Raw genomic sequence first — 56,945 nt, forward strand, 5'->3', positions numbered from 1 at the left:
CGGCTCGCCTGGGGGGGGGCCCGCCCCCCACCCCTGCCCGGCGGGCTCCCCCACCCACCACCCTTGCCCCCGCCTACCCCCACCGCGGCCCGCGCCGCGACGGGTGATGCAGTGGGCTCAGGCGCCAATCGACGCCTTCATCATCGGGAGCATCTCCCAGAGTTCGTTTTGCCAGTAGCTCCACGTGTGAGTGCCGGTGGAGGGGAAGGAGAAGTGCGCGGAGTCGATACCGAGCGTGGCCAGGCGGACCTGGAATGCGCGGTTCTGCGCGAGCGCCAGCGCCTCGAGGCCCATGGCGTTGGCGGTGTTGAACACGCCGATCGCAGAATTCGGGCGGTCGTGTTCACCGGGAAGGCCACTCGAGGCGGCAATCCACATCGGCAGACCGCGCAGGTTCGGTGCCGCGACGAACGGGTCGTGGCGCAGCCACGCGGAGTTCCACGGCGGGCCCCACATGGCGTCGGAGTTGAATCCGCCGGCGTCGAGCATGGCGATACGGATCGCTTCGCGCATACCGGGCGCGGACAGGTTCAGGTACCCGGACAGCGAGCCTGCGAAGCCGAACTGGTCGCGGTGGTAGGCAGCGAGGATCAGTGCGGCGTTACCGCCCATCGACAGTCCGACGACCGCGTTGTTGCTGCGGGAGATGCCGTACGCGTTGGCGAGGTGATCGGGCAGGTTCTGTGTAAGGAACGATTCCCACTTGTACGTGTACTGCTGGCCGTTGAAGTTGCTCGGCGAGTACCAATCGGCGTAGAAGCTCGACTGTCCACCCACCGGCATCACGACGTTGATGCCGTTGTCGGCGAGCCATGCGGCGTTGGTCTCGTGCTCCCAGCCGCTGACGTCGTTGGTGGCGCGCAGCCCGTCGAGCAGATACACGGCCTTGTTGCTGCCGTTGTTCGCGTGCCAGATGCGCACCTTGATCTGACCGACGCCACCGGGTGCCGCAACCCAGTCTTCGGAGAATCGGGTGTAGGGATCGGCCGACGCAGTGCCGGCGCCGACGCCTGCGAAGACGAGCGCGAGCGGAACCACAATGGCTGCCACGAGCAGACGCACCAGGGCGCGCGCTCCCCGTCTCGTTCCGATATCGGACGGATTCGTCACACCAAACTCTCCTTTAAACAGTTTCCCCAGAAATCACTCTCGTCACACGATATAAGCGGACGCGGGACCTTAGCAGGCTTGCACACAATCGTTATCCTGCAAAGCCGAAACCGAAATCCACATCTCGGCCGCTACCGTATCTTCACGTGCCTGATGCTCCCCTGCCTGTGCGAGACGGATTGAACCCTACCCGCCTGCGACTCCCGGAAAACTGCATGTCGGAGACGGTGGCAGAGTATCTGTGCGCCCGCTTCCCCGATGACATCGCACGGATCGAAGAGAAGATCGACTCCGGTGAGGTTCTTGCCGGTGACGGAACTGTGATCTCACATACCAGTCCCTACGTCCCGCGCACGTTCGTGTTCCTCTATCGCGATCCGCCGACCGAGGCACGCGTGCCATTCGAAATCGACATTCTCCACCGTGACGACAATCTGCTCGTCGTCGACAAACCTCACTTTCTACCCACCACACCCCGGGGTTCGTGGGTCGCGGAAACCGCGCTCGTCCGGCTGCGCCGCGAACTCGACCTTCCCGAACTGACACCTGCCCACCGACTCGACCGACTCACCGCCGGAGTGCTGGTCTTCACGGTCCGACGTGAGGCACGCCGCGCGTATCAGATGCTCTTCGACCGACGCATGGTCGAGAAGGAGTACGAAGCCGTGGCTCCGGCCGCGCCGCACCTCCGGTTCCCCCTCGACGTGCGCAGCCGCATCGTGAAGGAACGCGGAGTGCTCCAGGCGCGTGAAGTCTCGGGGGATGTCAACGCTGTCACCCGCATCGACGTGCACGAAGTCCGCGACGAACGTGCGTGGTACCGACTGTTACCGAGGACCGGAAAGACGCATCAATTGCGCGTACACATGAACTCCACGGGCATTCCCATCATGGGCGACCCTCTCTATCCACACGTGTACGACGTTGCACGCGACGACTATTCATCACCGCTCCAACTACTCGCGCGCTCGATCGAATTCGACGATCCGATCACGGGTCGGTCGACCCGCTTCACAAGCCGCAGAAACCTGGGAGCATGGGATCACAGCACCCCTTGACCCCGTTCACCGCACGGGCTTCTCGTCTTGGAGGATCCATGAATCTCGGCAGCATTTCCCGTACCTATGACGGCCGAGTGGCCCTGCGCTTCGAACGCGAGTTCCCCCATGCTCCGGAGAAGGTGTGGAGCGTCATCACCGACCCTCGGCACCTCGAGGCCTGGTTTCCCGCGTCGGTCGACTGGGACCTCACTCCGGGTGCACAACTGCAGTTCCGCACCACCGACGAACAGGTGCGCCGCTTCGGTCTCCCGTCCGGACACACGGCGAGCGGTTCGGTCCTCGTCGTGCAACGCGGACGGATTCTCGAGCTCATGTGGGACTCCGATGTCCTGCACTGGGAGCTGACACCCGACGGCTCCGGCGGATGCTGGCTCACCCTCACACACACCACCGACACCGAGGACGACGCGTACGCGCACGGAGCAGGCTGGCATGCCGGGTTCGAGGTCGTCGAGGCCCAGCTCGACGGCAGGGCGGTCGATTGGTCGATGTGGGATCGCGCGGAGGAACTCGCCGAGCACTACCGCAACCCCAGCAGCTGAAGCAGTCCCGCGGCCGGACCAATAGGTCTGCCCAATAGGTCTGGCTAATGGGTCTGCTCGGTCGGCACTCTCGCCCCGGTGCGATCCGACACGCGGTCGACGATCTCCGATGCCCACGAACCGACCGCATCCCAATCGCGGAAGTCTCCGAGCTGAGCACCGGTCATCCGCACGACCACACGCTCACCGGCACCGAGCACGGCGGGATCGATCTTACCGGCGAACATCCGGTGCTCACGGGCACCGGTACGCGCCATCACGGGCGCAACGTCGTAGTGATTGTTCACAGGGCGATCCTGCTCCGCGATAGGGCCGGACGAGAAGAGGAAGACCTCCCGACCTTGCAGCGCCTCGGCGTGCTCGTCGATGAAATCCCGGGCCGCGCGCAACCACCGATTGCGATAGACAGCGCTACCCACGATCACCACATCGTAGGCGGCGACGCTCGCTACTGCGCCAGGCGAGCGGACATCGACGTCGGCGCCGTGATGACGCAGGCCCGCGGCCAATGCCGTCGCGAGTTCCGCGGTGGAGCCGTGTCTACTCGCCACCGCCACCAAAATCCTCATTCTCACCCTCCGGAGACCCGCGTTTCCCCATGATCACCCGGATACGGGCAGAAGACCAGAGTCCAAGTGCCCTTTGCGCAACTTTCGTCGTGGCTCACATCTCGCACTCGCGACATTTCGGGAACTCGATGGCAGAGTTGTGCAGGGGAACACTCGGGAAACAGGAGAACCTTAACGTCTCTCCTGCCCTGTTGACAGGAGATTCCCAGCTCAGACCGCACCCGAACCACCCCCCCGAAGGAGGCGGACCCCAGTGACCTACGTCGTCGACACCGGTGTGGCCACGCTCCGCCACAGCCAGAATCACTCTGGCAGCGTTCCGATCCCGACACGCGGTATGCCCGCATGCCCAGCACCGGAAGACTCGTTCAGCGAGTCCGAGGGGTTGCTTGGCTCTCGCGAAACACCTCGAACACGTCATCGTCGTATACGCGGGCCGCACCAACACCACCTTCCGGCCGGCCCGCCTACCGCGCTCGACAAGTTCCCGTTTCATGGTCGCGACCGCCGCATCCGCAGCCTTACGCGCCATCGTCGACTTCGCCAGAAACTTCGGCTTGAAATCTTCCACCGCCAACAACTGATGCTCGTCCACGACACGCTTGGCCCAGGCCCGGCCATCGTGCCGGTTCTGCCGGGCCGCTTTCGCGTGCACCTTCGCGGCCTGCCTGCGGGCCCGCTGGTAGCCCTTCGACGGCGCCTGCCCCTTCCCACGACGACGTCGGGCCATCCGTTTCTGGGACTTCGCCAACTCCGCCGCACACCGTTTCCGATATTCGGCATGCGGCAGATCGAACTGCTCATCGGTGGCCGTCGCGGTCCGGGCCACACCCCAGTCGATCCCCACACCACTGTCGTCATCGAGCACCGGAATCGGCTGCCTCTCGCGGGTCACCACGAACGACGCCCACCAATGACCGAGCGAATCACACGTGATGCGCACACTCGACGGCTCCGACGGCAAGTCCCGCGACCACACCACCGGCATCGACACACCTTTGGGCAGCACCAGCTGCTCGTCGCGGATCCGGAAACCTCGGCGGGTGTACTCGAGCGACGGCAACGTTTTCTTCCGCGCCTTGTAGCGGGGGCGACCGCGGCCTTTGACGGTGAACGAGGCATCGAGGGCCTGCGCGTACGTGCGGAGCATCTGCTGCTGCGCGACTTGGGAGCCGCCTTGCAGCCACGACGACCGTTTCCGAGCCTCGGTCAACAGTCTTCCGAGTTTCACGAAATTCGGTTTGCCGCCGGTCTTCTGTTGGTGGACGGCTTCGTTCCACAGGAATCGGCAGCGGTGCCATTCCTGCATCAAGGCACGTTCGGCGAGCGCGCCCGGCCGCAGCCGGTAGTTGTAGCGCACCACCTCGGTCCCCATGCCCAGCACGATATCCGCGCCCACCGACACGGTGTGCTCGGTCCGACACGGTTGCTCCACGCAGCCCACCTTGCGGAAGGAGGACGGCGCTTCCTTTCCCTCGTGAACGAGGGAGTATCGGCGCCGAACACCAGATGACACCGGCGAAATCGACGACATCAACTTCTGAAGAGACCGAACGCAAGTACTCGGCGGCACCCGACCAGAAGTTGCCCGATCTGTCCGGAATCGCAGGAGTGGCATCGGTGGACGTCGACGCAGTCGACCTGTCCGCCCAATACTTCGACACCTCCGACCTGAAATTGCTGCGGTCGAAGATCACCCTTCGCCGGCGCGAAGGTGGCGACGACGCCGGCTGGCATTCGAAACTTCCCGCCGGGAGCGATACCCGCACCGAGTTGCATCACCCGTTCGCCACCGACGGCCCCTCCGACGTCGTTCCCGATGCACTGCTGGGGCTGCTCCGCGGCGTTTGCCGGAACCGCCCCGTCGCTCTCGCGGCGTTGCTGAACACCCGGCGGCATCGACATCGGCTCCGCGGAAACGACGGTGCGCTTCTCGCCGAAGTGGTCGTCGACGAAGTGACCGCGATCCGCAGTGTCGATGACGCCGAACCACAATGGCGGGAGATCGAAGTCGAACTCGGCCCGGGCGCCGACGCCTCGATCCTGGATGCCGTCGAAGAACTCCTCGCCACCGAGGGCATCACCCGCTCCCCGAGTCCGTCGAAAGTGCATCGGGTACTCGGCGATCTCATCCCCGATCCCGAACACATTCGCGGTACTGCCGGCTATCTGCGCGACTACCTCGCCCGAGAACGACAGACGCTGCTCATGTCCGACATCGCAGTGCGCCGCGACGCACCCGATGCCGTGCACAGCATGCGCAAGGCCGCCCGCCGCATCCGCAGCGCCCTGCAGACCTACGCCGACGATTTCGCGATCGACACCGCACTCGTCGAAGAACTGCGCTGGCTCGGAAGGTGCCTGAGCCCGTCCCGCGATCTCGAGGTTCAGCACGAACGACTCGCCGATCGGGTCGCGGAAATCGATGTCGAGCAATTCCGCGAGGCCACGCGTGCGCGCATCGACGAGTACTTCACAGCCAAATCCGTTGCAGCGCGGGCCGAAGCGATCACAACTCTCGATTCCGACCGGTATCTGGCGATGGTCGACAGCCTCGACACACTGATCGGCGAGTTGTCCTCCACCCCGCAGAAGCGCGACAAGCGACACCGGCCCAAGCCCGCGAAACTCGCCGGGTCGATCGAGAGTCTCGCGAAGAAGGTGTCGAAGCGGGTGAACCGGGTGGCCGAAGCGCCCGACGCCGCCGAGCGTGACGAGCGGATGCACCGCGCCCGCAAGGGTTCGAAGCGACTCCGCTACGCGATCGAGGTGATTGTGCCGCTGCACCCGAAGCGCGCCGAGCACGCACTCGACAGGTTCGACGAGTTCCAGGATCTGCTCGGTGAGTTCCAGGACTCCGTGGTGGCCCGCGACCATCTGCTCGACCTGGCATCCGAACAAGGACACTCCGCCGAATCGAGTTTCGGACTCGGTGTTCTGCACCAACTCGAAACCGAGATCGGTGCCCAGCAGGCCGTGCACCTCGAGTCGGCGTGGAAGAAGGCGTACAAGTCGGCGCGCACACTCTGGCGATGATTCGGGACCTACGACCCTGGCCCGAGATGCCGACATTCCCAGATATGCGCCGGATTCGTATGGCGTAACGTGACATCCGTAGCCGATCGGTCGCCCGTCCCCACAGGTCGCCGTACAAGTGAAGGAGACATCGATGAGCACATCGAGCACCCGCAAGGCCGTCGTCGCAGGTGTCGACGGTTCCGAGACCGCTGCGGCAGCCGCCCGGTGGGCAGGCGCCCTCGCCGCACGCCTCGAGGCGCCTCTCCACCTCGTTCATTCGCTGCCCAGCGAGGGAATCTTCTACAGCGAAGCTGCCGTCCTGATCCAATCCCAGATGGTCGAACAGCTCGAGAAGGACGGCAAGCAGGTTCTCTCCAACGTCGCCGATCTCGTTCGCGCCGACAACCCCGGCCTCGAGGTGCAGAGCTTCATCGGCCCCGGACCGGCTGCCACCTCCCTTCTCGAGGCAGCCGACGATGCGAGCGTCCTCGTCCTCGGGGCGACGGGTGCGGGCAAGGTCGAAAACTTCCTGCTCGGCTCGACCGTCGTCCGAGTCTCCAACCACGCACCGTGCCCGGTTGTGGTGTGGCGCGGTGACACAGCGAACCCGCTCCCCGATGACAAGCCCATCGTCGTGGGCGTTGACGGAAGCGAACTCTCTGCTGCAGCAGTGGATTACGCGTTCCAGTACGCACAGACCCTCGGTGCGCCGCTCGTGGCTCTACACTCGTGGATCGGCGACGCCGCGCTCGGGGTCGGCGCCACCGCCGCGCTGGTCGACTGGAATGCCGTCGCGGAGTCGGAGTCTGCCGTGCTCGCCGAATCCCTCGCGGGCCTGCAGGACAACTACCCGGAAGTCGAAGTCCGACGCGTCATCGACCGCGGGCCTGCCTCCAAGGTCCTGCTCTCCCACCTGAAAGACGCGCAGCTCGCCGTCGTCGGCAGCCACGGCCGTGGCCAGTTCGCTGCTGCCCTGCTCGGCTCCACCAGCCAGAATCTGCTGCACAACGCGCCCTGCCCGGTTCTGGTCGCGCGCCGGCCCTGACCGAAGTACCGGCATGCTGCGAGGCCCATGTCCCACCGCGGGGCGTGGGCCTCGCGCTCGTCCTCTGATCGCGTTCCCTGTTCACGGCTCTCAGATCGCGACGCCGAATGCAGCACCGAGCCCGTAGGTCGCCGCCATGGCGAGTGCACCGCCGAGCACCACGCGTCCTACCGCGCGTCCCCGTCGCGCGCCGCCCAGCCGGGCACCGACCGATCCGGTCGCGGCAAGCGCGAGCAACACCGCAACGAACGTCACCGGTATCCGGACGGGTTCGGCCACGAGCACAATCATCAGAAGCGGTGCCAACGCCCCGAGCGTGAATGCGACAGCGGACGACAGGGCCGCGACCCACGGGTTCGCGAGCTCCGTCGGATCGATCCCCAGCTCGATCTCCGCGTGGGCCCGGAGGGCGTTGCGGGCGGTCAGTTCCTCCGCCGCCGAACGCGCAGTGGCGTTCGACAGTCCCTTGCCTTCGAGTAGACCGGTCAGTTCCGCGAGTTCGGCTTCGGGCATCGCTGCCAGCTCTCGACGTTCGGTCCGCAAGGCAGCTCGTTCGGTGTCGCGCTGGGCGCTCACCGACACGTACTCCCCCAACGCCATCGAGACCGCACCCGCGGCCAGTCCTGCCACACCGGCCACGAGGATCGTCGACTTGTCGGTGGTGGCGGCGGCAATGCCGACGACCAGGCCGGCGGTCGAGACGATGCCGTCATTCGCGCCGAGAATCCCGGCCCGCAACCAGTTCAGTTTGGTGGCCAGGCCATTACCGTGCGGTTCTGCGGCATGATGCGACACGGACTCCTGTAATGGCATGGTCACCAGAGTAGGACTCGCAGACCGCTTCCGATAGCTCGGCCAGCCTCACCTCACCACGGTCCGAGTCCGAGTTCCCGTTCGAGCCAACCGGTGTCGGGTGATGCTCCCTCGGTAGCGTCGAGGATCACGGCGCCCGGCCAGTCGTCGCGTCGACGCAGCTGTTCGTCGAGTACCGCGGGTGTCGCGTCGGATGCGTCGTCGCCGCGTGTGATGCGAGATTCGATGCGCTGCACCAATACCGCGTGATCTGCTGTGCATTCGATTTCGATCAGGTCTGCGTTCGTCGAGGTGGCGACCTCACGCGCTGCACCACGGTGCTGCTCCGACAACCATGTCGCGTCGAGCACCACCGACTCACCGCGTGCTAGCAACTCGGCTGCCCGGCGGCACAACTCCCGGTACGTGGCGTCGGTGCTGTCCGCAGAGTACAAACCGACATCGACGCCGTCCCCGGTGCGATCGGTCGGTGCCATACCGGCGAGTTCCTTGCGGATCACATCACTTCGCAGAACGGTCGCACGGAGATGGTTGCCGATCACCCGCGACAGCGTCGATTTCCCTGTCGCCGCAACACCGCCCACGAGCACGAGCCGAACCCTCCCCCGGTCCAGGTTGCGTTCGGCCTGTGCGAGGAAGGAGAGAGCGGCTTCACCCGAGGGAGCGTCGCCCTGTTCGTGGCGTAACGCAGTCACCTTGGCACGCACCAAGGCTCGATAGGCGATGTAGTGGTGCACGAGCGATGCGGGTGGATGATCGCTCGACTGCGCGGTGTACGTATCGAGCAACGTGCGCGCTGCGTCGAGCGCACCGAGACGTTCGAAATCCATTGCCAGAAAGGCAAGATCGAGCGTCGCATCTCCATAGCGGAGTTCGTCGTCGAACTCGAGGCAGTCGATGATGCGAGGGCCGTCGTCCAAGCAGAAGATGTCGTCGCAGAGCATGTCTCCGTGCCCGTCGACCGCCCGGCCGGCCGCGATCCGCTCGTCGAACAACGCCGTACGCCCGTGCACATAACGCTCGGCTGCAGTGCGAATCCGAGCCAGAACGGGTCCGGCCTCCCGACCGATCCGCAGACGGTCGAGGTGATCGAGACTGAGCTGCCACAGTCCGGTGACGAATTCCGCAGTCGCGCACCGATCGATGGCCGGGTCGTGCAGCGACGCCGCGTGCAGCGCCGCTATCTGACGCGCCACCTCTTCGACGGCAGCACCGACGTCCACACCCCGGTCGATCAATGCCGCCATACGCCGATCGTCGGGTAGCCGCTTCATGACGACGAAGTGCTCACAGACCTCACCGTCCGGATCGCGCATATCGGCCACACCGAGATACACGTCCGGGGCGAGGCGCCGATTGAGTTCCACCTCGCGATGGCAGATCCACTCCCGAGCAGCACGGGTGCGGTTGTCGAGAAAGCCCAGGTCGAGCGGCTTCTTCATCTTGTGCACGCGATCACCGACGAAGAACACCACCGAACTGTGAGTTTCGCGCATCAGCGCGTATGCAGCCTCTGCTTCCCCGTTCACCGTGCACCCCTCGTGTTGTTCTGCGACCGTTCTCTTCCCTACTGTGCCCGCATCTCGCGCGGTTCGCGCGTCCAAGTGCGGCAATGACTTGCGCCGTTGCGCCGGAGCCCACAGCCCGAAAGCGGTAGTTTTGCTGTCCAGCGAACATCGGACAGGGGGACCATGAAAAGCGACGGAGAGCGCCTTCCCGACACCGGGGAGAGCGAAGTCGTGATCCTCGCCGCGGCGAGGACACAGATCGAACGAGACCTGCTGGACCGCTGGTGCCGTTCGAAGGATGTACCCGCCGGATACCGCACTTCCGGTCGGCCCGATGTTCTGGACCTCGACTCACGAATCCTCACCACCCGCCTTGCCGACCGGGACGGCAATCCTCTCCTCCTTCCCGTCCGCGTGGCGTGGCTCCCGGCAGAACGAGACGGCGCCCGCCGCGCACGCTTTTCCGATGTGCTCGCACTGACCAACCCCCGAAACCCCAACACGCTGATCCAGAAGTGGCTCGTCGGCAGATCGTCCGACCGGTATCGCATCGTGGTGGCGGCATCCGCGCACCTGGACGATCTTCGTGAGCAGTTCGCCGAGTCCGAACCCGGCCGGGTTCCGGAGGCGGCGTCGTTCGCGCGATATGTGACGCGTCGCGCGGTGGTTGCGCTCGAGCGCGCCGAGCGCGCCGTCATAGGCGATCGGTACAAGGTGCCCAGGCTCGTCGCCGAACAGATCATGGATTCGTCGTCGTTCCGTCAGCGTCTCGACACCATCGCCACCGAGGAACACCTCCCCCGCGACGAGGTCGACGCACGAGCCCGCAGCGCGCTCGGCGAGCTCGTCGCGGTGCAGTCGCGCCTGGTCACCGACCTCTTCACACAGGCCATGCGGCCACTGCACACATCGGCGTGGACCGTGCACGCGGACGACTCCGGGTTGGAATCGCTGCGCGAACTCAACCGCACGCATCCGCTGGTGTTTCTGCCGTCCCACCGGTCGTATGCCGATGCGCTCGTCCTCGGCGACATTCTGGCCGGTCACGACTTTCCCGGAAATCACCTGATGGGAGGTGCGAATCTCACGTTCTGGCCGCTCGGCCCGATCGCGCGTCGCACAGGCACCGTCTTCATCCGCCGGAGCTTCGGCGACGACACCGTGTACAAAGCGGCGTTGCAGGAGTACTTCGCGTTTCTGCTGAGCAAGCGGTTCAATCTCGAGTGGTACTTCGAAGGAGGCCGGACCCGCACCGGCAAGCTCCGCAGACCGCGTTACGGCCTTCTCAACTACGTCGCCAACGCCATCCGCGGTGGGCGGGTCGACGACGCGATGCTCGTACCGGTGTCGATCACCTACGAGGGTCTCGCCGAGGTCGCGGCCGTGGCAGCCGAACAGACCGGCGCCCCGAAGAGACCCGAAGGATTGAGGTGGCTTGCGAATTACGCCCGCAGCCAGCAGCGCACCGCAGGCAATGTCTATGTACGGTTCGGCACACCGTTGTCGATGCGAGCACAACTCGCGGCGGGCGGCGATCCTGATCTGTCGGGCTCCCCGGACGCCGATGATCCTGCAGCCGGGGAAAGCCTGCGACGCAGGGCCATGCAGAAGGTGGCGTTCGAAGTGGCGGTCGGCATCAACCGCAACACACCGGTCACCGTGAACAGCCTCGTCACCCTCGCCCTGCTCGGCGTCCGCGACCGGGCATTGACGCTCGACGAGGTACGAGCCGTCATCGCGCCGGTCCGGGCCTACCTCGATGCCCGCGACGCACCACAGGGCGAAGTAGGACTTCTCGATCGCGAGGGCGGTCTCGCCCGGGTCCTCGCAGCACTGACCGACGCCGGCGTCGTGACGACGTACACCGGAGGCGACGAGGCGGTGTATTCGATCCAGCCGGGCCAGCATCTCGTCGCCGCGTTCTATCGCAACAGCGGTATCCACTGGTTCGTCAACCGCTCGATCATCGAACTGGCCATCCTGTTCGTGCACGAACACCCGAGCGACAACCCGGTGCGCGCGGCGTGGTACGAAGCGAAGAACCTGCGTGACCTGCTCAAGTTCGAGTTCTTCTTCCCCGACCGCGACACCTTCGAATCGGAACTGCAGAAGGAAGTCGAGCTCCTCGTGCCCGAATGGGAGTGGGGAACCCCGCTGCCCACCGAGGGCCGGGCGCTCAACGCGCTGATCGAAACCGGGCTCTTCATGTCGCATCGCACGCTGCGCTCGTTCTTCGACGCGCAGCTCGTCGTCGCCGAGCGGCTGGCGCGGCGAGATCCTACGCTCGAGGTCGACAGCGCAGCATTCCTCGACGAGTGTGTCGCGGTCGGCAGGCAAATGCTGCTGCAAGGGCGGCTGCACGGTTCGGAATCCGTATCCTCGGAACTGTTCGCGACAGCTTTGGAGCTGGCACGCAACCGCGGGTTGCTCGACCGAGGCGACCACACGGTCGCCGAGAGGCGGCACGCGTTCGCGTCGCAGCTGCTGGCCGTCGGTGATCGAGTCGCGTTGGCCGAGTCGCTCGACGTGTCGAACAGGAAGGCGGATCGTTGAACATCGAGCAGGTGCTGAACATCGACCAGGCGCTACACCGGGTACGCACGGGGCGACAGGGCCCCGAAGTGGGGGCGTTCTTCGACTTCGACGGCACCATCGTGCACGGCTTCTCCGGTCTGCACTTCTTCCGCGACAGGCTCCTCGCCGGCAAGGTCACCGCGGCCGAACTCGCTTCGACCATGGTCAACGGTCTCCGCGGAACCGACAGTGAAGCCGATTTCGAACGTTTCGTTGCGGTTGCGTTCAAGGCGTGGCGGGGCCACACCGAAGAGGAACTGTACGAGATCGGGCAACGCCTGTTCATGTCCACGATCGCCGGTCATCTGTACCCGGAGGCGTGGCAACTCATCGGAGCCCACCAGAACGCAGGCCATACCGTCGTGATCGCGTCGTCGGCGTCGCGCTACCAGATCCAGGCCGCCGCCGACGCACTCGGTGTCGAGCACGTGCTGTTCACCCCACTCGAGGTCGTCGACGGTGTCCTGACCGGACGGGTCGACGGAAAGTCGTTGTGGCGCAGCGGAAAATTCGCTGCCACTCGTGCATTCATGGAAGAACACGGTATCGACGGTGCGCACAGCTACACCTATTCCAACGGTGGCGAGGACGCAGAGTTCCTCGCCGCAACCGGAAACCCGACTCCTACCAACCCCGACGGCACGCTCGAACGGTTCGCACGCGAACACGAATGGCCCATCCTGCGGTTCCGTCCACGGGGCACTCCCGGGGTGAAGGAAGTGGTACGTACCGCCGCCGCGTACGGCGGCATCGTCGGTTCCGTCTCGACAGGGCTCGGGCTCGGGCTGATCAACCGCAGCCACAAGGTCGCGCTCGACTCGATCACCAACATCATGCCCGACGTCTCGCTCGCACTCGCGGGTGTCGACGTGCGGGTACGCGGCGAAGCCAACGCGTGGGAGCATCGCCCCGCCGTGTTCATCTTCAACCATCAGAGTCAGCTCGACCCGATGATCCTCGCGAAAGTACTGCGACACGGCTTCACCGGCGTCGCGAAAAAGGAGATGGCGAACGACCCGCTGTTCGGACCGCTGCTCCGATTCGTCGGTGCCACCTTCGTCGATCGGGGCAACACCGAACGCGCCGTGGAAGCACTCGCACCGGTGGTCGACACCCTGCGACAAGGCACCTCGGTCATCATCGCGCCGGAAGGCACGCGCTCCCTGACACCGCAGATCGGACGCTTCAAGAAGGGCGCATTCCGCATCGCAATGGAGGCTCGGGTACCGATCGTTCCCGTGGTGATCCGCAATGCCGGGGAGATGCTGTGGAAGCACTCCACCCTGCTCAGATCGGGCACCGTCGACGTCGCGGTGCTCGATCCCATCGATGTGAGCGGGTGGCACAGCGAACTCGACGTGCGGATCGCCGAAGTCGAAGACCTGTACCGCAAGACCCTCACGGACTGGCCGCGCACGTAGATGACGGATGACAACACCCGAGATGAACATGTCAGGGACGAACACGCCTCGGACCAACATGCGACAGACGAACATGCCGCCGACGAGCACGTGACCGACCGGGCCGACCCCGATCCCGACGTCAACGACAACGGCTCGGCCCTGACACCGAAACGACGCCGCTACCTGAAGTGGATCGTCGGCGTCCTACTGGTGGTGGTGCTCACCGTCGAGGTGATCCTCGTGTGGCCGGAACTGACCGATGGTGTCAGCGGCCTGGGTCACCTGTACTGGTGGTGGGTGATCGCCGCCATCCTTGCGTCGGGCGCAGAGATGTCGAGTTTCGCGAGTGTGCAACGCGCACTGCTGTCCGCAGCGGGCGTGAAGGTGACCTTTCGCCAGTCACTCTCGGTGGCGCTCGCCTCGAACTCGATGAGCGTGACCTTGCCCGGTGGACCGGTCGTGGGAACCACCTTCACCTATCGGCAGATGCGCAAATGGGGCGCGGCCCCCGTCATCGCGACGTGGCAACTCGTGATGGCAGGTCTGCTACAGGCCGCAGGGCTTGCGCTGCTCGGACTGGTGGGTGCGCTTCTCATCGGTGCCACCACCAACCCGTTCTCACTCATCTTCTCCGTCGGTGGCCTCGCCGCGTTCCTGGTGCTCGTCCAATACGCCGCGAGCAACCCCGGCTCACTCGAGTCCATCGGTCTGATCGCACTGCGAGGTCTCAACCGGCTCCGGAAGAAGCCGTCGGATGCGGGATCGCGGGCATGGGGGAAGATCGTCGATCAGATCGGGGCCGTGCAACTCGATCGTCCGCATGCCGCCCGCGCTTTCGGCTGGTCGATCTTCAACTGGGTGTGCGACGGCGCATGCCTCGCGTTCGCGGCCTATGCGGTCGGGGGCACGCCCAGTCTCGCCGGCATCGCCGTCGCCTATGCCGCCGGTACGGCCATGAGCCGTGCGATCCCGCTGCTGCCCGCGGGCCTCGGGGTGATGGACGCGGTACTCGTCCCCGCGCTGACCGCGAGCGGGATGACGGGCGCGGAGGCGTTGTCCGCCGTGCTCGTCTACCGCCTGATCAGTTTCCTTCTCATCGCGGTGGTCGGGTGGATCGTGTTCGCGCTGCGTTACCGCGGGGTCCACGAAGAAGAGGACGACGACCCGGGCCCCGGCCTCGACAAACTCTGGCAGGACTGACCCGGTCGGGTGTGCGCCGTCACCGCATCTGATCATGAATCCCGAATTTGTTCCGATTTCGACGCCGCGAGGACTAGCGTCAACGCAATCGAACGAGTGGAGGGACGAGGTTCGTGGCACAGCACGAAGCTGCACACAAGCGCGAGGTCTGGTCGGGCCGGTCGGTGTTCATCATGGCCGCCATCGGCTCGGCTGTCGGCCTGGGCAATATCTGGCGATTCCCGTATATCGCGTACGAGAACGGCGGTGGGGCATTTCTCATCCCCTACCTGGTGGCCTTGCTCACCGCGGGCATTCCGTTGCTGTTCGTCGACTACGCAATGGGCCACAAGTTCAGAGGGTCGCCGCCACTGTCGTTCCGGCGGCTCAGCCGCGGCAGCGAGTTCATCGGTTGGTGGCAGGTACTGATCTGTTTCGTCATCGGCGTCTACTACGCGGTGATCATCGCGTGGGCCGCCTGCTACACCTTCTTCTCAATGACCGAGGCATGGGGCAACAACCCGGAAGGGTTCTTCCTGGAGGACTTCCTGCGCGTCGACGGCGAGTCGTCGTTCGGTCTGAGTTTCGTGCCGGGTGTCGCGTGGCCGCTGGTTCTCGTGTGGATCGCCGTGCTCGCCGTGCTCGTGCTCGGTGTACAACGCGGTATCGGCAACGCGAACCGCATCTTCGTGCCGCTGCTCGTCGTTCTGTTCGGTGCACTCGTGGTCCAAGCGCTGCTGCTCGACGGTGCAAGCGTGGGACTCGACGCATTCTTCACACCCAACTGGGAGGCATTGACCGATTCCGGTGTGTGGATCGCGGCCTACGCGCAGATCTTCTTCTCGCTGTCCGTCGCCTTCGGCATCATGCTCACGTACTCGTCGTACCTGAAGCGGAAGACGAACCTGACCGGGTCCGGCCTGGTGGTGGGTTTCTCCAACTCGAGCTTCGAGGTGCTCGCGGGTATCGGTGTGTTCTCGGCGCTCGGCTTCATGGCGCAGGCGCAGGGCGTCGCGGTCGACGAGGTAGTGGCGGGCGGCATCGGTCTTGCATTCATCGCGTTCCCGACGATCGTGTCGCAGATGCCGGGCGGTCCCATTTTCGGCGTGCTGTTCTTCGGTTCGCTCGTGTTCGCCGGGTTCACGTCGCTGATCAGCATCCTCCAGGTGACGGTCTCTGCGTTCCAGGACAAGACCGGACTCGGCAAGGTGCCCGCGGTGCTGACGATCGGCGGCGCTGCAGCAATCGTGTCGATACTCCTGTTCCCCACCACTACCGGCCTGAACACCCTCGACGTGGTCGACCGATTCGCGAATCAGTTCGGCATCGTGGGTGTCGCATTCGCGGCCATCATCGTGATCGCATGGGTCCTGCGTCGCCTGCCCGAACTGCGCGACCACCTCAACTCGGTGTCGTCGTTCAAGGTGGGGCTGGTCTGGCAGATCTTCGTCGGCGTGATCACGCCGGTGGTCCTGGGATACATGCTGTTCAGCGAGATCCGCGACCGCATCGACGAAGGTTACGGCGGACTGCCCGACGATCTCGTGATGACCTTCGGGTGGGGCGTGCAGATCGTGGTGATCGTGTTGGCAATCGCCATGTCGTTCATCCCGTGGCGCCGAGGGATCGAAACCGAGTTCGAATTCGATGAGAACCGATCGGACTCCACATCGACGCTTGCCAAGACACAGCAGGGAGAGAATTCGTGAACACCTCAGCGATCGTGATGATGGTCCTCGCCCTGGCGACTCTGTGGGGCGGCCTGACCGCGAGCATCATCCACCTGCGTAACCATCCCGACGATATGGAGTGAGACTTCCTCCCGACGACAGTGTCGGTTGAGTAACACACGGGGCGGCGCTCTGGCCGGAGCGCCGCCCTTGTGCTTTCCTTGGATCCGACAGTCTCAACCTTTACTTGAGGCTGAGTGTTTGAATCGATGGTTCGAGACCGACGTGTCGAGACCTGACGCACAGGAGCACCCATGACCCGCAAGACCACGCGCGCCCGGATGCGCCCCCTCGCCGCCGCGACCACCCTCGCCGTAGCAGCCGGCCTCGCACTGCCTGCCGTAGCCACCGCACAACCTGCACCCACGCCACCGGTCGTCGATGCACCCGCACCCGCCGAGACCCCAGCGCCCACCGAGATCCCCGCGCCGGCCGCCGACAGCGCGATCGCCACCGCACTCGGAGTGCTGCGCTCGACACCGGGCGCCGACGAGGCCGCGCTCGCCGCAGCCGAGGCCGTCGCCGGGGCACGTGGCAGCGCCGTCGACGCAGCCGAGGGCTCCCCTCTCGGCGCGTACGACGAAATGACAGAGTTCCTGCGCGCCTTGGGAATCGAGCCGTTCCTCTTCCCCACCGGCGCACCGTTCTGCACGTCCGACGGCAACCTGCCGCTCGGCATCGCCCCAGCGATGGCCGGAGCCCTCCCCGGCCCGTGGCCGAATCAGGAATTCCTCGGCCGATCCCTCAACGTCGTCGATCCCGCCCAGACTCTGTTCGCTTTCGTCCCGATGGGGCTCGAGGACGACGCGAACGCCGACGGAATCCAGCTCGCATGGTTCAACGTCAACACGCTGCAGGGCGGACTGGTGCCGATGGGCACACTCCAGGAGGCCGGATCGGCTGCAATCCCCGAAGGCCTGACAGGCCCTGCCCGCACCATGGCGGAGCAGGCGGTTGCCGCGTTCCTCGCCCAGACCGTGCCGTTCGGCGGCGTGCGCGTCGCACCCGTCGACACCGGCGCGGGCACCGTCCTGGCCGCCGTGTTCGGCACAGTCCAGAACGGCGAGTCGTCGTGCTTCTTCCTGCCCACGATCGGCATCGTCGACGTGCCCGCCTGACACCATCGGAACGGTTGCGGCGGGTGAGTTCAGCTCGCCCGCTGCAACCGCTCGAGGCGATCGAAGACCAATCGGACCGCGGTGTCCATATGGGTAACGACCCCTTCGGCGCCCATTCGCCCATTCGCCCAAGCAACCAGGCTCGACATCCACACATCCGCAACGATGTGCACAGCGTTGAGCACTACCTCGGTGACGATCTCGATACCGGCAGACCTCGCGAACAGCGTGGTGAGCACATGTCCGAGTCGGTCCAGCTCGGGCGCCGACGACGCATCGGCGAACATCACGGCACGCACGAGCGCGTCGTACTGCTGCGGGTCCTGTTCCAACCTCGAGACGGACGCGCGCAGGACACCCATGATCCGCTCGTGGGGCGTGTCGCCGGGTAGATCGGCGGCGGAGAAACGCTCGCCGACTTCCTCGAACTGGGTCACCATCGCCACCACGAGCAGCTGGTTCTTCGATGGGAAGTACCGGTAGACCGTGCCGAGCGCGACACCCGACCGGTCTGCGACGGCACGCATCTGCACGGCGTCGTAGCCGCCCTCCGACGCGAGCTGCTTCGCGGAGTCGACGATCCTCAGATACCGGGCACGCTGCGCCGGCTTCAGCCCGGCCCCCGGGGACTGAGCAACCGGACGTTTCCGCGCCTCGTCCGACATGGTCGACTCTTCCGTCATCACGTCACCTTCCGCTAGTGCAGGTCCAGGATAGTGGAGCGACCTCACCGACCCGGAAATACTAGACACCTGTCCGGAAACCCTTCCATCCAGATGTAGAACGCGTTACATTTTCTGGGTCATCCGATGAGAGGGGTCGCTGTGCGCCACGGAATCACCCTGTTCACGAGCGATCGGGGTATCCGACCCGACGCCGCCGCGAGAGCCGCGGAGGAAGCGGGATTCGACAGCTTCTACGTGCCCGAACACACCCACATCCCGGTCCGGCGCGAATCCGCCCATCCCGGCACCGGCAACGAGACCCTCCCCGACGACCGGTACATGCGCACCCTCGACCCATGGGTCGCGCTCGGCCTCGCCGCAGCCGTCACTTCCACCATCAAGCTGGGGACCTCGGTGGCACTCCCCCTCGAGCACGACCCGATCACGCTCGCGAAGACCATCGCCACGCTCGATCATGTCAGCGGCGGCCGCGTCGTCCTCGGAGCCGGATTCGGTTGGAATGCAGAAGAACTCGCCGACCACGGGGTACCGCCGAAAAAGAAGCGCACGGCACTGCGCGAATATCTCGAAGCCATGCAGGCGCTGTGGACCCAAGAGGAGGCGTCCTACGACGGCACGTTCGTGTCGTTCGGACCGAGTTGGGCGTGGCCGAAACCGATCCAGCAGCCTCGCCCGCCTGTGCTGCTCGGCGCGGGGGCCACCGACCGGAACTTCGAGTGGATCGTCCGCTCCGCCGACGGATGGATCACCACCCCCAGAGAGCAGGACATCGTCGACCACGTGCAACGCCTGCACAAGATGTGGGCCGACGCGGGCCGAGCAGGCACACCCGAGGTGCTGGCACTCGCCGGTCGTCCCGACCCCGAGCAGCTGGACCAGTGGCGCGACGCCGGTGTCTCCGAAGTGATCTTCGGACTGCCCGATCGCGCCGCAGACGAGGTCGTCGCCTACATCGACCGTCTCGCCGGGAAACTCGGCCTCACTTCCTGACCCCCGCATCAGAAACGGATCACCACATGAGCACCGACGTCCATCCCCTGCTCGCCGACCGGGTCGCCACCTGGGATCACGAGGCCGACGTTGTCGTCGCCGGATACGGCATCGCAGGCGTGTCCGCGTCCATCGAAGCCGCCCGCAGCGGCGCCGAGGTCCTGGTTCTCGAACGCACCGGCGGGTGGGGCGGCGCCGCGTCACTGTCCGGCGGCATCGTCTACCTCGGCGGCGGGACCGGGCTGCAGAAGGCGCTCGGATTCGACGACACCGCCGAGAACATGAAGACCTTCATGCTCGCCGCACTCGGCCCGGGAGCCGACGAGGCGAAGATCTCGGAATACTGCGACGGCAGCGTCGAACACTACAACTGGCTCGTGGACAACGGTGTCGTGTTCAAGGAGAGCTTCTGGGGCGAACCGGGATGGGAGATCCCCGGCGACGACGGCCTCATGTACTCCGGCGGAGAGAATTCTGCCCCGTTCAACGAGATCGCCACGCCCGCACCGCGTGGCCACGTTCCGCAGATGACCGACAAGCGCACCGGCGAGAAAGGCGGCGGCTTCAAGCTCATGGAGCCGCTGGCACAGGTCGCCGAAGAACTCGGCGTCCGAGCCGAATACGACGTGCGCGTGCAGCGACTCATCGTGGACGGCGACGGACGCGTCGTCGGCCTCGCTGCCAAGCAGTACGGCAAGGACATCCACATCCGGGCCCGGCGCGGTGTCGTGCTGGCCACCGGAAGCTTCGCGTACAACAAGGACATGGTCGCCACCTATGCGCCGCAGTTGAACGGGCGCCCAGCCGCCGCCATCGAAGAACACGACGGTCGCGCCATCCGCATGGCGCAGGCGCTCGGCGCCGATCTGGCACACATGGACGCGACCGAAGTCGCGTTCTTCGGCGACCCCCAATTGATGGCGCGAGGAATCCTCGTCAACGCCCGCGGTCAGCGTTACGTCCCCGAGGACACCTATCCCGGCCGGATCGGACAGCTCACCCTGCTGAAGAACGACAATCAGGCATACCTGATCATCGATGAGAGAGCATACGAAGAAGGCTGTGCAACAGTGAGTTCCACCCCGTACTTCCGGTTCCAGCCCAAGTGGGTGGCGGAGACGGTGGAGGAACTCGAATCCGACATGGGGTTACCGGCAGGGACCCTGCAGTCCGCCGTCGAGGTGTACAACCGGCACGCAGCCGACGGCTCCGACCCGGTGCTCGGCAAGAAGACCGAATGGGTCAAGCCCATCGGCACACCCGTCGCCGCACTGGATCTGCGCAACTGCACCGCCGGATTCACCCTCGGCGGTCTGCGTACCACCGTCGACTCCGAGGTCCTGCACGTCTCGGGCGAACCGATCCCCGGGCTGTTCGCGGCGGGTCGCTGCACGTCGGGCGTGTGCGCGTGGGGGTATGCGAGCGGCACCTCGCTCGGCGACGGCAGCTTCTTCGGCCGCCGCGCGGGCCTCGCCGCAGCGAAGAACTGAGGTCGATACCCCGGCCCCGAACTGAGCGAATGTATCCTTCAGTCGATCAGATCGACTGAAGGATACATTCGCTCAATTATGTTGGGGCGGTGCCAGTCAGAGCACCGTCAGTGGCAGCGGGATGCCCCGGTCGGCGAACACGAATTCCGCGCCCGAGCTGAATCTGGTGACCTGCACGTCCTTGGACTCACGCGCCGGCGTGTCCTCTCGGATCACGTCGACGACGAGTGCGTCGGGTGAGTCCTCGACCATCCGCGTCGAGAAGTGCGGGTCGACCCCGCGGACGAGCGCATCGAGTGGTGCGAGGTGATCGGCGTCGATGAAGGTCGTCCACCCACCGTCGACATCGATGCCTCCACTGCGGTCGATACGCAGCCGGAGGTGATCTTCGTGGGCCTCGACGGTGCTCCCGACATACTGTTGCGGCGCGAGGACGGGGTGGATACCGAGCACCTTCGCGAGTCCGTCGAAAGTTCCGGACAGTCCGAGGGCGTTGCGGATCCGCTCCGATGTCAGCCCGGCGATGCCGGTGAGTTGCTTCCGGAGAAGCGTGGACGCTGAAGCCTCATCGGTGCGTTTGCGGACGCCGATCAGGAATCCGAGGGTGAGCATGTGTTGTTGGAGACACACCTCTTCGGCGATACGCACAAGCGCGGAGTGGGAGAAATCGTCGAAGCGCACGTCCGAGAGCAGCGGACCCGAATAGTCGTCGCGCCCACCGCCACCGGGGACGATCGGACTCAGTTCGACCGACCTCGCCGCCGTGCGTCCCAATGCCTCGGTGTGGGGTTCGACGACGGGCGGTACGTGCGACGGGTCGATCGTCACGGTCCAGGCGCAGTGCGGGTGCCGATCCTCGGGGCTGCGTGGCGGTCGGTGGATCGGCCTGACCTGCGCGTAAGGGTTTGTCGCCAGCGCTGTCGCATCGAAGGTCGGGTCCTCGATGTCATGGCACATCGCGGTGACGTATTCCTCGCCGAGTGGTTCGACGTCCATGAGCGCACCGCAGTGGTCGAGCCAGAACTCGCCGTGGTCACGGTCGTCGACGCGGAACCGGAAGTCCATGAACTGCGGTGGTGCGCCGATGTCGAGTTGCAGGCCCTTGAAGATCGTCACGATGTCGTCGCCCTCGTACTTCAGCGCCTGCTGCATGCGCCGGGTGTACCAGGGCGAGGACGCCTGCCATTCCTCGATCGCGACGGCCGCCATCCCCTCTCGTCCGAAGGCCGAGATCAGGTGGGCCATCCCGGAGCGGTCGATCAGCTGGCCGCACAGCAACAGTTCGGGGACGAGAACTGCGAGATCCCCTCGCGACAACGCCTCGAACGATGATCCGGCACGCACAGTGGTCACCACAGCGGCACCGGTGCCTGACCCGCCCGGTACCAGCCGGGAAGCCGCTTGCCGGATGTGGACCGCTCGATGCGCTTGTTCATGCCGTCGGACAACGCCCCGTCGGTGATCATCTCGAGGAAGAGATGCGACACGTTCCCGAAATCGAAGAAGTCGCGCTGCCACGACCACTGGAAATTGCCGCCGTAGCGGAACCAGCTGCCACCGATGCCGTGCAATGCGTAGCGCTCACCGTTGTCGCGCTTCGCATCGGCGATCTGCTTCCACAGGCCGATCACGTCGCCCGTGCGATCGTCGACGACGACCTGCTGGTAGGGGTATTCCCACCCCTCCAATCCCCGCATCTCCTGTCCGAGTGCGAGTTCGCGGATCTCGTCACGGCCGACGGCCATGAAATCGTCCTTGGGTCCGTAATTCCACCCGTAGGTGGCGTCCTCGGTGTACATCTCGGCCAGCGGCTTCCAGTCCTGCTCGGCCTCGGCGCGTTTGTTCGCATCGAGCCAGCGGGCAACCATCTCGTCGAGCTCAGCACGGTCGAACGTGGACATAACGTCTCCTGTCGTCAGTCTTGGGCCAGTCGCAACGCTTGGGTGGGGCAATAGCGGACAGCGGCTTCGACGTCGTCGCGCTGGCCGTCGGGGACCTCGTCGACGAGGACCTCCACGGTGCCGTGTTTGGGGACGGTGAACACGTCGGGTGCTTCCATCTCGCACATGGCGTGTCCCTGGCACAGGTCGAGATCCACTTCGATCTTCACGATTACTCCGTTTCCCGCACCCGCCGGCGGTACCGAACCGCGCACGGTTGCGCGAGCTGCACCACCATCTTCGAGTGATCGTTACGGTAGGTGTCGGAGGGCTGGGCAAGCTCGAACTCGAAGTCGCGCAGGAGTATCGAGAAGATTGCTTTGAGCTGCATCAAAGCGAACGCTGCGCCGACACACCGGTGCCTGCCCGCCCCGAACGGAATCCAGGTCCAGCGGTTGACGATGTCTTCCTGGTTCGGGTCGATGTATCGACCCGGGTCGAACACATCGGGATTCGGGAAGTCCTCGGGTATGCGATTGGAGATCGCCGGGGTGGCTCCCACGAGATCGCCCTCGGCGATGCGGTAGCCGGCCACTTCGAAGTCCGCGCGCGCCACCCGAAGCAGCAGGATCAACGGCGGGTGCATCCGCAGCGTCTCCTTGAGTACCGCCTCGAGATTCGGGATCTGCCGTAGCGCATGGAAACTCACGTCTGCGCCGTCGGAGTAGATCGCGTCGAGTTCACGGGTCACCTGCTGCATGTTCTGCGGGTTGCGCAGCAGCTCGATCAAGGCCCACGCCGCGGTGCCGGACGTCGTGTGGTGCCCTGCGAACATCATCGAGATGAAGATGCCGGTGATCTCGTCGGCGCTGAACCGTTCGTTTCCGTTCTCGTCCTTGATGGACACCAGGACGTCGAGCATGTCCCGGTCTTCCTTGCCCTCGGGGGGGTTCGCGATCCGGCCGTTCATGATTCCCTGGACCAGTTCGACGAGTCCGCGGCGGGCTTCGTCGCGGCGACGGAAGCTTTCGATCGGAGCGTAGGGGTCGACGAAGGCGAGCGCGTCGGTGCCCTTCTCGAGATCGTGGTAGAGGCGCGAGAAGCGGTCGTCGAGTTCGTCGCGGAACTTCTTGCCGATCAGGCACGCCGACGACGTGTAGATCGTCAGTTCGGCGAAGAATTCGAGGAGGTCGATCTCCCCCTCGTCGCCCCATCCGGCAATCATGTCCTGGACCTCGCGGTCGATGGTCGCCGCGTGCCCCCTCATCTGTTCGCCGCGCAGTGCCGTGTTGTGCAGCATCTCCTTGCGCCGTTCGGGGCTCGCATCGAACACGACGCCCTCCCCGAACACCGGCGTCATGAAGGGATACGCGGCCTGCTGGTCGAGGTCGTCGTCGGACGATCGGAAGAAGAACTCGTTGGCTTCGGCGCCCGAGAGCAGCACGACCTTCTTGTCGGCGAGTTGGAATATGCCGACGTCGCCGCATTCGTCGCGCACGCGGTTCATCAGAGCGATGGGGTCGGTGCGCAGTTCCTCGAGGTGTCCGTGTTCGTGTTCGCCGCCGGAGACACGAGGCGGTGCGACGGCCGTGTGGGATGGTCCGGTCACTTCTCTTCCTTCCGCAAGGGTGCTTCGGGCTGCACTTCGACGAGCACGATGTGGGCGCCGCGGGGCACGGACACCACGGTCGCGGCGGCGGCGGCGATATCCGACGCACGGAGGAAATACGGGTGGCGAGCGAAACCCCAGCGTTCCCAGTCTTCGAGGAGGGGGCCCACGACCTCGGCCGGTGCGGTCATTCCGGCACCGGTCTGAGTGGGGCCGGGCCGGACGGTGGACGCACGGACCCCGGTTCCTTCGAGTTCCATCCGCAGTTGGACGACGAGGGCTTCGAGGCCGGTCTTCGCGGCAACGTAGGCGCCCATCCGTGGGCGCGGGACGTCGGCGCAGTCCGAACCGATCACGACGAAGTCGCCTCGTTTGCGTTCGATCATTCCGGGGAGCACGCGACGCGCGAGGCGTTGGGTGCCGTTGAGGTGCACGTTCACCTGGAACTCGAACCGGTCCGGGTCCATCTCGTGGACGAGGGAGAAGTCCATGTCGCCTGCGCCGGAGACGACGATCTCGATGGGGCCGAGTGCCTCCTCCGCAGCGGTGACGAAGGCATCGACCGAGTCGGTGGACGACACGTCGAGATGGTGGGCGAACGCCTCACCGCCTTCGCCACGGATCTTCTCCGCGATGGCCTGGCACTCGTCGACCCGGCGGGCGCCAAGCGCGACCGGATGGCCGAGTTCGGCGAGCGCGTATGCGGTGGCCGTCCCGATTCCCGACGAGGCACCGCTGACGAGCGCAGGCCTGCGCGCAGGGTGTGGCTCGAATCTAGGCATGTCGCTCCGTCACTTTCATGGGGAGGGCGGCGAAGCCGCGAACATTGGTGGAGTGGACCCGTTCGGTGCGGTCGAAGTCGATCTCGTAGTCGGCGACCCGGCGCGCGAATTGTTCGAGTGCGATGTTCGCCTCGAGCCGTGCGAGGTGAGCTCCGAGGCAAAAGTGCACTCCCGCGCCGAAACTCGCGAGCTTGCCTGCGATGTCGCGGCCGAGGCGGAAGTCGTCGGCGTCGTCGAACACCTCGGAGTCGCGGTTGGCGGACCCGATGAGCAACAGCACCTTGTCGCCGGAGCGGATCGTGGCGCCGTGCAGGTCGATATCTGCCGTGGCAGTGCGAGCGACGAGCTGGCTCGACGTGTCGTAACGCAGGGTTTCTTCGACCCATTCGGGCGCACGGTCCGGGTCCGAAAGCACCTGCGACACTTCGTCCTTGTTCCGAGCTCCCCAGTAGAGCGCATTGCCGAGGAGTTTGGTGGTGGTTTCGTTTCCGGCGACCACCATGAGGAACATGAACCCGATGATCTCGTCGTCGTCGAGCCGGTCGCCGTCGATCTCGGCGTCGAGCAGAGCCGAGGTGAGATCGGTCGTCGGCGACTTCCGGCGCTCCGTGATCATGTCCGCGTAGTAGCCGACGAGATGCAGCGACGCTTCCATCGCCGAGACCGGGACGTCGAGCACACCCTCGTCCCGATGCACGACGAGATCGGCGAGTCTCCTGACCTCGGCACGGTCGGCCTCGGGAACTCCCATCAGTTCGGAGATCACGTCCATCGGCAGTCTGGCCGCGAAATCGCCGATCCAGTCGAATTCACCGCTGGCGAGCGCGGGTTCGAGATGCCCGAGAGTGAGCTCGAGAGTCCGATCCTGCAGTTCCGCGACTCGGCGCGGGGTGAACCCCTTCGAGACGAGCTGACGCATGCGCATGTGCCGCGGGTCGTCCATGGCAAGGAACGACATCACCTTGTAGGCGTTGGGCCCGTACGCAGCCGGATCGAGCGAAACACCGTTCGCACTGGACAACCGCGCGTTGTCGCGGAAGCCGGCGACGACGTCGGCGTGTCGCGACAACGCCCAGAAGTTCAGGTCGGGGTTGTAGTAGAGCGGCGCTTCCTCGCGAAGCCGACGATAGGTCGGATACGGGTCTTCGTGGAAGGCGTAGTCGTAGGGATCGAACGTCGGCGGGTCGAGCGATACGAGCTCCGAGGGAGCCTGGATCATGGATCACTCCAATAACAGTCGGGCCGAGATTTCCAGCCTGTCGGCAAGCTTTTCGTATGTTCCGTAACCCATTCCCGCTCGCACGAGCGCACCGGCATAGAGAAGCTCGAGCGCCTCGACTTCGTCGGGATCAGCGCCGTCCCCGAGTGCGGCGGAGAGCCTTTCGCGGATGTCGAGACCGATTCGGGCGCGTAGATGCTCGACGTCGGGGTCGCGACCGAGCAACGCGCTCGTGACGGCGGCAGCCAGTTCCGGTTCGTCGGCCATGAGCAGCGCGACTCCCCTCAGCACCGCGACCACGCGATCGGCACGATCCGCTTCGTCGGAAAGCTCGACGGGGGCGGCGGCGAGCCGTCGCCAGAAGACCTCCGCGACCAGGTGCTCCTTGGACGAGAAGTACGTGTAGGCGGTCGCGGGCGCGACACCGGCCCGCGCGGCGACGATACGGACGGTCAGTCCTGCGAATCCCTCTTCGCCCAGCACCTCGACGGCAGCCTGCGTGAGCCGCTGCACGGTGTCGGCCTGCCGTTCGGTGAGCCGACGCCGGGTGGATTCGAGATTCACATTTCTGGACACGTGTCTGGACATTACTACGGCAACTGTCGTCCGGCAATGGTCGCCGACCATCTCGCGCATGAATTCATCCCTGACGCGGGTAGATCCGTACCGGCATGGCCTTGATGCCGTTGATGAAGTTCGATCGCAGACGCCGAGCGGGCCCCGCCGGCTCGATGCGGTCGAGCCGCGTCGCGAGAGTGTCGAACATGATCTTCAACTCGAGGCGCGCCAGGTGCGCACCCAGACAGAAGTGCACCCCGGTACCTCCGAATGCCACATGCGGGTTGTCCTCCCGCGCGATGTCGAAGACGTGGGGGTCGTCGAACACGTCGGCGTCGCGGTTGGCGCTCGGGTAGTAGACCACCACCTTGTCGCCCCGCTGCACCGGCTGCTCCCCGATCGCCGCCGGGCAGGTCGGGGTACGGCGGAAGCCGATCACAGGGCTGACCCAACGCAGGATCTCCTCCACGGCACTCACCACGAGCTCCGGTTCGTCCTGGAGGCGCCGCCACTGGTCGGGATGCTCCATGAAGGCCTGCACCCCTCCGGAGATCGCGTTGCGGGTCGTCTCGTTCCCCGCAATCACGAGGAGCACGAATAACATGTCGAATTCCATCTCGGTGAGCGTGTCGCCGTGCTCGTCCGGAGTGATGAGCTTGGTGACGATGTCGTCGCGGGGCTCGATACGCCGCTGCGCCGCGATCTCGTTCGCATACAGAAAGACCTCCGCCGCAGCGAGTTCGCCGTCCTCCCGAGTGCTGCCGTACTCCGGATCGTCCCAACCGATCATTCTGTTCGACCAGTCGTAGAGTTTGCCGACGTCCTCGGCAGGCGCTCCGAGCAGCGCGGCGATCACCTCGAGCGGCAAAGGTGCGGCCGCGACCGGAACGAAGTCGACGACCTGCCCGTCGCGGCCCGCTTCTATCAGGTCGTCGACCACGCGCGCACAGATGTCGCGAATGTGGCCCTCGAGCTGCTTGATCACGCGCGGTGTGAATCCACGGCTGACGAGCTGACGCAACCGGGTGTGATCGGGCGGGTCGAGATTGAGAAGCATGGAGGCCTGCTTGAGCCGGGTCTCCTCGTCGAATTCGTCGATCTGGGTGGAACCCATCGCGGCAGAGAACGTGGTGTCGCGCGAGACTCCGATGACATCGGTATGGCGCGTCACCGCCCAGTACCCCGGCCCGTCGTCCTCCGCTTGCCAGTAGACCGGGCATTGCCGGCGAAGGTCGTCGAAGAAGGCGTGCGGGACGCCCTGGGTGTAGAGGTCGGGGTTCTTCAGATCGATGTGGGATGTCGTCATGGTGCGCCTCACGAGTCGGTGGCGAACGGCTACCGTTTATAAACTACATACCTTCGTTTGCAATGGAAGCCCCTTAGAATGAATTCATGGCACGTGACAATTCCAAGCCCATCCGACGACGAACTCTCACGCGCGACAAGGTGATCGACGCCGCCCTCGCCGCCGTCGACGAGGCGGGTTGGGAACAGCTCACGATGAGCACGCTGTCGAGCCGGCTCGGTATCGTCGCCGCCTCGCTCTACAACCACGTCCGCGGACTCGACGACGTCCGAGCTGCAGTGCAGGCGCGCGCAATGACCGACCTGGGAATACACCTGCGTGAGGTAGCGATGGGCCGCAGCGGCAAGGACGGCCTACGTGCGTTGATCGATGCTCACCGGTCCTGGGCCACGACACACCCACGCCGCTATCAGGCCTTGACCACCGCTCCGATCGACCGCGACGGCCTGATCGCGGCAGGCCTCGATGCGAATGCCGCCCTGGGGTCGATGCTGGACTCGTGCGGAGTCCCCGAAGAGCGGGCGCTCGAAGTCACGATCGGGATGTTCTCGGCCTTGCACGGCTTCGCGATCCTCGAGAGCAGCGGGTTCCTCGGCGACGAAATCGACCTCGACCGAATCTACGAATCCGTGGTCCGGGGCGCACTCGCCCACCTGCCCACACCCTCCGCAGCGACCGCGACGTAAACTGATTACAGTCGTCCCCAGATGGGGAAGCGTGCGAATACGTTCGAGCGTGCAGTTGTTGTCGATTCTCACGAGAAATATGACAACAACTGCACGCTCGCTCTCGTCGTATCAGACTCCCCCGTAACGGCATCCACTCGAACCATTGCATTCTCGGAACATGTCGAACTATAGTCCAGACACCTGTCCAGAACGTAAGGGAATCGTCTGATGACATTGCGCCCGACCGACAGTTCCACGCTCCTGATCGACGGAAAGCTCGTCCCCGGCAGCGGCGGCACGTTCGAGATCCTCGATCCCAGCACCGAAGAGGTCCTCGGCCACGCAGCCGACGGCACCGCCGCCGATCTCGACGCCGCCATCGAGGCTGCGCGCCGCTCCTTCGACCACACCGACTGGTCCCGCGACCACGCCTTCCGCGCGCACTGCCTGCGGCAGCTTCGCGACGCCATCCGCGGCCACATCGAGGAACTCCGGGAGATCACGATCGCGGAGGTCGGCGCACCCCGGTTCCTGACCTCCGCCGCCCACCTCGAAGGGCCCGTCGACGACCTGCTGTGGTTTGCCGATCTCGCCGAGAACTATTCGTGGAAGAAAGATCTCGGCAACGCCTCTCCCATGGGAATTCCCACCCATCGGTATCTGCTCCGGGAAGCCGTCGGCGTGGTCGGCGCGATCACCCCGTGGAACTTCCCTCACCAGATCAACTTCGCCAAGATCGGGCCCGCACTCGCCGCAGGCAACACCGTGGTGCTCAAGCCCGCCCCCGACACACCGTGGTGCGCAGCGCTGATCGGCAGGATCGCCGCCGAGGAAACCGACATCCCGGCAGGCGTTCTCAACATCGTGACCTCGAGCGACCACCGCATCGGAGCGCTCCTCGCCGAAGACCCGCGGGTGGACCTGATCTCGTTCACCGGGTCCACAGCCACCGGCAAGTCGGTCATGCGGGCCGCATCGGAGTCACTCAAGAAGGTCTTCCTCGAGCTCGGCGGCAAATCTGCATTCGTCGTACTCGACGACGCCGATCTCCGCGCGGCATGCTCCATGGCGGCGTTCACCGTATCCACGCACGCCGGGCAGGGTTGCGCGATCACCACGCGCCTCCTGGTGCCACGCGCCCGCTACGACGACGCCGTCGCGGCCACCGCGAAGACACTGCAGAATCTGCGCCCCGGCGATCCACGCGACCCCGGCACCGTCTGCGGCCCATTGATTTCGGCGCGGCAGCGCGACCGCGTCGAAGGTTACATCCGCCTCGCTGTGGAGGAGGGCGGCACGATCGTGGTCGGAGGTGGACGACCCGCCGAACACGATCGTGGGTTCTTCGTCGAGCCCACCCTGATCTCGGGCCTCGACAACTCTGCGCGCACGGCACAGGAGGAGATCTTCGGACCGGTGCTGGTGATCCTGCCCCACGACGGCGACGACGATTCGATCCGCATCGCCAACGACTCCCCGTACGGGCTCTCCGGTGCGGTGTACGGCACCGACCCCGACCGCATCGACCGGGTCGTCGCGGGAGTCCGCACCGGCACCCTCGGAGTCAACGGTGGCATCTGGTACGCCGCCGACGCACCGTTCGGTGGTTACAAGCAATCCGGGATCGGCCGGGAAATGGGACTGGCCGGATTCGAGGAATACCTGGAGACCAAGCTCGTCGCAGAACCCGCGAACTGACGTCGTCGCCCACCCGCGACGAATCCGAAAGGACCAGCACCATGGCCAGATTCAACGATCGCACCGCGATCGTCACCGGAGCCGCCCAAGGAATCGGCGAGGCGTACGCACGAGCGCTCGCAGCCGAGGGCGCACGCGTGGTGGTCGCCGATATCGATGCCGAGCTCGGCGAGCAGGTCGCCAAGCAGATCGTCGTCGACGGCGGCGCCGCCACATTCCTGCGCGTAGACGTCTCCGATCCCGATTCGGCAAAGGAACTCGCCGACAAGACCGTCGAGACCTACGGCGGCATCGATCACGTCGTCAACAACGCCGCGATCTACGGAGGAATGAAACTCGACCTCCTACTCACCGTTCCGTGGGACTACTACAAGAAGTTCATGAGCGTCAATCTCGACGGCGCCCTCAACATCACCCGCGCCGTGTGGCCGCACATGACGAGTAGTGGCGGGTCGATCGTCAACCAGTCGTCCACCGCCGCGTGGGTGTACTCGGGCTTCTACGGGCTCGCAAAGGTCGGAATCAACGGCCTCACACAGCAACTCGCCGTCGAGCTCGGCGGATCGAACATCCGCATCAACGCTATCGCACCCGGACCCATCGACACCGAAGCCACCCGTACCACCACCCCCTCGAACATGGTCGCCGACATGGTGAAACAGTTGCCGCTCAAGCGGATCGGCACCCCCGACGACCTCGTCGGCATGTGCTTGTTCCTGCTCTCCGACGAAGCGGGCTGGGTCACCGGCCAGATCTTCAACGTCGACGGAGGTCAGGTGATCCGCTCGTGAAGGCTCGAATCGGCTATATCGGTCTCGGCAACATGGGCGCACCGATGGCTCGCCGCCTGCTGGACCACCACGGCAGCGTGACCGTCCTCGATACCAACCCCGATGCGCTCAGTCCCTTCATCGAAGCGGGCGCCCACTCCGTCTCGGACGCAGCAGAACTCGCATCGGTCAGCGACATCGTGTGCGTGACGGTGCTCGACGACGCCCAAGTGCGCGACGTCGTCGCCGGTCCCGGCGGACTGCTGTCCACCGCGACACCGGGCACGGTGATCGCTGTGCACTCGACGATCTCCGACACCACGGCCGTCGACCTGGCCGAACAATGCACCGCACGCGGGGTCGAGTTCGTCGATGCACCGGTCAGCGGCGGCGCGGCGGGCGCGAAGAAAGCCGCTTTGGCCGTCATGGTCGGAGCATCCGACAAGGCTTTCGCTAAGATCGAAGAGCCGTTCAGCGCGTTCGCCGCGCTCGTGGTGCATGCCGGCCCGGTCGGTGCGGGTACCCGGATGAAACTTGCCCGGAATCTGCTTCACTTCGTGTCGTTCACCGCCGCGACCGAAGCCCAACGACTCGCCGAAGCCGCCGGAATCGACATCACCGAACTCGGAAAAGTCGTCCGGCACACCGACGCGATCACCGGAGGTGCCGGTTCGATCATGTGGCGCGACAACACCTCCCCGCTCGAACCCGACGATTCCTGGTTTCCGATCTTCTCGCACGTGCGCGCACTGGGCGAGAAGGATCTGGCGCTCGCACTGGCGCTCGGTGACCGACTCGAGGTCGAACTTCCACTCGCAGCACGCGCCCTCGCGGGCCTCGGCCCCGGCCTCGGAGTCGGGATCGGCGACATCGCACGCACCCACAGCATGGAGGAACAGTCGTGACCGACGACAAGCGCGAACGCGGACTCGAGATGATGGGGAAGGTCTACGGATTCGAGTTCCAGGACGGACCGGGCGCCCATTTCGCCGCCACCGCCGATCACCTGTTCGCCGACATCTGGTCGCGACCCGGTCTGAGCCTCCGCGACCGGCGCCTGCTGCTGCTCGGCGCCCTGGCCGCGCAGGGGCTGAGCGACGTCGCCGAGATCCAGATCGGCGCCGCGCTGCACAACGAAGAACTCGACGAGGAGCAACTGCGGGAGATCGCATTGTTCCTGTCGCACTACGTGGGCTGGCCCCTCGGAACGAAACTGGACAACGCGGTCGGCAGTGCACTGCACGCACGTCGTACCTCTGCACGCTCATGACAGTGGGCGCGCTCGCCGCTCCCGAGTTTCCTGAACTCGGCTTCTATGCGCTTGCCGGGCACGCTCCCGACCCGCGCGAGTTGCTCCATGAGATCCGCTACGGCGAACAACTCGGTCTCGGCGCGGTATTCCTGTCCGAACGATTCGACACCAAGGACGCGGGCGTGCTCGCCGGGGCAGTCGCGGCCATCAGCGAATCGATCGGGATAGGTACCGCCGCGACGAACCCCCAGACCCGTCATCCGATGGTGACCGCGACCATGGCCACCACCGCCCACCGGCTCAGTGGAGGCCGCTACGCCCTTGGGCTCGGCCGCGGCTTCGGGGCCCTGTTCGACCTGATGGGTCTGCCGCGAGTGTCGTCGGCACGGCTCGACGACACCGTCGGGCTTCTCCGCACGCTGTTCCGCGGCGACGCGGTAGTCGGCCACGACGGTCCCGCAGGCACGTTCCCGTACCTGCGTCGCACCGCCGACGGAACAGATCGCATCCCGATTCTCATGGTCGCACTCGGCGACCGATCACTCGAGCTCGCGGGACGCATCGCCGACGGCGTGGTCCTGCACACCTTCTTCTCCGACGCGACGGTGGCGCGGGCCGTGAAGATCGTGCGCGACGCCGCTGCCGGCGCCGGACGCGACCCGGCCTCCGTCCGAATCTGGTCGGTACTGGCGACCGTCGAAGAGTCCATCCCCGACACGGAACGACGACGCAAACTCGTGGGCAGACTCGCCACCTATCTCCAGGGCTACGGCGACGTGCTGGTCAAGGCCAACGGGTGGTCCCCCTCCGACCTCGAGCGGTTCCGCGCAGACCCGATCGTGCAGCAACACCAGGGCGCATTCGATGCGACCGGTACCGACGAGGTGCTCCGGCACCTGGAGGCGCACTTGCCCGAACACTGGCTCGCGGCGTCGGCCACCGGCACATCCCAGCAATGCGCCGAGCGGATCGCCGACCAATTCGACGCCGGCGCCGACAGCGTGATCCTGCACGGGGCCACTCCCGCAGAGCTGGCTCCGGTTCTCGACGCGTGGCGGCACCTCCGCACTCCCCGCCGTTTCGCACATCTGCCCGCAAATCCCGGATGGAGTACTCGGTGAGCAACACCGTCGTGTCCGATATTGCAGAGCTGACCCCCGAGTGGCTCAGCGCCGCCCTCGACGCCCCCGTACACAGCGTCCGCGCGGAGCCCATCGGTACCGGGCAGGTCGGCACGTGCCACCGGCTCGAACTCACCGGCGACGGGGTGCCGGAACGACTCGTCGCCAAGCTTCCCGCAGCCGACACCGGTATGCGCGCGATGCTCGCAGGCGCGTACCGCGGCGAAGTCCGGTTCTACACCGATCTCGCAGCGACCGTCGCCGTCCGGGCTCCCCGATGTCACTTCGCGGCGCTCGGCGACGACGGGAACTTCACGCTCCTGCTCGAGGATCTCGCCCCCGCCCGGCAGGGTGATCAGATCCGCGGATGTACACCGGTAGAAGCACTCGACGCCGTTCGCAATCTCGCCGATCTGCACGCCCCGCGGTGGAACGATGCGGATCTGCTCGGCCTGGAATGGCTCGGACGGCCCGACGAGGCTCAGGCCCGCATGCTCTCGGAGTTGTACGGGCCTGCGGTGGATACCTTCGTCGCGGATCTGGGCGACCTGCTCGACGACAGCGACACCGACACCTTACGCTCATGTGTCGACGCCACCGAACGGTGGATGACCGCTCGCAGTGAACGTTTCACCGTGCTGCACGGCGACTATCGCCTCGACAATCTCATGTTCCCCGACGACGGTGCTCCCGGTGTGACGGCCGTGGATTGGCAGACGATCACCCTGGGCCTTCCCGCCCGCGACCTCGCGTATTTTCTCGGCACATCGTTGCCTCCCGCCTTGCGTCGCGACCACGAACACCATCTGGTCACCGCGTACCACCGCAGGCTCGTCGAGCAGGGCGTGGAGCGCTTTGCATTCGCCGAGTGCTGGGACGACTACCGGTTCGGTGTACTGCAGGGCCCGCTCATCGCGGTATTCGGATGTGCCTTCGGCACCCGGACCGAGCGGGGAGACCGGATGTTCGCAGCAATGGTGGCGCGTTCGTGTGCAGCGATCCGCGACCTCGACAGCTTCGGCGTCATCGGATGACGGCGGTATCGCACACCGAGCACGCTCGGTAATGTGACGCATCGAACGCTCAGCTCGTCCGACGAACGGAGACCGACCGCGATGACTCGCACCACCCTCCCCCGCGAAGCGATCGAACTCGCAGAAGCAACACCGGGTTTCATGCCCATCGACGAGGGCACGGCGCTGCACGACGCAGCCGTTCGCTATCTCGGCGACGGGGTGGGCGTCGAGATCGGCACCTACTGCGGCCGCTCCACGGTGTATCTGGGCGAAGCTGCGAAGGCGACGGGCGGGACCATTGTCACCGTCGATCACCACCACGGTTCCGAAGAACATCAGCCGGGCTGGGAATACCACGATTCGTCGCTGGTCGACCCGCACACCGGCAGGCTGGATACGGTCGGAAAACTGCGGCACACCCTCTCCGACGGAGCCCTCGAGTCGCACGTCGTCGCGATCGTGGGTAGTTCCCCTCAGGTCGCGGCATTCTGGCGCACACCACTCTCCTTCGTCTTCATCGACGGCGGGCACAGCAGCGAAGCAGCGCAGGCGGACTACGCGGGCTGGGCACGGTGGGTGGAACCGGGCGGTGCCCTGATCATCCACGACGTGTTCCCCGACCCTGCCGACGGCGGACGTCCGCCGTACGAGATCTATTGCCGCGCACTCGAAAGCGGGGAGTTCACCGAGGTCTCTGTCGCCGGGTCGTTGCGGGTGCTCGAACGCACCGGGGGCGTCGTCGGGTCGTAGGAGCACTTACAACGCTCCATACGAGCCGGTGCCCCCGGTCGGGCGTCAGACGAATACCTCGCAGCGCTCGGTGCAGTGATCCGGGCCCAACTGCGCCGGGGGCACAGCGGCGTCGCGGAACAGCGCATTTCCTCCGGTCGTCCGCGACAACGCATCCGCCGCGAGGATCACCGCCGCACTCGTCCACGAACTGACCTCGACGGGCCACCGTTTGCCGTCGTCGTAGACGAGTCCCGTCCAGTACGAGCCGTCCGGGTCGCGCAGGTGTTGCATGGCCGCGAACAACTCGTTCGCTCGCGCGCTGTCGCCGAGAGCATCGAGCGCGAGGACGAGCTCGCACGTTTCGGCGCCGGTCACCCACGGTTTGTGGTCGACACAGCGGATCCCGAGTCCGTCCACGACGAAATCGGACCATCTCTCCCGGATGCGCCGATGCGCTTCTGGGCCGCGCAATGCACCACCGAGTATCGGGTAGTACCAGTCCATCGAATACTCGGGCTTCGGCGTGAACAACTCTGGGTGCCTGCGCAGGGCATGTCCCAATCGATACAGTGCCACTTCCCATTCCGGCTGCGGGTCGTCGACGAGTTCGGCGAGCTGCACACCGCACCGCAAGCTCTGGTGGATGCTGGCGCATCCGGTGAGCAGTGCCTCGTCGACGAGGCCACCGGATCCTCGCGCCCACGCGATGTGCCCACCGGGAAACTGCATGTCGACGACGTGGTCGAGCGCTGCCCGCACGGTCGGCCACATCCCGGTGGTGAACATCCGGTCGCCGGTGACGAGATGGTGATGCCACACCCCCACGGCGATGTATGCGGTGAAATTGCTGTCGGTATCGGTGTTCTCGATGATCCCGTTGTGGTACTTCACGGGCCACGAGCCATCGGACCGCTGCGTCCTGCGCAGAAAGTCGAAGGCAGCCGACGCTTCGTCGAGCAGTCCGGTGACGGTGAGCGCCATTGCGGATTCGATGTGATCCCACGGATCGGTGTGGCCACCGGGAAACCAGGGAATCGCCCCGGACGGCTCCTGCATGCGCGCAATCGCACGCCCCGTCGCCAGGCACTCGTCGCGCGACAGGACGCCGGGCACATGCGGCATCATCTGCCGATGCAGCTCACTGCGGCGCACCGGATGCACCCGGCTTCTCGAGATAGAACACGACGCTCTTTCCGATGACGGGGTCGAGCAGCTTCTCCGCGGTGCGGGTCAGCCACGGCCCCTCCATCAGATCCCACACGAGCATCCGGTGATACGCCTTCGTCAGCGGATTGTTCTCGTTGTCGACGCCGACCGCGCACTTGAGCCACCAGTACGGCGAATGCAACGCGTGGGCGTGATCGGTCCCGCGCACCGCCAAACCCGCCGCGGTGAGCTTCGAAGCCAGCTCGTCCGCCTTGTAGATGCGCACGTGCCCGCCCTCGACCTCGTGGTAGGCGTCCGACAGTGCCCAGCAGATCTTCTCGGGGAACCACCGCGGGACAGTCACCGCTGCAACACCACCGGGCTTGAGAACCCGGACGACCTCTGCGATCGCCCGCTCGTCTTCGGGAACATGTTCGAGCACTTCGGAAATCAGGACCACATCGAAGGTGTCGTCGGCATACGGCAGCGCCAGCGCGTCACCCACCTCGGCGCGGGCGAGAGCGCCCTCGGGAGCCTGACCCTCGAGGTCCATCGCCACGAACATGTCGGCGACCGCCTTCATGTCGTCGGCGCTGCGATCGAATGCGACAACATCCGCGCCACGCCGGTACAACTCGAAGGAGTGCCTGCCTGCACCGGCACCGATGTCGATCGCGCGGCACCCCGGCCGCACCCCCAGCCGGTCGAAGTCGACGGTCAGCATCAGTCGGTCCTTCCTTCGTGTGCAGCGATCGCGCTCTCGTAGACGGCCGCGGTCTGCGCAGCGACTGCGGCCCAGCTGTACTTCTCTTCGACGCGCGAGCGAGCGGCAGCGCCGAGTCGGGCCCGCCGATCCGGGTCGTCGAGCAGCGCCGCGATCGCGGCGGCCAACTGTTCGGCGTCACCCGGTGGCACGAGCTCGCCTGCATCGCCGACCACCTCCGGTATCGCACCCGCGCGACTGGCCACGAGCGGCGTCCCGCACGCCATGGCTTCGACCGCCGGCAGTGAGAAGCCCTCGTACAGCGACGGCACTGCAGCGACCTCCGCCGACGCGAGGAGCTCCGCGAGCGCAGCGTCGTCGATCCCCGACACGGTGCGCACGACATCACCGATGGCGAGGTCGTCGATGAGGCGCTCGGTGGCACCACCGGGGGCGAGCTTGGAGACGAGCACGAGCTCGATCTCACGCTCGGTGTGCAGCTTGGCGACGGCCTCGAGCAGCGTGGGCACCCCCTTGAGGGGGGCGTCGGCGCTGGCCACGCACACGATGCGCCCCGCGACCCTGGGCGTGGACGGTGGCGCGAACAGGTCGGTGTCGACGCCGAGTGGGATCGTGTGGAGGCGGTCCGGCTCGATGTCGAAGGCAGTGCGGATGTCGTCGGCGGAATTCTCTGAGACCGTGAGCAACGTCGGTATCTTCCGGGCGACCCGCCCCTGCATGCGCAGGAATCCGTACCAGCGCCGCAACGTGAGCTTGCGACGCAGTGTGGGGGCCGACGCGAGATCGAGTTCGCGGTCGCGGGTGATCGGATGGTGGATGGTCGCGACCAGCGGTAGATCCTTCGCGATGCGGAGAAGGCCCGAACCGAGTGACTGGTTGTCGTGGACGACGTCGAAATCGGCGACTCGGTCGCGCAGCAGCCGCGCCGCGCGAATCCCGAAGGTGCGTGGTTCCGGGAACCCGGCGGTCCACATGGTGGCGACTTCGAGAACGTCGATCAGGTCTCGGTACTCGCCGGGTCGCGGTGTGCGGAACGGGTCGTCGTCGCGATAGAGGTCGAGGCTGGGTACCTTCGTCAAAGTCACGGCAGGGTCGAGTTCCGGGTACGGCTGACCCGAGAACACTTCGACGTCGTGACCTTGGGCTGCGAGCTCCCGACTGAGGTGGCGGACGTAGACACCCTGACCACCACAGTGCGGTTTGCTCCGGTACGACAGCAGAGCTATGCGCACATCAACCCCCGGAATTGTTCGGACACGTGTCCATTCAGTTACGTAGGGCACACACTAGAACATGTTCACCCGGTCGCGGTAACAGGAGTGGTCTGGTGTCGGCAACAGTATCGGACTGCAACGGCATCGGACTGAAACGACGACGAAGGCCCGGTATCTCATCGATACCGGGCCTTCGTGTGGAGCGACCCTGACGGGACTCGAACCCGCGACCTCCGCCGTGACAGGGCGGCGCGCTAACCAACTGCGCTACAGGGCCATAGGAGCCCGCTGGGCTCTCATAGCGGGACCCACCGCACGCGGTGGGTCCGTCGTATTCATTTGCCTGTATTCATTTGTCGATAGTCGAACTCGACCATCGTTGTGGCCAGGGCCGGGATCGAACCGGCGACCTTCCGCTTTTCAGGCGGACGCTCGTACCAACTGAGCTACCTGGCCGGATGGCACCCGAACCGAATGCCGATCGCATACCTCTGCGACCCTGACGGGACTCGAACCCGCGACCTCCGCCGTGACAGGGCGGCGCGCTAACCAACTGCGCCACAGGGCCTTGCTATTCAATTCTCTGCCAGCGTACTGCACACATCCGGCCGAAACCGAAGTGTACCCCCTACGGGATTCGAACCCGCGCTACCGCCTTGAAAGGGCGGCGTCCTAGGCCGCTAGACGAAGGGGGCCCGACCGGATTCCTCCGGCACGCACCCTCAACGGGATTTTCCGTTCCGCTGGGAGCTTGGACAGCTTATGTCACAGCATTCCTGATTCACAAATCCACAGGTCATGCCACTAATCCGGCGTCTGCGGCCAACCATGCTCGCGCCACCGAGTCAGCCACTGTTCCGAGGCCATCGCTTCGAGAGGAACCTCGAGGCACGCCTCGAATTTGGACTTGACGTCGATCTCCGGGGACGTGAGGTCGGCGAGGTAGCGCTGGCCGGCCAGCGACGACCCGACCGCTTCGATGAACCTGCGGATGTCCACGCCCGGACGGAACAGTCCTTGCTCTTGGGCTTCGATCGCGAGCCGATAGCCCGCCCTGCCCCAGATGTAGCTGCCGCGCAGTTGCGCTTCGCTCATGAACTCGGGTTCGGTGACGAGCCTGAACTCGGCCGCGATCACGTCGTCGTTGCGCAGCGCCTCCCCGAGGTCCGCGACCATTCCGTGCAGACGTTCGAACGGGTCCAGGTCTGCCGCCTCGACCCAGTGCGTCACGATCGTCCGGTAGTGCTCGAGTCCTTCTTCGAGGACCGCGCGGGCGAGTTCGTCCTTGGATGCGAAGTGGAAGTACATCGCGCCCTTGGTGGCGTTCGAATGTTCGAGAATCGAGTTGATCGACGCGGCGCCGTAGCCGCGCTTCGCGAACTCGACGGCAGCCGCCTTGATGATCGCGGAACGCGTACGACGCGCACGTTCCTGTTGACGTGACATGAACGAATCGAGCCCTCCGAATATCCGACCCCCGCAGGAAACTCTAGTCGCGCAGCATCCGAAGCGGCCGGGTGACCTGCTCCGCAGAACGCCGTGAACCACAGAACACACCGAGTGGTATGCTTTCCGCGGCTCGGGTGCGGAAGCAGGGGGTGTGCACCCGAGCCCATCGAAGTATTCGGATTTCGTGTCCGATACGATCTGGCTGCACAGTGTGGTTACACTGTGCGCCCATGCCCCTATAGCTCAGTTGGTAGAGCTACGGACTTTTAATCCGCAGGTCGTAGGTTCGAGCCCTACTGGGGGCACAGAGAACGACCCGGCGTTCCGCAATTACGGACGCCGGGTCGTTTCCGTTCGTGTGGGAGGTCAGCGGCCGGTAGGCCCAGAGGCCGGATCTTCCGGAGGCAGCCCTTCCGCAGCGGGGGCACCGCCCGCCGAATCGGAGTCGCGCCTCTCGGCTTCGGCCGCCTTCCGTTCGAGGTCGGCGCGCGCAGCCCGCAGATCCTTCCCCCGCTTCCGGTATCGAACCACCGCAACGACGAGCATCACGAACACGAGCACACCGATGACGGCCCCCACCAGCGAGGCACCGCGGAATCCGGGTGCGTCGACATCCATGATCCGTTCACCGGCGTGCGCCGCGTTTCCACCGCCGAGTACGACGCTGAGCGTCATCAGGTTAGGTATCGCCACGACGAGTGCGAGGACCGTGAGCGCAATCTGGACACCGCGACCGTACTTCCACCCGCGTACCTGCCAGACCCACACGATCAGGATGAGTGGGATCGCGGTGCACAGGATTCCGAACAGCAGGCCCCACATGATCCCGCGGGAGAATCCGCCTTCGGCAAGTCCCGCGATGCGTTGCGCCCACCATCGGGGTACGAATGCGGCGAGCACGAAGTAAGTGATGACAAGTACGAGCAGGGCCGCGACCACCGTGACGATCTTCTTGAGCCACGGCGGCATTCCCGCTCGCCCGATTTCGGACGATGTCCTGGCGTCAGACATGGGACACAGCGTACGGTTCGCGTCGGCCCAACAGCATCAATTGCTTGCCCTCGCGTTTCCCACCGCGTTTACCGCTCCGTTTTGGATAGTGTGATCACGCGCTAATCGAATCCGGGGTGGGAGGCACATGCGCAGTTTTGTGGATCTGGGCCTGTTCCTGGCTGCAGTGGCATTGGGTATCGGCACCGTCTTGCCCATGGTCGGAGGAGCTCGCTCCACCGAAATCCCCCTCTCTGGACTCCGCGACGGTTTTCCCGGCGGGGATCCCACAAGCCTTGTCGTTGCGGAACTACCGCTGTACGAGTCCCTTGCGATTCCACTCGCGGCGGCATCGGTGCTGCTGTTGATCGCCGCACTGTTCGACTCCGTAATCACCGGCTGGGCAGGCACCGTCCTCGCATTGTCGGTGTGTGTGGCCGCCGCGGTGCGTATCTTCCAGTCGCACGGCGCCTATCTGGCGGAGAACCACAGCACGGCATTGACCAACCAGAACGGATTCGTGCTGCTGGCCAGCGGCACCCTCGTCGGATTGGTGTGCTGCCTGGTCTCGCTGCGCCCCTCCCGGCAGCGGGCACGCAGCTGACGGCGGCACTGTCGATACGCTCAGCCCACCGGCGTCCATCGGGTGGCGCCCCTGACCAGGCGAGGGTCCATGGCAAGTCTTGACGAACTGATCTCTCAGGTACCGATCGATCAGGTGGCGCAGAAGCTCGGCGTCGACACCGCAACGGCGGAGACCGCTGTCCGCGCGGCCCTCCCGACCCTCGTCGGTGGCCTGGACGCGAACGCGCAGGACGCGGCGGGAGCTGCCTCTCTGATGTCGGCCGTGAACAAGCATTCGGGTTCGACGATCCTCGACAACGGAGTCGACGTCGCGAAGGTCGACACCGCCGACGGCAACAAGATCGTCGCCAACGTGTTCGGCAACAACAAGGACCAGGTCATCAGCACGCTGGGTTCGGTCAACGGTTCCGGAGGCAAAGACCTCATCGCACAACTGCTGCCGATCCTGGCGCCGATCGTCCTGTCCTACATCGCGAAGCAGATCACCGCTCCCACCACGGCCCCCACCACGACGACGGCAAGCGCAGGCAACCAGGGCGTCCTCGGCGATCTGCTCGGCGGACTGTTGAAGAACGCAGCGGGCGGCTCCGGTAACACCGGCGGCGGACTGGGCGACATACTCGGGGGCGTTCTGGGCGGCAATTCCAGCGGCGGACTCGGCGGGCTTCTCGGCGGCCTCCTCGGCGGAGGAAAGCGCTGATCGGCACCATCTGAACTCACGTTCGGACGCGGGCCCCGGAACCCACCGGGGCCGCTTCCCGATCCGGGGACTTCAGGCGGTACACAGTAGGGACCCGGTACCGTAGCCACGGACGTTTGTGACGGGGAACATTGTGGATTCCGGTCGGCCGCCCGGTTCGGTGTGCGACGACAGATTCGACGGACACCAACCTACGGTCCCGTAGGCTGGGCCACCGAAACGACATCACACGGACAGGGGTACGAATCAATGACGCGAGTCCTGACTCAACTGGAGCTACTGCGTGAGCTGGAGCCCGTGGCCGAGGCGAACGTCAACCGACACCTCTCGATGACCAAGGATTGGCATCCCCACGACTACGTGCCGTGGGACGAGGGACGTAACTTCGCAGCCATGGGTGGGCACGACTGGGAGCCCGAGCAGTCGAAGCTGGGCGAGGTCGCCAAGGCAGCGATGATCACCAATCTGCTCACCGAAGACAATCTGCCCTCCTACCACCGCGAGATCGCCGTCAACTTCTCACGTGACGGCGCATGGGGCACGTGGGTCGGACGGTGGACGGCAGAGGAGAACCGTCACGGCATCGTGATGCGCGACTACCTCGTCGTCACGCGCGGCGTCGATCCCGTCGCTCTCGAGAACGCCCGCATCGAGCACATGACGAACGGCTTCGCGTCCCCGAGCGAGGACACCGGCCTGTTGCGCTCGGTCGCGTATGTCACCTTTCAGGAGCTTGCAACGCGCGTCTCCCACCGGAACACCGGCCACGCGTGCAACGACCCGATCGCCGACAAGATGCTCCAGCGCATCGCCGCCGACGAGAACCTGCACATGATCTTCTACCGCAACATCTGCGAAGCCGCCCTCGACATCGCGCCGGTCCAGGCCCTCGAAGCGATCACCGAGATCCTGAAGAACTTCCAGATGCCCGGCGCAGGCATGCCCAACTTCCGTCGCAATGGTGTTCTGATGGCCAAGCACGGCATCTACGACCTGCGCCAGCACCTCGACGATGTCGTGATGCCGGTCCTTCGCAAGTGGAAGCTCTTCGACCGCGACTTCGGTAGCGCCGGTGCACAGACACTCGACGAACTCGGTACCTTCCTCGAAGACCTCGAGAAGCAAGCCGTGAAGTTCGAGGAGATGCGCGACCGCTCGCTCGCTCGCGAAGCCGCCAAGCGCGAGCGCACCGCCGCCGTCTCCTGATCTGCGCGGGGCCATATCCGGGTCCGACCGATTCGGGCTCCGCCACCACCAGCGGTTATCCTGTGCCCGGCACCGTCCTCGGTGCCGGGCACAGGCGTCCCGCCCGATTTCCGCAGGGCCCCTGTTCGTATTCCTTTGCACTACAACGCTTTCCCGAGGTTCTCATGTCTGCCCTGAAGATCGGCTCGCTCGAGTTGGACAGCCCCGTCGTGCTGGCTCCGATGGCCGGGGTGACGAATGTCGCATTCCGCACCCTGTGCCGCGACCTCGAGCTCGAGCGCGCAGGCAGCACATCGGGCTTGTACGTGTGCGAGATGGTCACCGCGCGGGCCCTCGTCGAACGTCACCCGGTCACGATGCACATGACCACCTTCGGCCCCACCGAGACACCCCGCTCACTGCAGCTGTACACGGTCGATCCCGACACGACGTACGCCGCGGCGAAGATGATCGTCGACGAGAACCTCGCCGACCACATCGACATGAACTTCGGGTGCCCCGTTCCCAAGGTCACCCGTAAGGGCGGCGGTTCGGCACTGCCCTACAAGCGTCGCCTGTTCGGACAGATCGTCGCGGCCGCAGTGCGCGCCACCGAAGGCACGAACATCCCGGTCACGGTCAAGTTCCGGGTCGGCATCGACGACGAGCACCACACCCACCTCGACGCGGGGCGGATCGCCGCCGCCGAGGGGGCTGCTGCCGTGGCACTGCACGCCCGCACTGCTGCGCAGCGTTACTCGGGCACCGCGGATTGGAACGAGATCGCCCGCCTGAAAGACCACGTCACAGACGTGCCCGTCCTGGGCAACGGCGACATCTTCGATGCCGAGGACGCCGAGAAGATGATGGCTCAGACCGGATGCGACGGAGTCGTCGTCGGACGAGGATGCCTGGGACGCCCGTGGTTGTTCGCCGAATTGAGCGCGGCATTGAACGGCCGGGAGATCACCACCCCGCCGACACTGGGCGAGGTCACGGTGATCATGCGCCGCCACGCCACACTGCTCGCCGACCACCACGGCGAGGACAAGGGCATGCGCGAGATCCGCAAGCACATCGCCTGGTACCTGCGGGGCTTCCCCGCAGGTTCGGAAGTGCGGAGCAGCCTTGCACGGGTGTCGTCGCTGGGTGAGTTCGACGACCTTCTCGGGCAGCTCGATCCCATGGTCCCGTTCCCTGCCGACGCCGAAGGACCCCGCGGCCGCCAGGGCTCTCCCAGCGCCGTGGCGCTGCCGGACGGATGGCTCGACGACCCCGATGACACACTCGTCCCGGAGGGCGCCGACATCATGCATTCCGGTGGCTGACCTGCACTGATTGACCTCACTGTCGAGACAAAGCTCGTAGGTCTCGGTGGACCGCCCTGCAATCAGTATCATTGCGGAGTCGCCCGGACCGAGGGCGAACACGACGAATGCGGGAACGTGACGCGGAGAGGTCAGGACATCGGTGGGTGAGGAGCACGATCCGGGTTCGCCCGACAGTCGTGCCCCGTGGGAGCGACCGATCGCCGACACCTCCTATCACGACTCGCACTCCGACCGAATCCACCGGGGCCGGCCCGACGATGCAGGAACGGACAGCGCCCGGTCGGACAGCGCTCGGTCGAAAAGTGGACGGTCGGAAAGTGGACGTAGCGCCAGTGGCCGCTCCGGTGGCCGCCGCAGCGAGTCCGGACGCAGCAGACGCGACGACCCGGCGGACAAGTCGAAGCAGCTCACCGTCGCGGAGCTGATGAACAAGGTGGACCGCGAGAAGAACTCGCCCCCTTCTCCCCCGGGATCGCCCCCGTCCGCAGCACCCCCCGCTCCCGCAGCACCCCCCGCTCCCGCAGCACCACGACCTCCCGCACCGAAGCCTCCCGCGACACCCCGCGCGCCCGATACTCCTTCCCCACCTCGAACGCCGCAGGCCCCACCGCGGACGCCGCAGCCTCCGCGCGCGTCCCAGCCCCCGCGGCCTCCGCAGCCCCGAAAATCTCCTGAAGCGCCGGTACCTCCGCAGGCACCCCCGCCGCGGCCGAGTGCGCCTCCTCGAACCGCGTCAGCGGCGCTGCCTCCCCCGAAACCACCCACTGCTGCTCCCCGTGAGCGCGTCCCCACACGCGCGACCCCGGCCGACAACGCCCTCACCCGATCGGTCGCCCCGGTCTCTGCCGCGGCCCCGCCGCCACCGGAAACCGGGCCCGACGACCTCGACGACGATGTCGCACCCGAGCCCACGGCCACACCGCAGGCGGTGGGCAGCAACGGGCTGAGCCGGCTGTCGCTGAGCAAGAAACGCAAGCAGAGAAAGTTGCGGCTCGCTGCACGTGTCACGGTGTCGCTCGTATCGGTCCTCGCCCTCCTCGGTACGGGGTCGGTCTGGAGTTACCTCCGCGCGACGGAGGCGGGGTTCTCCCAGATCGCTGCCCTCGACACCGAGTCCGAGGACATCGTCGATCCCATCGGACAGACCGGCGACGAGACCTATCTCATCGTCGGTACCGATTCGCGTGCAGGGGCCAGCGGTGAGGTGGGTGCCGGAGGCCTCGAGGACGCCGAGGGTTCTCGCGCCGACGTCGCGATCCTCGTCAATATCCCCGCCGATCGCAGTCGTGTGGTCGCGGTGTCGTTCCCCCGCGACCTCGATGTGGAGCGTCCGGTGTGTCTCGCATGGGACAGCGACTCCGGCGACTACAGCTCCGAGGTCTATCCCGCGGCGGACGGCGACAAACTGAACGCGGTGTACGCACTCGGAGGGCCGAAGTGCCTGGTCAAGACGATCCAGAAAATGTCGGGTCTGAAGATCGGCCACTTCGTCGGTATCGATTTCGCCGGTTTCGAATCGATGGTCGACGAGGTCGGTGGCGTCCAGGTCTGCACTCCGACTCCGTTGGTCGACGGTGAGCTCGGCACGATCATCGACACGGCGGGCACTCATCTTCTCGACGGTCGTCGGGCGCTCGACTACGTTCGGGCGCGAAAGGTCGAATCCGAGATCAACAGCGACTATTCGCGGATCAACCGCCAGCAGAAGTTCCTGTCGTCGCTGCTGCGGTCCGCGTTGTCGAACAAGGTTCTGCTCGACCCCGGGAAGCTGAACGGGCTCATCGGTGCCTTCACTCGCGCTACGTTCGTCGAGAACGTCAACGCCGATTCGCTGGTGAAGCTCGGCCGATCGCTGCAGAATGTCGATGCCGGTGCCGTGACGTTCCTGACTGTGCCCACCGCAGGCACCACCGACTGGGGCAACGAGATTCCCCGGCTCGACGACATCAAAGCGATCTTCACCGCGATCATCGACGATCAGCCTCTCCCCGGAGAGAAGCGCGACGCACCCCCGGCCGAGGCTGCGGCTGCGGAGGCTCCGGTGATGGCCCCCTCACTCTCCGCTGTCGATCCGTCGTGGGTGTCGGTGCAGGTATCGAATGCGTCGGACATGTCCGGTCTCGCGGCCGGCGTCGCGGACGAGCTCGCCGCATACGGATTCCCCATCTATCACACGGGCAACTACACGGGCACCAGCACGCACACCGTTGTACGGTTCGCCCCCGGGATGGAAGCCGCAGCAATGACGGTCGCCTCGGCGTTCCCCGGCACGGTGCTGCAGCGGGCGTCGGATTCCACTCTCGGGAATGTGGTCGAGGTCGTCCTCGGAGCCGATTACAACGGCGTCGTCGCCTCTCCCACTCCGCCCGGAAACCCGCTCGAACCGGTCTCGATCGAAGAGGCCCACGACGAGGGGGCCGTACAGCTTCCCGCCGACCTGACCGTAACCAATGCCGGTGCCGATCCCTGCAGCTGAGAGCGCTGAACTTCCGGTCATCGTTTACCTCCGGTTCACTCTGTGATCGTGATACGTACCGCTGGAGCCCGTATGGTGTGACGTTATGCGCGTCGCTTACAACGAACAGATGGATGAACTCACCGGGCTACTCGGCGAAATGGCCGGGCTCGCCGGAACGGCGATGGAACGGGCCACCCAAGCCCTCCTCCAGGCCGACCTCCCCCTCGCGGAGATGGTGATCGAAGAGCACGACAGGATCACCGAACTCGGTGCCGTGTGCGAAGAGAAGGGTTTCGCGCTTCTCGCGCTCCAGGGCCCCGTCGCGGGCGACCTGCGCGCAGTGGTCAGCGGCATCCAGATCGTCGCGGACATCGATCGGATGGGTGCGTTGGCCCTGCACATCGCGAAGGCCACGCGTCGGCGTCACCCCAACCACGTGCTTCCCGATGAGGTCAGCGGTTACTTCGCGGAGATGGGCCGGATCGCCGTGTCCCTCGGCGTCGCCACCCGCGAGATCCTCGAGACTCGCGACCCCGAGCGTGCAGCACGTCTCCATGAGGAGGACGAGGCGATGGACGATCTCCACCGTCACCTGTTCAGCGTGCTCATGGACCGTGAGTGGAAGCACGGGGTGGCCGCAGCCGTCGACGTCACTCTCCTCGGCCGCTTCTACGAGCGTTTCGCCGACCACGCCGTCGAGGTGGGTCGCCGCGTGATCTTCCTCGTGACGGGCAAGCTGCCCACCCTCGAGGACTTCAACGCGATGCAGCAGCGGGTAGACAAGCTCACGGTGTACCCGGAAGCCTGAGTTCGCCTACGTCACACGCGCAGAGCCCCGACCGGACGATCCGGTCGGGGCTCTCCTATTCGTATCCGTAGCCGAGCAACCGGGCGACTTCCCGGGATGACAACTCAGCCGAAGCGACCCGAGATGTAGTCCTCAGTGGCCTTCTGCGTCGGATTCGAGAAGATCTTCTCGGTGTCGTCGATCTCGATGAGCTTGCCGGGCCTGCCTGTGGCCTCGAGATTGAAGAACGCGGTCTGGTCACTCACGCGGGCTGCCTGCTGCATGTTGTGCGTGACGATGACGATCGTGAAATCCTGCTTCAGCTCCGTGATCAGATCTTCGATCGCGAGCGTGGAGATCGGGTCGAGAGCGGAGCACGGCTCGTCCATGAGCAACACATCGGGCTGCACTGCGATCGCACGGGCGATGCACAGGCGCTGCTGCTGACCACCGGACAAACCTCCACCGGGCTTGTCGAGGCGATCCTTGACCTCTGTCCACAGGTTTGCACCGCGCAACGATTGCTCGGCGATCTCGTCGAGCTTCTTCTTGTCGCGCATGCCCTGGAGCTTCAGTCCCGCCACGACGTTGTCGCGAATGGACATCGTCGGGAAGGGGTTCGGCCGCTGGAACACCATGCCGATGGTCTTGCGGACGCCCACGGGATCGATGGCCGCGTCGTAGATGTCCTCGCCGTCGAGGAGCACCGACCCTTCGACGTAAGCGCCGGGGGTGACCTCGTGCATGCGGTTGAGAGAGCGGAGCACGGTGGACTTGCCGCAACCGGACGGGCCGATGAACGCGGTGACGTTGCGAGGCGGTACCGCCAGCGTCACGTCGGATACCGCGTGGAACTTCCCGTAGTAGATGTTGACGTCCTTGAGGTCCAGACGCTTGGCCATTACCGGCTCCCTACTGATCGAAAACGAAGTGTGTGGTCATCGGCGGATCGCCTACTTGGAGCCGACCTGCGACAGGCGGCCGATCAGCTTGGCTCCGATGTTGAGGATCGCGATGATGAGGATCAAGGTGAGTGCCGCGCCCCAGATGCGCATCGAGCCCGCTTCGGTGGGATTGTTCATCTCGGCGACCATCAGGCCCGGCAGGGTGGCCATCTCGCCACCGAACAGGTTGAAGTTGATGAACGGTGCGTAGCCCACGAGGATCAGCAGCGGTGCGGTCTCACCCATCACACGCGCAAGCGCGAGCATGATGCCGGTGATGATGCCTGCGAGCGAGGTCGGAAGCACGATCCGGGCGATCGTCTTCCACTTCGGAACGCCGAGCGCGTACGACGCTTCTCGCAGGTCCTGGGGAACGATCCGCAACATTTCCTCGGTGCTGCGCACCACGACCGGCACCATGAGGAGCACCAGCGACAGCGACACAGCGAACGCCGACTTGGGGAACCCGAACGTCGCGACCCACAGGGCGTAGATGAACAGTGCGGCGACGATGGACGGAACGCCGCTGAGGATGTCGACCATGAACGTCGTGATGCGGCCGAGCTTCGACTTACCGGCGTATTCGACGAGGTAGATGGCGACGAACACCCCGAGCGGAATCGAGATGACTGCGCACACCAATCCTTGCAGCAGGGTGCCGACGATCGCGTGGTAGACACCGCCGCCCATGGACGAGGCGGTCAGTCCGCTCAGCGAATGGGTGAACCATGTGGACGAGAGCAGCGCAGGCATGCCCTTGGAGATCACGGTGATGAGGACCCATGCCAGCGGCACGAGAGCGACGAGCACCGAGAGGGTGACCAGCACCGTGGCCGCGACGTCCTTGGCACGACGAGCACCGCTGACCCGTTGGAACGTGGGTTTCTTGACAGGCGATGTGAGGGTTGTCGTCGTCATGGCTCAGTCCTTCTTTCCAGCGACGATCATGCGGGCTGCGGCGTTGACGACGAAGGTCAGGATGAACAGCACCAGGCCTGCCGCGATGTAGGCACCTGCCTGAATGTTGTTGTTGAACTCGGCGTAACCCAGGGCGATCTTCGATGCGATGGTGGCGCCGCCGTCGAACAGCGACCAGGAGAATGCTTCCGACGTGGTTCGCAGGATCAAGTAGAGGGCCATGGTCTCGCCGAGTGCACGTCCGAGACCGAGCATGGAACCGCTGACGTAGCCGGACTTGCCGAACGGGATGACCGTGGTCTTCACGACCTCCCAGCGGGTCGCGCCGAGTGCGAGCGCAGCCTCGATGTGAGCGGTGGGGGTCTGGACGAACACCTCACGGCTGACCGCGGCGATGGTGGGCAGGATCATCACGGCGAGCACGATGCCCGCGGTGAAGATCGTGCCACCGCCGATGATCGAGCCGCTGCCCGTCGCGAACAACGGGAACCAGCTGAGATTGGTGTTGAGGAACTCCGCGACGGGACGCAGGAACGGCGCGAGGATCAGCATCCCCCACAGGCCGTAGACGATCGACGGCACCGCGGCGAGCAGGTCGATCACGTACGCGAGCGTCTTCTTGATCTTCTCGGGGCAATACGAGGACAGGAAGATCGCGATACCGAGCGCCACAGGCATCGCGAGGACCAGTGCGAACAGCGACACGAGGACGGTCACCTGGAACAGGTCGAGGACACCGAAGGCCATCGCCTCGATGTCCTGCGTGATCCACTCGCGGCTGGTGAGAAAGTTGACGGTGTTGCGCTGCAATGCCGGAACGGCGCGCCACACGAGGAACACCGCGATCGCGGCGATGATCACCGAGACCAGGACAGCGGACCCGGAAGCCAGCGAACTGAAGATCCGGTCGCCTGGGCGAACGACGGACTTCTTCTTGGTCTGTGGGGAAGTAATCTTGGCCTCCGGTGTACTGCCGTGCGGACCGCCCGGTCCTGACCCGGTCGGGTCAGGACCGGCGGCGCGAGTAGCCGAGGAGCTCGGCGCGTCACTCATGTGAACTCGCAATCTATCTTGTCGTGGATCTCAGGAACGGGCGGTCCGTCGGTGCAGACGATCAGGCTGTGCAGACGATCAGGCTGTGCAGACGCTCAAGCGATGGCGTCGATCGACTCGGTCAGCTTCGACTTGAAGGCATCCGGAAGCGGAACGTAGCCGACCTCGTCGAGACCCTCCTGGCCTTCGTTCGCCGCACTGGTCAGGAACGACTTGACCGCCGCCGTGGTGTCGGCGTCGTATCCGCCCGAGCACACGATCTGGTAGGTGGCGAGCACCAGTGGGTACGCACCTTCGGTGCTGGTACCGAAGATCGACGACAGGTCGAGGGTCAGGTCGCCGCCACCGGCGCTGGCGAACTCGGCGCCGTCGATGGCTGCAGCCGCAGTCTCGGCGGTCAGCTCGACCGGGCCGCTGCCGGTGTCGATCGCAGCGATGCCGAGACCACTCTGCTCGGCAAACGACTGCTCGACGTAGGTGATCGAGCCCGGTGCACCCGAAACAGCCTGCGCGACACCCGCAGAGCCCTTCGCGCCCTCACCGATACCGCCGGTGAAGTCGGAACCGGCACCGGTGGTCCATGCACCGTTGGAAGCGGCCTCGAGGTACTGCTGGAAGTTGTCGGTGGTACCGGACGAATCCGAACGGACGATTGCGGTGATCGGGGTATCCGGCAGCTCGACACCCTCGTTGAGCGCGGCGATCGCCGGGTCGTTCCACGTGGTGATCTGGCCGTTGAAGATCTTGGCGGCGGTCTCACCGTTGAGGACGAGGTTGTCGACGCCCTCGAGGTTGTAGGCGAGCGCCACCGGACCGAACACGAGCGGCAGGTTCCATGCCGGGTTGCCTGCACAACGCTCGGCGGCCAGCGCGGCCTGCTCACCCTCGATCGCGGAGTCGGAGCCTGCGAAATCGATCTGGCTCGCGATGAACTGCGTGCGGCCGTCACCGGACCCCGACGGGTTGTAGGCCACGTTGACCGTGGAGCCCTTCTCGTTGCAGACGGCGATGTAGGTCGAGACGAAGTTGTCCATCGCGTTCTTCTGCGCTGACGACCCCGCGCCGGAGAGGTTCGCCTTGCCCTCGCAGGTCGCGCCCGACGCGTCTGCGTCGACCTCGACGGAACCCGCATTGTTGTCGCTACCGCAAGCGGAGAGCGTGAGGGCGCCGGCCGCAAACAGTCCGAGCAGAGCACCATTGCGCTTCAGGTTCACCTGTACTCCTTCAGGAATATCGCTTCCGCCACACAAGGCTGGGTGGCGACTTCGAGGCGCGGGAGGACCCCTGCGCCGAGTCGACAACGTCCGACCCGTATGCAGAAGGTAGGCGGATCCGGTGGACGGATACTCTCTCGGCGGTTAACAGGAGATGAACACGCCGGATACAGGCGCTAGTGGTGTTGCGACAATCACTCGAACTTCACCGGACAACCACGTGTCGTCGGGAGATGTTCACTTCGCGTATGCGACATCCACGTGGAACCGCTCGAATCCGAGCTTGCCGTAGGTGTTGAGCGCGGCCGTGTTGTCGCCCTCCACGTAGAGCAGGACCGTGGGCAGTCCGCGCTCACGCAGATGATGCAGACCGGCAAGAGTGAGGAGACGGCCGAGACCCCGGCCCTGTGCCGCCGGATCGATACCGACCACGTAGACCTCACCGAGCGACGGCTCTGTCGGCCCTCCCGGATGCACCTTCGTCCAGTGGAACCCCAGGAGGCGATCAGGATCGGCGACGTCGAATGCGAGGAACAACCCCTCCGGGTCGAACCACGACTCGGCACGACGGTCGGCAACGTCGCTCGCCGACATTCGTCCCTGCTCGGGATGCCATTCGAAGGCGGACGCGTTGACTCGGAGAAGTTCCGGATCATCGGACGGTCCTCGATATGTGCGCAGCTCGATCGAATCGGGCACCTCGATTTCGGGGAGCGCAAGATCGAGCGACCGACGCAGCTGAAGTAGTTCGCGCACGCCCGTCAGGTGGAGTTTCGCGGCGACAGCGCGCGCGGCGGGAAGGTCTCCGTGCGCCCACACGCGAGTCTCGGGTCCGCCCTCGGTCAGCGCTGCGCCGACGAGCTCGCTACCGAGACCGCGACCTCGATGCGCCGGATCGACGACCACCTCGGACATCGACGGATGCTCGCCGTGCGCAGGCGTGAGGTTCGCGTACCCGGCGACCGCACCGTCCACGACGGCGACCAGGTGGCGCGCATCGGTGTCGCGGGTCAAGGAATGGACCGCCTGCTCCGACACCGGAGCGGTTCCGTCCTGCGCGGTCGCGCGGTCGACAACGGCTTGAACCCCGGCGGCGTGCTCCGCGGTCGGACGCTCGACGAACCACTGCTGCTGCGATCGGAGCTCATTGTTCTCGTGGGGCCCGGGCTTCATGCACCCGAGGGTAGCCACTACTCGACGTACTCGTCCTCGGAGGCCGCGACCGTGTGGCCACCTTTGGTGCGGCTGCTCGGCCGGACCGCCTTGTAGCCGACATTGCGGACGGTACCGATGAGGGCTTCGTGTTCGGGGCCGAGCTTGGCGCGGAGTCGTCGCACGTGCACGTCGACCGTGCGGGTGCCGCCGAAGAAGTCGTAACCCCACACTTCCTGCAGCAACTGCGCGCGGGTGAAGACCCGGCCGGCGTGCTGGGCGAGGTATTTGAGGAGTTCGAATTCCTTGTACGTGAGGTCGAGCGGTTTTCCGCGCAACCTCGCCGTGTACGTGTCCTCGTCGATGGTGAGCTCGCCGAGAGTGATTCGGCCGGACGCCTCGGTACCGACCGCATTACCGGACCGCGACAGAAGCAGTCGCAACCGGGCGTCGAGTTCTGCTGGTCCGGTGCCGGTGAGCAGGATGTCATCGAGCGACCACTCGGGATTGACCGCGACAAGCCCACCTTCGGTGAGGACAGCGACCACGGGGATGGCCGATCCGACTCCCCCCAGCAGGCGACACAGTCCGCGCGCTGCGGCGAGATCGGTCCGGGCGTCGACGATCGCGATATCGGCGGTTGCGGCTTCGAGCAACGACGACACTTCGGTCGGGACAGGCCTCACCGAATGTGCCAACAGCGACAGTGACGGCAACACCGCATCCGGATTCGGATCGGAGGTCAGAAGGAGAAGCTCCACCGGGCCTCCGTTTCTTCGCACTGCCTGGGCAGTTCGTTCTGGATGAACGACGTGCTACAGATTAGCCCCCCATTTGTTACCGCCGTGTTAGCTGGCGAGAAGCTCTCTCGGTACGTTCCGTCACAATGGTCTGCGTGCGCAAACTCATTTACGGCCTCGTGGTCCTCGTCGGCCTCGCTCTGCTCGCCGATTTCGGGGCGGCGGCCTGGTCCGAGTACCGCCTGTCACGCGCGCTGCGTGAGGGTGGGGCGCTCGAGTCCGACCCCGCAGTGACGATCCACGGGTTTCCGTTTCTGCTGCAGGCACGCAACGGGCACTACGAGAACGTCGAGATCACCGCGGACCGGGTTCCCACCGAGACGCTCGGCGACATCACGGTCGAAGCGAACCTGGTGGGTGCCCACGCGGAGGCGTCGAATCTCCTCGACGGATCGATCCGGTCGGTGCCGGTCGATCTGCTCTACGGACGCGTCATGATCGACGCCACCGAACTCGGTCAGGCACTCGACATCCCCGATCTGCAGGTGTCCGCGCCACCGGACAGCAAGTCCGACGGCACGGGCGGGTCGGGCGGGTCCGGCCCCACCACCGCCGGCGGTGTCGTGCTCACCGGCACCGTGCCCGTAGGCCCGCTCTCGACGCAGGTCAGTGTCCAGGCCGACCTCGTGCTGGACGGTGACCAGGTGCAGATCATCGCGTCCGACCTGTACTTCGGCCCTGAAGGACATACCGACTTCTCGGTCCCCGAACCGTTGAAGCCTCTGGTGCTGGGACTGTTCACCACCACGATCGCGCCGCAGGATCTACCGTTCGGTGTCTATCCCACGTCGGTGGAGGCGCGCGGCTCGAGGATCGTCATCGAGGGCGAAGCGCACAACGTGACGATCGACCTCGCGGACGTGCAGCGTCCCTCATGATCCCGCTCGTCGTCCTCGCCGTCGTGGTCGTCGCGACGTGCGTCGCGGGTGTGGTGATGCGCGCGCAGTCGGGTCGGCTGAAGGAACGTCGGGCCACCGGCATATCGGCCGTCGACCCTGAACTCGGCGGGGTCGGCGTCGGTGACGGTGTGCCGGTGATCCTGCATTTCTCGGCGCCCTGGTGCGGGCCGTGTGCCGCCGTACGCCGGGTGGTGGCAGGGGTGGTCGAGAACAGCGGCGACACCGGGGTGACTGCGCGCGACATCGAGCTCGACTTCGATGAAAATTCCTCCCTGGCCACGCAACTCGGAGTACTCTCACTTCCCACGACGTTCGTGTTCGACGGCGGCGGACACCAGCGGTTCAGGGGCTCCGGGGTTCCCAGCGCGACCGACCTGCGGCACGCGCTGGCCTCGCTGTAGAAATCCGGCGGGCACCTGGCCCTTCCCTGTGCCGAATTCTCGGTTAGACTCCGACTCGTGCAACACCGCCAAGAGCTGCTGCTCACCCGACGCCGCGCAGTCGATCTGTGCCGCCTCGGCGGCTGTTGTTGTACCTGCTGCTGATCACAGCGCGGGCGCATCCTGTCCCCGGCTTGCCGGTACGGCATTGCGCCACCCTCGCCGATGTGATCAACCCGCGGTGACCTACCGCAATTCGACTCGCCCCAGCGATATCGATCCAGCAGGAGCACACTCATGTCCACTTCATCACCCGCACATGTCGATGTCCGCGGCCCACGGTTCGCCGCCTGGCTCACCACCGCGGTACTCGCTGCGGTACTCGTCATCGCTTCGTTCTCTCCCACGGCAGCGGGCATCGTTCTGGCAGCGCAGACCCTCGTGTTCGCCTTCGGTGCGGTACTCGGTCCGCGGCGCAGCCCGTACGGCGCGTTCTTCGCCACCGTCGTCGCACCCCGCCTGACATCCCCCACCGAAACCGAACCTGCTGCGCCCTTACGGTTCGCGCAGGCCGTCGGTTTCGTCTTCGCCCTCATCGGCGCCGTCGCATTGCTCACCGGCGCCGTCACCCTCGGCCTCGTCGCCGCAGGATTCGCGCTGTTCGCAGCCCTGCTGAACGCCGCATTCGGAGTGTGTCTCGGCTGCCTCATGTACCCGCTGATCGTCCGGCTGCGGCCGGAACCGACCTGAGTTCGACATCTACCTTCTTCAGCTTCTTCAGTGTCACCACCGAAAGGAAAAACCATGGCTCGCTCCGATGTTCTGGTCTCCGCCGATTGGGCTGAGCAGAACCTGCAAGCGCCGAAGACCGTCTTCATCGAGGTCGACGAAGACACCTCCGCCTACGAGGGCGGCCACATCGAGGGCGCTATCCGACTCGACTGGCGCAAGGATCTGCAGGACGCGGTCCGTCGCGATTTCCTGAACCAGGAGCAGTTCTCCGCTCTGCTGTCGGCCAAGGGTGTCGCGAACGATGACACCGTCGTGCTGTACGGCGGCAACAACAACTGGTTCGCCGCGTACGCGTACTGGTACTTCAAGCTGTACGGCCACCAGGACGTCAAGCTCGTCGACGGCGGTCGTAAGAAGTGGGAACTCGACGGCCGTCCGCTGTCGAAGGACGAGGTGACCCGCCCGGCCACCGAGTACAAGGCCGCCGCGCCCGACACGTCGATCCGCGCGTTCCGCGACGAGGTCATCGACGCCATCGGCAGCAAGAACCTCGTCGATGTGCGTTCGCCCGATGAGTTCTCCGGCAAGATTCTCGCTCCCGCGCACCTTCCGCAGGAGCAGGCGCAGCAGCGCGGGCACGTTCCCAGCGCGATCAACATCCCGTGGAGCACCACCGCCAATGAGGACGGAACCTTCAAGTCCGACGAGGAGCTCACCGCTCTGTACGCGGAGAAGGGCTTCGACGACGGCAAGGAAACCATCGCCTACTGCCGTATCGGTGAGCGCTCGAGCCACACCTGGTTCGTGCTGCAGGAGATCCTCGGCAAGCAGAATGTC

56 protein-coding genes and 5 tRNA genes (1 of these 61 only partly in view) are annotated in these 56,945 nt (G+C 65.5%); 32 read left to right on the plus strand and 29 right to left on the minus strand.

Going from position 1 to position 56,945, the window contains the following annotated elements:
* Window positions 1-117 precede the first annotated feature (117 nt).
* Window positions 118-1,110 carry an alpha/beta hydrolase gene (locus ACFWCF_RS07835; protein ID WP_378559281.1) on the minus strand — a complete coding sequence of 331 codons (993 nt, stop codon included), beginning with the start codon at window positions 1,108-1,110 and terminating at the stop codon, window positions 118-120.
* 146 nt (window positions 1,111-1,256) lie between these two features.
* Here ACFWCF_RS07835 and ACFWCF_RS07840 point away from each other — a divergent pair, with 146 nt between their 5' ends.
* Both ACFWCF_RS07840 and ACFWCF_RS07845 read left to right on the plus strand, forming a co-directional pair.
* Window positions 1,257-2,168, plus strand: a complete 912-nt coding sequence (locus ACFWCF_RS07840; protein WP_378559284.1) for a pseudouridine synthase — start codon at window positions 1,257-1,259, stop codon at window positions 2,166-2,168.
* Window positions 2,169-2,206: 38 nt separating this feature from the next.
* The gene (locus ACFWCF_RS07845; RefSeq protein WP_378492786.1) at window positions 2,207-2,713 is read left to right on the plus strand and encodes an SRPBCC domain-containing protein; all 507 of its coding nucleotides are present in this window, start codon (window positions 2,207-2,209) and stop codon (window positions 2,711-2,713) included.
* Between the two features lie 44 nt (window positions 2,714-2,757).
* Here the strand turns inward: ACFWCF_RS07845 and ACFWCF_RS07850 are convergent, their stop codons facing one another.
* Window positions 2,758-3,282 carry a flavodoxin domain-containing protein gene (locus ACFWCF_RS07850; RefSeq protein ID WP_378559287.1) on the minus strand — a complete coding sequence of 175 codons (525 nt, stop codon included), beginning with the start codon at window positions 3,280-3,282 and terminating at the stop codon, window positions 2,758-2,760.
* 94 nt (window positions 3,283-3,376) lie between these two features.
* Entirely contained in the window at window positions 3,377-4,717 is a 1,341-nt protein-coding gene (locus ACFWCF_RS07855; RefSeq protein ID WP_378559290.1) for an RNA-guided endonuclease InsQ/TnpB family protein, read from the minus strand.
* Between the two features lie 74 nt (window positions 4,718-4,791).
* On the opposite strand from ACFWCF_RS07855, the gene ACFWCF_RS07860 reads away from it, so the two are divergent.
* A complete protein-coding gene (locus ACFWCF_RS07860; RefSeq protein WP_378559293.1) occupies window positions 4,792-6,318 on the plus strand; it encodes a CHAD domain-containing protein in 1,527 nt (508 codons plus the stop codon).
* A 133-nt stretch (window positions 6,319-6,451) separates the two neighbouring features.
* Entirely contained in the window at window positions 6,452-7,345 is an 894-nt protein-coding gene (locus ACFWCF_RS07865; RefSeq protein WP_378559296.1) for a universal stress protein, read from the plus strand.
* Between the two features lie 90 nt (window positions 7,346-7,435).
* Here ACFWCF_RS07865 and ACFWCF_RS07870 read toward each other — a convergent pair whose 3' ends face one another.
* Together ACFWCF_RS07870 and ACFWCF_RS07875 are read right to left on the minus strand one after the other, a co-directional pair.
* Window positions 7,436-8,158, minus strand: coding sequence for a VIT family protein (locus tag ACFWCF_RS07870; RefSeq protein WP_378559299.1), 723 nt, complete (start codon window positions 8,156-8,158; stop codon window positions 7,436-7,438).
* 53 nt (window positions 8,159-8,211) lie between these two features.
* Window positions 8,212-9,654, minus strand: a complete 1,443-nt coding sequence (locus tag ACFWCF_RS07875; RefSeq protein ID WP_378559455.1) for an AAA family ATPase — start codon at window positions 9,652-9,654, stop codon at window positions 8,212-8,214.
* Window positions 9,655-9,849: 195 nt separating this feature from the next.
* Between ACFWCF_RS07875 and ACFWCF_RS07880 the strand changes: the two genes are divergently transcribed.
* The 6 genes from ACFWCF_RS07880 (at window position 9,850) to ACFWCF_RS07905 (ending at window position 17,670) form a co-directional block, all read left to right on the plus strand.
* Window positions 9,850-12,219 carry a glycerol-3-phosphate 1-O-acyltransferase gene (locus ACFWCF_RS07880; protein WP_378559302.1) on the plus strand — a complete coding sequence of 790 codons (2,370 nt, stop codon included), beginning with the start codon at window positions 9,850-9,852 and terminating at the stop codon, window positions 12,217-12,219.
* Between the two features lie 14 nt (window positions 12,220-12,233).
* Entirely contained in the window at window positions 12,234-13,661 is a 1,428-nt protein-coding gene (locus tag ACFWCF_RS07885) for an HAD-IB family hydrolase (protein WP_378559458.1), read from the plus strand.
* A gap of 90 nt (window positions 13,662-13,751) precedes the next feature.
* Window positions 13,752-14,843 carry a YbhN family protein gene (locus ACFWCF_RS07890; protein ID WP_378559305.1) on the plus strand — a complete coding sequence of 364 codons (1,092 nt, stop codon included), beginning with the start codon at window positions 13,752-13,754 and terminating at the stop codon, window positions 14,841-14,843.
* 113 nt (window positions 14,844-14,956) lie between these two features.
* On the plus strand, window positions 14,957-16,531 hold the full coding sequence (locus ACFWCF_RS07895) for a sodium-dependent transporter (protein ID WP_378559308.1): 1,575 nt from the start codon (window positions 14,957-14,959) through the stop codon (window positions 16,529-16,531).
* Window positions 16,528-16,635, plus strand: coding sequence for a methionine/alanine import family NSS transporter small subunit (locus ACFWCF_RS07900; protein WP_378492778.1), 108 nt, complete (start codon window positions 16,528-16,530; stop codon window positions 16,633-16,635). The genes ACFWCF_RS07895 and ACFWCF_RS07900 overlap by 4 nt, the downstream gene beginning before the upstream one ends.
* A 171-nt stretch (window positions 16,636-16,806) precedes the next feature.
* A complete protein-coding gene (locus ACFWCF_RS07905; RefSeq protein ID WP_378559311.1) occupies window positions 16,807-17,670 on the plus strand; it encodes a hypothetical protein in 864 nt (287 codons plus the stop codon).
* A gap of 29 nt (window positions 17,671-17,699) precedes the next feature.
* On the opposite strand, the gene ACFWCF_RS07910 is transcribed toward ACFWCF_RS07905, so the two are convergent.
* On the minus strand, window positions 17,700-18,353 hold the full coding sequence (locus tag ACFWCF_RS07910; protein WP_378559314.1) for a TetR family transcriptional regulator: 654 nt from the start codon (window positions 18,351-18,353) through the stop codon (window positions 17,700-17,702).
* Between the two features lie 141 nt (window positions 18,354-18,494).
* Between ACFWCF_RS07910 and ACFWCF_RS07915 the strand changes: the two genes are divergently transcribed.
* Both ACFWCF_RS07915 and ACFWCF_RS07920 read left to right on the plus strand, forming a co-directional pair.
* Entirely contained in the window at window positions 18,495-19,346 is an 852-nt protein-coding gene (locus ACFWCF_RS07915) for an LLM class F420-dependent oxidoreductase (protein ID WP_378559460.1), read from the plus strand.
* Between the two features lie 26 nt (window positions 19,347-19,372).
* On the plus strand, window positions 19,373-20,836 hold the full coding sequence (locus ACFWCF_RS07920) for an FAD-dependent oxidoreductase (protein ID WP_378559317.1): 1,464 nt from the start codon (window positions 19,373-19,375) through the stop codon (window positions 20,834-20,836).
* Between the two features lie 96 nt (window positions 20,837-20,932).
* Here ACFWCF_RS07920 and ACFWCF_RS07925 read toward each other — a convergent pair whose 3' ends face one another.
* The 8 genes from ACFWCF_RS07925 to ACFWCF_RS07960 all read right to left on the minus strand — a co-directional run bounded on the left by ACFWCF_RS07925 (window position 20,933) and on the right by ACFWCF_RS07960 (window position 28,190).
* The gene (locus ACFWCF_RS07925) at window positions 20,933-22,192 is read right to left on the minus strand and encodes a hypothetical protein (protein WP_378492774.1); all 1,260 of its coding nucleotides are present in this window, start codon (window positions 22,190-22,192) and stop codon (window positions 20,933-20,935) included.
* Window positions 22,186-22,737: a nuclear transport factor 2 family protein gene (locus ACFWCF_RS07930; protein ID WP_378492773.1), complete on the minus strand. Its 552-nt coding sequence runs from the start codon at window positions 22,735-22,737 to the stop codon at window positions 22,186-22,188. Before ACFWCF_RS07930 ends, ACFWCF_RS07925 begins: the two co-directional genes overlap by 7 nt.
* 14 nt (window positions 22,738-22,751) lie before the next feature.
* Entirely contained in the window at window positions 22,752-22,946 is a 195-nt protein-coding gene (locus tag ACFWCF_RS07935; protein WP_378492772.1) for a ferredoxin, read from the minus strand.
* A 2-nt stretch (window positions 22,947-22,948) separates the two neighbouring features.
* On the minus strand, window positions 22,949-24,325 hold the full coding sequence (locus ACFWCF_RS07940) for a cytochrome P450 (protein ID WP_378492771.1): 1,377 nt from the start codon (window positions 24,323-24,325) through the stop codon (window positions 22,949-22,951).
* Window positions 24,322-25,107: an SDR family oxidoreductase gene (locus ACFWCF_RS07945; RefSeq protein ID WP_378492770.1), complete on the minus strand. Its 786-nt coding sequence runs from the start codon at window positions 25,105-25,107 to the stop codon at window positions 24,322-24,324. The genes ACFWCF_RS07940 and ACFWCF_RS07945 overlap by 4 nt, the downstream gene beginning before the upstream one ends.
* A complete protein-coding gene (locus ACFWCF_RS07950) occupies window positions 25,100-26,326 on the minus strand; it encodes a cytochrome P450 (protein WP_378559320.1) in 1,227 nt (408 codons plus the stop codon). The genes ACFWCF_RS07945 and ACFWCF_RS07950 overlap by 8 nt, the downstream gene beginning before the upstream one ends.
* 3 nt (window positions 26,327-26,329) lie before the next feature.
* A complete protein-coding gene (locus ACFWCF_RS07955) occupies window positions 26,330-26,890 on the minus strand; it encodes a TetR/AcrR family transcriptional regulator (protein WP_378559463.1) in 561 nt (186 codons plus the stop codon).
* Window positions 26,891-26,966: 76 nt separating this feature from the next.
* The gene (locus ACFWCF_RS07960) at window positions 26,967-28,190 is read right to left on the minus strand and encodes a cytochrome P450 (protein ID WP_378559323.1); all 1,224 of its coding nucleotides are present in this window, start codon (window positions 28,188-28,190) and stop codon (window positions 26,967-26,969) included.
* An 86-nt stretch (window positions 28,191-28,276) separates the two neighbouring features.
* On the opposite strand from ACFWCF_RS07960, the gene ACFWCF_RS07965 reads away from it, so the two are divergent.
* The 8 genes from ACFWCF_RS07965 to ACFWCF_RS08000 all read left to right on the plus strand — a co-directional run bounded on the left by ACFWCF_RS07965 (window position 28,277) and on the right by ACFWCF_RS08000 (window position 35,465).
* Window positions 28,277-28,876, plus strand: coding sequence for a TetR/AcrR family transcriptional regulator (locus ACFWCF_RS07965; protein WP_378559326.1), 600 nt, complete (start codon window positions 28,277-28,279; stop codon window positions 28,874-28,876).
* Between the two features lie 210 nt (window positions 28,877-29,086).
* Window positions 29,087-30,556, plus strand: a complete 1,470-nt coding sequence (locus ACFWCF_RS07970; protein WP_378559329.1) for an aldehyde dehydrogenase — start codon at window positions 29,087-29,089, stop codon at window positions 30,554-30,556.
* A 41-nt stretch (window positions 30,557-30,597) separates the two neighbouring features.
* Complete coding sequence (locus ACFWCF_RS07975; RefSeq protein ID WP_378559332.1) at window positions 30,598-31,347, plus strand: SDR family oxidoreductase; 750 nt, start codon at window positions 30,598-30,600, stop codon at window positions 31,345-31,347.
* Window positions 31,344-32,231: an NAD(P)-dependent oxidoreductase gene (locus ACFWCF_RS07980; protein ID WP_378559335.1), complete on the plus strand. Its 888-nt coding sequence runs from the start codon at window positions 31,344-31,346 to the stop codon at window positions 32,229-32,231. Before ACFWCF_RS07975 ends, ACFWCF_RS07980 begins: the two co-directional genes overlap by 4 nt.
* Window positions 32,228-32,596 (plus strand): carboxymuconolactone decarboxylase family protein, encoded by a 369-nt coding sequence (locus tag ACFWCF_RS07985; protein WP_378559338.1) that lies wholly within the window; start codon window positions 32,228-32,230, stop codon window positions 32,594-32,596. The genes ACFWCF_RS07980 and ACFWCF_RS07985 overlap by 4 nt, the downstream gene beginning before the upstream one ends.
* The gene (locus tag ACFWCF_RS07990) at window positions 32,593-33,699 is read left to right on the plus strand and encodes a TIGR03857 family LLM class F420-dependent oxidoreductase (protein WP_378559341.1); all 1,107 of its coding nucleotides are present in this window, start codon (window positions 32,593-32,595) and stop codon (window positions 33,697-33,699) included. The genes ACFWCF_RS07985 and ACFWCF_RS07990 overlap by 4 nt, the downstream gene beginning before the upstream one ends.
* Window positions 33,696-34,733: a phosphotransferase gene (locus ACFWCF_RS07995; protein ID WP_378559344.1), complete on the plus strand. Its 1,038-nt coding sequence runs from the start codon at window positions 33,696-33,698 to the stop codon at window positions 34,731-34,733. Before ACFWCF_RS07990 ends, ACFWCF_RS07995 begins: the two co-directional genes overlap by 4 nt.
* A gap of 81 nt (window positions 34,734-34,814) precedes the next feature.
* Complete coding sequence (locus ACFWCF_RS08000) at window positions 34,815-35,465, plus strand: class I SAM-dependent methyltransferase (RefSeq protein WP_378559347.1); 651 nt, start codon at window positions 34,815-34,817, stop codon at window positions 35,463-35,465.
* Between the two features lie 45 nt (window positions 35,466-35,510).
* On the opposite strand, the gene ACFWCF_RS08005 is transcribed toward ACFWCF_RS08000, so the two are convergent.
* The 8 genes from ACFWCF_RS08005 to ACFWCF_RS08040 form a co-directional block, all read right to left on the minus strand.
* Window positions 35,511-36,584: a prenyltransferase gene (locus tag ACFWCF_RS08005; protein WP_378559466.1), complete on the minus strand. Its 1,074-nt coding sequence runs from the start codon at window positions 36,582-36,584 to the stop codon at window positions 35,511-35,513.
* Between the two features lies 1 nt (window position 36,585).
* Window positions 36,586-37,317 (minus strand): class I SAM-dependent methyltransferase, encoded by a 732-nt coding sequence (locus ACFWCF_RS08010; RefSeq protein ID WP_378559350.1) that lies wholly within the window; start codon window positions 37,315-37,317, stop codon window positions 36,586-36,588.
* The gene (locus ACFWCF_RS08015) at window positions 37,317-38,549 is read right to left on the minus strand and encodes a glycosyltransferase family 4 protein (protein WP_378559353.1); all 1,233 of its coding nucleotides are present in this window, start codon (window positions 38,547-38,549) and stop codon (window positions 37,317-37,319) included. Before ACFWCF_RS08015 ends, ACFWCF_RS08010 begins: the two co-directional genes overlap by 1 nt.
* 185 nt (window positions 38,550-38,734) lie before the next feature.
* A tRNA-Asp gene (locus ACFWCF_RS08020) sits at window positions 38,735-38,808 on the minus strand.
* Between the two features lie 105 nt (window positions 38,809-38,913).
* A tRNA-Phe gene (locus ACFWCF_RS08025) sits at window positions 38,914-38,987 on the minus strand.
* 38 nt (window positions 38,988-39,025) lie between these two features.
* Window positions 39,026-39,099: transfer RNA gene (locus tag ACFWCF_RS08030), tRNA-Asp, on the minus strand.
* A gap of 54 nt (window positions 39,100-39,153) precedes the next feature.
* Window positions 39,154-39,226, minus strand: a tRNA-Glu gene (locus ACFWCF_RS08035).
* A gap of 109 nt (window positions 39,227-39,335) precedes the next feature.
* On the minus strand, window positions 39,336-39,977 hold the full coding sequence (locus tag ACFWCF_RS08040; RefSeq protein ID WP_378492122.1) for a TetR family transcriptional regulator: 642 nt from the start codon (window positions 39,975-39,977) through the stop codon (window positions 39,336-39,338).
* A gap of 235 nt (window positions 39,978-40,212) precedes the next feature.
* Between ACFWCF_RS08040 and ACFWCF_RS08045 the strand changes: the two genes are divergently transcribed.
* Window positions 40,213-40,285 (plus strand) — tRNA-Lys (locus tag ACFWCF_RS08045).
* 61 nt (window positions 40,286-40,346) lie between these two features.
* On the opposite strand, the gene ACFWCF_RS08050 is transcribed toward ACFWCF_RS08045, so the two are convergent.
* Window positions 40,347-40,991 carry a hypothetical protein gene (locus ACFWCF_RS08050; protein WP_378492121.1) on the minus strand — a complete coding sequence of 215 codons (645 nt, stop codon included), beginning with the start codon at window positions 40,989-40,991 and terminating at the stop codon, window positions 40,347-40,349.
* A 127-nt stretch (window positions 40,992-41,118) separates the two neighbouring features.
* Between ACFWCF_RS08050 and ACFWCF_RS08055 the strand changes: the two genes are divergently transcribed.
* The 6 genes from ACFWCF_RS08055 (at window position 41,119) to phoU (ending at window position 48,037) form a co-directional block, all read left to right on the plus strand.
* Window positions 41,119-41,574 carry a hypothetical protein gene (locus ACFWCF_RS08055; RefSeq protein ID WP_378492120.1) on the plus strand — a complete coding sequence of 152 codons (456 nt, stop codon included), beginning with the start codon at window positions 41,119-41,121 and terminating at the stop codon, window positions 41,572-41,574.
* Between the two features lie 69 nt (window positions 41,575-41,643).
* Complete coding sequence (locus ACFWCF_RS08060) at window positions 41,644-42,255, plus strand: DUF937 domain-containing protein (RefSeq protein WP_378559356.1); 612 nt, start codon at window positions 41,644-41,646, stop codon at window positions 42,253-42,255.
* A 249-nt stretch (window positions 42,256-42,504) separates the two neighbouring features.
* Window positions 42,505-43,461 carry an acyl-ACP desaturase gene (locus ACFWCF_RS08065; protein ID WP_378559359.1) on the plus strand — a complete coding sequence of 319 codons (957 nt, stop codon included), beginning with the start codon at window positions 42,505-42,507 and terminating at the stop codon, window positions 43,459-43,461.
* Window positions 43,462-43,625: 164 nt separating this feature from the next.
* Complete coding sequence (gene dusB / locus ACFWCF_RS08070) at window positions 43,626-44,768, plus strand: tRNA dihydrouridine synthase DusB (protein ID WP_378559362.1); 1,143 nt, start codon at window positions 43,626-43,628, stop codon at window positions 44,766-44,768.
* Window positions 44,769-45,195: 427 nt separating this feature from the next.
* Window positions 45,196-47,247: an LCP family protein gene (locus ACFWCF_RS08075; protein ID WP_378559469.1), complete on the plus strand. Its 2,052-nt coding sequence runs from the start codon at window positions 45,196-45,198 to the stop codon at window positions 47,245-47,247.
* Between the two features lie 85 nt (window positions 47,248-47,332).
* Window positions 47,333-48,037 (plus strand): phosphate signaling complex protein PhoU, encoded by a 705-nt coding sequence (gene phoU, locus ACFWCF_RS08080; RefSeq protein ID WP_378559365.1) that lies wholly within the window; start codon window positions 47,333-47,335, stop codon window positions 48,035-48,037.
* 104 nt (window positions 48,038-48,141) lie between these two features.
* Here the strand turns inward: phoU and pstB are convergent, their stop codons facing one another.
* From pstB to ACFWCF_RS08110, 6 genes are all read right to left on the minus strand, one after another.
* On the minus strand, window positions 48,142-48,918 hold the full coding sequence (gene pstB, locus ACFWCF_RS08085) for a phosphate ABC transporter ATP-binding protein PstB (RefSeq protein ID WP_378492115.1): 777 nt from the start codon (window positions 48,916-48,918) through the stop codon (window positions 48,142-48,144).
* 51 nt (window positions 48,919-48,969) lie between these two features.
* Window positions 48,970-49,878, minus strand: coding sequence for a phosphate ABC transporter permease PstA (gene pstA / locus ACFWCF_RS08090; RefSeq protein ID WP_378492114.1), 909 nt, complete (start codon window positions 49,876-49,878; stop codon window positions 48,970-48,972).
* 3 nt (window positions 49,879-49,881) lie between these two features.
* On the minus strand, window positions 49,882-50,931 hold the full coding sequence (gene pstC / locus ACFWCF_RS08095) for a phosphate ABC transporter permease subunit PstC (protein WP_378492113.1): 1,050 nt from the start codon (window positions 50,929-50,931) through the stop codon (window positions 49,882-49,884).
* A gap of 95 nt (window positions 50,932-51,026) precedes the next feature.
* Window positions 51,027-52,145: a phosphate ABC transporter substrate-binding protein PstS gene (pstS, locus tag ACFWCF_RS08100; RefSeq protein ID WP_378492112.1), complete on the minus strand. Its 1,119-nt coding sequence runs from the start codon at window positions 52,143-52,145 to the stop codon at window positions 51,027-51,029.
* Between the two features lie 237 nt (window positions 52,146-52,382).
* Window positions 52,383-53,318 carry a mycothiol synthase gene (mshD, locus tag ACFWCF_RS08105; protein ID WP_378559369.1) on the minus strand — a complete coding sequence of 312 codons (936 nt, stop codon included), beginning with the start codon at window positions 53,316-53,318 and terminating at the stop codon, window positions 52,383-52,385.
* Between the two features lie 17 nt (window positions 53,319-53,335).
* Window positions 53,336-54,058, minus strand: coding sequence for a winged-helix domain-containing protein (locus ACFWCF_RS08110; protein WP_378492110.1), 723 nt, complete (start codon window positions 54,056-54,058; stop codon window positions 53,336-53,338).
* Window positions 54,059-54,192: 134 nt separating this feature from the next.
* Here ACFWCF_RS08110 and ACFWCF_RS08115 point away from each other — a divergent pair, with 134 nt between their 5' ends.
* The 5 genes from ACFWCF_RS08115 to ACFWCF_RS08135 all read left to right on the plus strand — a co-directional run.
* Window positions 54,193-54,975 (plus strand): LmeA family phospholipid-binding protein, encoded by a 783-nt coding sequence (locus tag ACFWCF_RS08115; protein WP_378492109.1) that lies wholly within the window; start codon window positions 54,193-54,195, stop codon window positions 54,973-54,975.
* Window positions 54,972-55,397, plus strand: a complete 426-nt coding sequence (locus tag ACFWCF_RS08120) for a TlpA family protein disulfide reductase (protein ID WP_378559374.1) — start codon at window positions 54,972-54,974, stop codon at window positions 55,395-55,397. Before ACFWCF_RS08115 ends, ACFWCF_RS08120 begins: the two co-directional genes overlap by 4 nt.
* A 57-nt stretch (window positions 55,398-55,454) precedes the next feature.
* On the plus strand, window positions 55,455-55,541 hold the full coding sequence (locus ACFWCF_RS08125; protein ID WP_378492134.1) for a putative leader peptide: 87 nt from the start codon (window positions 55,455-55,457) through the stop codon (window positions 55,539-55,541).
* A gap of 132 nt (window positions 55,542-55,673) precedes the next feature.
* The gene (locus ACFWCF_RS08130) at window positions 55,674-56,126 is read left to right on the plus strand and encodes a DUF4395 domain-containing protein (RefSeq protein ID WP_378559377.1); all 453 of its coding nucleotides are present in this window, start codon (window positions 55,674-55,676) and stop codon (window positions 56,124-56,126) included.
* Between the two features lie 54 nt (window positions 56,127-56,180).
* Window positions 56,181-56,945: the 5' portion of a sulfurtransferase gene (locus tag ACFWCF_RS08135; protein ID WP_378559380.1), read on the plus strand. Its footprint extends 69 nt past the window's final position; the window shows 765 of its 834 coding nt (coding positions 1-765); it begins with the start codon at window positions 56,181-56,183; its stop codon lies off the right edge, out of view.

The organism is Rhodococcus sp. NPDC060090, assembly GCF_042729855.1.
Taxonomy (GTDB): Bacteria; Actinomycetota; Actinomycetes; order Mycobacteriales; family Mycobacteriaceae; genus Rhodococcus.

Coding starts and splice junctions, on each gene's coding strand:
- ACFWCF_RS08075 (WP_378559469.1), top strand. CDS start 45,196: ATGAACAAGGTGGACCGCGAGAAGAACTCGCCCCCTTCTCCCCCGGGA.
- pstB (WP_378492115.1), bottom strand. CDS start 48,918: ATGGCCAAGCGTCTGGACCTCAAGGACGTCAACATCTACTACGGGAAG.
- ACFWCF_RS07950 (WP_378559320.1), bottom strand. CDS start 26,326: ATGATCCAGGCTCCCTCGGAGCTCGTATCGCTCGACCCGCCGACGTTC.
- ACFWCF_RS08120 (WP_378559374.1), top strand. CDS start 54,972: ATGATCCCGCTCGTCGTCCTCGCCGTCGTGGTCGTCGCGACGTGCGTC.
- pstA (WP_378492114.1), bottom strand. CDS start 49,878: ATGACGACGACAACCCTCACATCGCCTGTCAAGAAACCCACGTTCCAA.
- ACFWCF_RS07875 (WP_378559455.1), bottom strand. CDS start 9,654: ATGCGCGAAACTCACAGTTCGGTGGTGTTCTTCGTCGGTGATCGCGTG.
- ACFWCF_RS07920 (WP_378559317.1), top strand. CDS start 19,373: ATGAGCACCGACGTCCATCCCCTGCTCGCCGACCGGGTCGCCACCTGG.
- ACFWCF_RS07990 (WP_378559341.1), top strand. CDS start 32,593: ATGACAGTGGGCGCGCTCGCCGCTCCCGAGTTTCCTGAACTCGGCTTC.
- ACFWCF_RS08065 (WP_378559359.1), top strand. CDS start 42,505: ATGACGCGAGTCCTGACTCAACTGGAGCTACTGCGTGAGCTGGAGCCC.
- ACFWCF_RS07880 (WP_378559302.1), top strand. CDS start 9,850: ATGAAAAGCGACGGAGAGCGCCTTCCCGACACCGGGGAGAGCGAAGTC.
- ACFWCF_RS07975 (WP_378559332.1), top strand. CDS start 30,598: ATGGCCAGATTCAACGATCGCACCGCGATCGTCACCGGAGCCGCCCAA.
- ACFWCF_RS07930 (WP_378492773.1), bottom strand. CDS start 22,737: ATGTCCACGTTCGACCGTGCTGAGCTCGACGAGATGGTTGCCCGCTGG.
- ACFWCF_RS08050 (WP_378492121.1), bottom strand. CDS start 40,991: ATGTCTGACGCCAGGACATCGTCCGAAATCGGGCGAGCGGGAATGCCG.
- ACFWCF_RS07870 (WP_378559299.1), bottom strand. CDS start 8,158: ATGCCATTACAGGAGTCCGTGTCGCATCATGCCGCAGAACCGCACGGT.
- ACFWCF_RS08060 (WP_378559356.1), top strand. CDS start 41,644: ATGGCAAGTCTTGACGAACTGATCTCTCAGGTACCGATCGATCAGGTG.
- ACFWCF_RS07960 (WP_378559323.1), bottom strand. CDS start 28,190: ATGACGACATCCCACATCGATCTGAAGAACCCCGACCTCTACACCCAG.
- dusB (WP_378559362.1), top strand. CDS start 43,626: ATGTCTGCCCTGAAGATCGGCTCGCTCGAGTTGGACAGCCCCGTCGTG.
- ACFWCF_RS07910 (WP_378559314.1), bottom strand. CDS start 18,353: ATGACGGAAGAGTCGACCATGTCGGACGAGGCGCGGAAACGTCCGGTT.
- pstC (WP_378492113.1), bottom strand. CDS start 50,931: ATGAGTGACGCGCCGAGCTCCTCGGCTACTCGCGCCGCCGGTCCTGAC.
- ACFWCF_RS08055 (WP_378492120.1), top strand. CDS start 41,119: ATGCGCAGTTTTGTGGATCTGGGCCTGTTCCTGGCTGCAGTGGCATTG.
- ACFWCF_RS07845 (WP_378492786.1), top strand. CDS start 2,207: ATGAATCTCGGCAGCATTTCCCGTACCTATGACGGCCGAGTGGCCCTG.
- mshD (WP_378559369.1), bottom strand. CDS start 53,318: ATGAAGCCCGGGCCCCACGAGAACAATGAGCTCCGATCGCAGCAGCAG.
- ACFWCF_RS08130 (WP_378559377.1), top strand. CDS start 55,674: ATGTCCACTTCATCACCCGCACATGTCGATGTCCGCGGCCCACGGTTC.
- ACFWCF_RS07905 (WP_378559311.1), top strand. CDS start 16,807: ATGACCCGCAAGACCACGCGCGCCCGGATGCGCCCCCTCGCCGCCGCG.
- ACFWCF_RS08040 (WP_378492122.1), bottom strand. CDS start 39,977: ATGTCACGTCAACAGGAACGTGCGCGTCGTACGCGTTCCGCGATCATC.
- ACFWCF_RS07865 (WP_378559296.1), top strand. CDS start 6,452: ATGAGCACATCGAGCACCCGCAAGGCCGTCGTCGCAGGTGTCGACGGT.
- ACFWCF_RS07860 (WP_378559293.1), top strand. CDS start 4,792: ATGACACCGGCGAAATCGACGACATCAACTTCTGAAGAGACCGAACGC.
- ACFWCF_RS07945 (WP_378492770.1), bottom strand. CDS start 25,107: ATGCCTAGATTCGAGCCACACCCTGCGCGCAGGCCTGCGCTCGTCAGC.
- ACFWCF_RS07970 (WP_378559329.1), top strand. CDS start 29,087: ATGACATTGCGCCCGACCGACAGTTCCACGCTCCTGATCGACGGAAAG.
- ACFWCF_RS07850 (WP_378559287.1), bottom strand. CDS start 3,282: ATGAGGATTTTGGTGGCGGTGGCGAGTAGACACGGCTCCACCGCGGAA.
- ACFWCF_RS08000 (WP_378559347.1), top strand. CDS start 34,815: ATGACTCGCACCACCCTCCCCCGCGAAGCGATCGAACTCGCAGAAGCA.
- ACFWCF_RS07965 (WP_378559326.1), top strand. CDS start 28,277: ATGGCACGTGACAATTCCAAGCCCATCCGACGACGAACTCTCACGCGC.
- ACFWCF_RS08010 (WP_378559350.1), bottom strand. CDS start 37,317: ATGCTGACCGTCGACTTCGACCGGCTGGGGGTGCGGCCGGGGTGCCGC.
- phoU (WP_378559365.1), top strand. CDS start 47,333: ATGCGCGTCGCTTACAACGAACAGATGGATGAACTCACCGGGCTACTC.